Genomic DNA, 57,671 nt, shown 5'->3' with positions numbered 1-57,671 from the left:
CTGAGATCCGCGAGTTGTACACGTCCGACCAAGTGCCCTGGGTGATCGGTTACTCAGGCGGGAAGGACTCTACCGCCGTCCTGCAGCTAGTGTGGCTCGCGCTCAACGGGCTGGCTCCCGAGGAGCGGACCAAGCCGGTCCACGTGATCAGTACCGACACGCTCGTCGAGAACCCCGTCGTCGCAACCTGGGTCAGCGCGTCACTGAAGGTGATGACCGACAGCGCCCAGGCGTCGGGGCTCCCCATCTTTCCGCACCGACTCACCCCGACCGTGGAGGACACGTTCTGGGTCAACCTAATCGGCAAGGGTTACCCGGCGCCGAGGCCGAAGTTCCGCTGGTGCACTGAGCGGCTCAAGATCAAGCCGAGCAACGCCTTCATCCGCAGCGTGGTTCGCGACCATGGCGAGGCCATCCTCGTGCTAGGCATCCGCAAGGCTGAATCCTCGGTCCGGGCTTCCGTCATGGCGAAGCACGCGCGCCGCCGTGTTCGCGACCGGCTATCCCCGAACGGGTCCCTACCCAACAGCCTCGTCTACAGCCCGATCGAGGATTGGACTAATGACGAGGTGTGGATGTTCCTCATGCAGGTCGCCAACCCCTGGGGCTATCGCAATAAGGATCTGCTCACGATGTACCAAGGCGCCTCGACTGATGGGGAGTGCCCACTGGTCGTCGACAGCACCACGCCCTCCTGCGGCGACTCTCGTTTTGGTTGTTGGACGTGCACCTTGGTAGACAAGGACAAGTCCATGTCCGCGATGATCCAGAATGACGACGAGAAGGAGTGGATGCTGCCACTGCTCGAACTGCGTAATGCGCTGGATATGCGCGACGATGAAGGATTTCGTGATGATCGGGTGCTGCGCGACTGGCGCCGCATGAATGGGCGGGTCCAGCTCATGGAGCGGAAGTCCACGGGCGAGCTTGAGATGATCCATGGCCCCTACACGCAACAGTCGCGTGAGGAGTGGCTCCGCAAGCTGCTCGGAGCGCAGGCTCACATACGCGAGAACGGACCGGAGGGCATGGGCGCCCTCGAACTGGTATCCCTCGACGAGCTCCACGAGATTCGCCGGATCTGGGTCTTTGAAAAGCACGAGATCGAGGATTCGCTTCCTCACATCTACGCCGAGGTGACTGGTGGGCAGTTCCCTGGCAAGCCGCTGGATGAGCACCTCGTACTGAGCGCGGACGACGTCGATACTCTTCGCCAGCTGTGCGACGGTGACGAGCTGCGGTTTGAGATGACTCGGTCGCTCCTGGCCGTGGAGCAGAAGTTCAGGACCCGGTCACGGCGCTCCGGTCTGTTCGAGGAGCTGGAGAAGGTTGTTCGCCACGGCTTCTACGACGGTCGGGACGACGCCGGACAGCGGGCCCGTGCTTACAAGGAAGTTGCCGACGTCGCCCGGGGGTACCGTCCCATGCACGAAGCGCCGGCTACGGGACACATGACGGTCGACGATCAGGCGGCAACCGGCGCCGGGTTGAGTCCGCTCTTTGAGGCAGACGAGGCCGAGCAGCAGTTGGAGGGCACCCATGCTTCTTCGTGAGCTCGTTCTACATGACGTCGGCGTGTACCGCGGTCGACAGATCTTGCCCTTGACGACCACGCCCGACCGACCTGTTGTCCTCATCGGCGGCCTGAACGGCTGTGGCAAGACCACACTGTTGGACTCGCTCCAGTTGGTGATGTATGGCAGTCGAGCGCGCTGCTCGGGCCGGGCAGGCCGGAGCTACGACGAATTTCTGCGCTCTCTCATCAACCATAAGGCGTCCGCCGCAGATGGCGCCGCCATCCGACTCAGCTTCGATGTGGAGCTCGAGGGCTTCACTCACGAGTACATCGTCCATCGCTCTTGGCGGGTTGTGGGCAAGAAGCTCCGGGAGTCACTGGAGGTTCGCCTTGACGGACGGCACAGTCGTTCACTGAGCGAAGGTTGGGCAGAGCACGTCGAGGAGCTTCTTCCGCTCGAGATTGCCAGTTTGTTCTTCTTCGATGGCGAGAAGATTGAGGCACTCGCTGACCCAGAACGGGCTGCCGCGGTCGTGCGCACCGCCGTTCACTCGCTGCTGGGCATCGGAACTCTGGACCAGCTCCGCATCGACCTCGTCGCCCTGCAGCGCCGTCAGGTGGTCCCCGGCGATGACGAAGCCGGTGAGCAGCGGGTCGCACAGCTCGGGGAGGAGCTCAAGGACGCGCAGGCCCAGCTGGATGCTGTTGCGCTATCCCGTGGACGGCTGGAGGTCCAGCACAACAAGGCTGAGCTCGACTTGTCGAAGGCGGAGGAAGCCTTCCTGCGCGACGGCGGCGCACTGTTTGAAGAGCGTCAGCGCCTCGAGCATGAGTACGCCTTGGCCACGGACCAAGTGACCTCGTTGCGCTCGGATCTCCAGCGGCTCGCTGATGGAGTGCTGCCACTTGCGCTGGTCGGGCAGTTGGTTGTAGATCTGCAGGCGCAAGCAGACGTTGAGGGGTCGACCCAGCGCGGGGAGCAACTGGTGGAGCTTCTTGCGCAGCGTGACCAATGGTTACTTGAGCAGCTGCCGTCCCATGAGCGGCTCGACTTGGCCGTTGCGCTCCAGGAGGATCGCGAGCGGCGGCTCCCAAACGGTGGCGGGCTCCGCTACCTGGAGCTTTCCGATGCGGCATGGTCGAAGCTGACACTCACCGATGCGGCTATCGCCCAGGACCGCTTGGTAGCGGCTGACCGCTTGCGGCAGCTTTCAGATGCTGCGAACCGCGCAACCGAGCTCGAGCAGCAGCTTGCCGGGGTACCCGCCGAGGACGCGATCGCTGCTCGCCTGCAAGACCGCGAGGTGAAGCGCCTGGCTCATGCCCGGCTCGGCGGAATGCTGTCGATGGCAGCTGATGAACAGGAGCGCATGGCGAGGGTCCGTGACAGCTGCCGCGAGAAGCTTGACAAGGCCCAGGCCGACCTGCTCCGTTATGCACTGCGTCGCGAGGATGCGCAGCGCGTCGTGGAGCACTCCGAGCGCGTACGCGACACGCTCGCCGCGCTCAAAGATCGCCTCATTGAGGGCCATCTGAGCCGGATCGAGGTTGCCACCCTCGACGCGTTCGGGAAGTTGATGCGTAAAAAGGACCTTGTAGTTGATCTGAGGATCGACCCGAACACCTTCGGCCTGACCCTCCGGCGCTCCGATGGCACGGAAATCGACCCGAGCCGGTTGTCTGCTGGGGAGCGTCAGCTGCTAGCCGTCGCTCTGCTCTGGGGACTCGCGCGCGTTGCTGGCGGACGCATACCCACCGTGGTCGATACCCCGCTCGGCCGGCTTGATAGCAGTCATCGGCGGCAGCTCGTCGATGCCTACTTCCCGAACGCGGGGGACCAAGTCTTGCTCCTCTCGACTGACGAGGAAATTGACCAACCGCTGCTCAGTCGGCTCGCTCCCGCAATATCACACGCTTACCTACTGGAGCACTCGGAAACGGAGCACGAGACTGTCGCCACGGCCGGCTACTGGTGGCCTTTGGAGGTGCGGAATGTCGCTTGAGATACACACCGTTCGGGTCTCGGAGTCCGGCAAGGAGCAACTCATCAAGCTCAAGCGATATACTGGCCTGAAGCAATGGAATACCCTTTGCCGGTGGGCGCTTTGTGCGTCGCTTGCGGACCCAACACCTCCGCTGGTCCGCGACATCCTCGCCGACTCCAACGTGGAGATGACCTGGCGCACCTTCGGCGGAGAGTGGGCGGATGTGTACCTAGCCCTGATCAAGCAGCGCCTTCTGGCAGACGGTTACGAGCTCACACAGGACAATCTCACCCGAGTGCTGCTTGCCCACCTGCACCGCGGCATAGGCGCTTTGGCCGGGCAGACGGCGCATCCAACGATCGACAGCCTCGTGAAGCGTGCCGTTCCCGCGTAGAGGACGGTTGCGTCTTCGGATTTAGCGTCGGCACCGCCCGGGTTCCACCTGGGGTGAGACGGTGTTGTCAGCCGCCGGATGGCCTGCCTGAGATCCAGATGGGTCTGACAGCAGATGGTCTCGGGAGCTTCGACGGAAGAGTGCTCGTTATGCTGCGTACGGGTTGCGAAGGCAAAGCGGCTCTCTTTACTTGAGGTGGGGGCTCGTAAGGCCGCCACCGATGGTGCAGCCGTAGGCGCCGATTGTTGCGGCTGCGACGCGGCGGTGGAGCTCGATCAGTCCGTTCACGGCTTCGGTGTCGCTGTTGGAAGCGCCAGCATTCTGAAGTCGACCAAGCATTCCTCTGCCGCCGCTTCAGGTTCGGCCCAGGCAGGCGATCTCGGGGATGGGGCAGGCCGCGAAGCTGGCCACAATTCGCTCGGCGAGCCGGCTCGAGAACCCGCTCCCCGCTACGTCGCGAGGAGTAGTTCCTCGGCATGATGTTGGGCGACGGACTTGTACGAGCGCCTCACTCGGGCCGAGATGCTGAAGAGCGTCCACGAGCACCCTGAATTAATTGGCAACCTTGCAACGTTGACAGGTAACGCTTGCCCTCGGGCGGTGTCCGGCCTCGGGCCCATCGCCCCGTCAGCGACTGATCCGACACGCTGCCGTCACCCCCAGGTGACACCACCGAGCAGTTCGTCGACCGACATTGGCTTGGCGCCGCTGTCGTCGGCGAAAGCCTCGGTCACCAGATCAATGACGACCAGGGCGGCAGGCTGGTGCCGGACGTTGACCTGCTCCTGAATGTACTCCAGGCCACCGTTGGCGTACTCCTCAAAGATTGTGAACCGCTCGTCCATACGGGTGTCGTCCAAGATCTCAGCGTCATCCACGACATTGGCCGCGATCATGTTGATCAAGGTGTCGCTAAAGCCCGGCGCCATCAGGACGTCGCTGCGAATCGGGTCGCCCGAAGCGGCAGCAAATGGCACACGCCGGTCCTGGCGGAAGCCAACCGCCGCCGCGAACAACAAGATGTCGCGATACGTCGGGAACTTCCCCTCGGACTGGAGCTCCAGCATCAGGGCCTCGTGCTGCTGGGGTCGACGAGCGCGGACCTCGCCCGGGGCTGTCGCGGTCACTTGATCACCTTCAGTTCGGAGTGGTCAGTCTCCGCCGACCGGATGTAGGGGTACGAGATTCCCTCGATCACGATGTCGTCGGCTACCTGTGCGACGGCGGTTGTGTGGGTCTCGATGACCCCGAGGTGACTGACGTAGGGCAGCAGTTCGGTCACGACGCGGCCGAGACCTTGGCTCTTGCTGACCAGCACCACGAGCTGCGGCGCCATTCTAGCGAGCGCGCGGGATACGGCCTCCTGGTAGTCCTGATCCAGCGAGCCGAACGCTGCGTCCATGACGATCGGGAACGTTCCGGCGTCCTCTGCGCCGGACCCTTCGGCTCGCCGCTCCTGCCGGATCTCCCGGGCCAACTTCGACACGGCAGCGACGAAGCTCAGGCTCAGGATCTGGTTCTCGCCGGTGGATTTCGGCACCGGCAACTCAACCCCGTCGACATTCTTGTGCAGAGTCAACTCGAAGCCCTCGCTGAGCGTCGGCACGTGCGCCTGGTGCGTGATGCTCTTAAACACCGCCTTGAGTTCGGCGTCCAGGCGAAGGCGCATGTCTTCCTCGCGGATCGCGAGGATCTCTTCGAGTGCACGCTTGACGGAGGTCACCAGGTCAGATCGCGAGCGCGCCTTGTTAGCGAGTTCGTCGGTGACCTGTGCCCGCGAGCGCTCCTTGGTCTTCTGCTCGATCTCCTTGGCGACGTTGAGCAGCTCAGTCTCGATGGCTCCCTTGCGCTGGTTCTTAACGGCGATTCGGCCCTCCAGCTCCAGGCGCTTGGTCTCGAGACGCTGCACACCCTCCATGCGGTTGTCGCTTAGCTTGCCGTCCAGCTCAGATTTGCGGGCCTCCAGTCGTGCCACGCGCTCGCGCTCGATGCCAATGCGATTCATCAGATTGGCAAGTGACTCACGGAGTCCTTCACGTGCGTCCGCCAAGGGAGCGATCTGACCACTGACTCGCTGCCAGGCCGTTTCGACTGCTTGCAAGCCAGCCCGCTGACGCCACTCCTTGACGTGTTCCCACGACTCGGTGTGCTCCGCGAGCGGCGTGCCGCAGATGCAGGCCCCATCGTCGAGCAGCTTGTCGACAAACTCGCGCTTCAGCGGTGCCGGCAAGGCCCCCTTCTGGTACAGCGTCTCGGCCATGATTCTCGTGGCCTCGCCGAGCGTGTCCGTGAATGCTTGAAAGCCACGCGTCGCTACTAAGAGCCTGCGCTCGTTCAAGGCGGCGTCACGCGCTGCCCGGGCCTCTTCAAGCTCCTTCGTCACGGCATCCCGCTCGGCCTGAACCGGGGCGGCCTCAGCGTGCTGTCGGAGAAGGTCCTCAGTCCGGCTCCGCTCCTCATCGAGCTCGGCCAGGTCGGCCTCGACGACCTTCAAGTCATCCTTGGCCTTGGCCTGCTTGTCAGTGAGAGAGTCGATTGCATCCTGGATGGCGCTGGCCATTGCGCCGCCGTGCTTCTTCAGATCGTCGGTCACGCGACGGTTGACCCGCGGCAGATGAGCGATCGCCCGCTCCACTTGTTCGAGGTCAAGCAGCACCTTGATGTCCCTTTGGACCTCGGCGTACGCACCCCTCTTCACCAGGTTCTCGATGCGCTCACCGTTGAAGAAGAAGAACCGGCTTACGCCGACGGGAAGGATACTTAGTATTGTTTCTTGGGGAGCGTAGCTGACCTCCGACGAGCCGTCGGTATTGGTCGTCCAGAGTTGCAGCTGGGCCGCGATGGGTCCCTGGTCGTCGGACTCCTTGCGCAGCGTGGCGCTCCGCAGTAGGCGGTAGTCCTGGCCCTCATGGTCGAAACGCACTTCGACGGCGACCTCGATCGGGTCGCCGACCGGAAGGGCACGCCAGGAGCTGTCGGTCACCATGCGGTCCTGCTGCTCAACGTCCTCCGACATGTTGCCGTATAGGCCCCACGTGAATGCGTTGAGGAGCGTCGTCTTACCTGCGCCATTGGCGCCGAAGAGCAGGGTGACCGGCTTGAGCTTGTCCGAAGCCAGGTCAAATGTTTGGGTGCCCTTGAACTGGCGAAAGTTGGTGAGCGTGATCGACTGGAGCTTCACGGGAGGATCTCCTTCACGGCCGCAACCAGGTCGTCGGTCGCGTCGTACGCCTTGATGTGCAGCTTGGCCCGCTCGATCTCAAGTACACGTTTGAGCAGCGCACGCTGTTCGTCGCTCAGCTCCTCGAGAACCTGCTTCTCGTTGCGGCCCTGGCTCATGTTGGTACCCCTCTTTCACGGCTTTTCATATCTCGACCCTTACATGTCCATGAGCTGGTAACGCTCCTTGAGCGGCCGCAGCACCTGAAGTGTTGTCTCGTAGTTCTCGGACAGCTTGCCGAACTCGTTGGCTCGCTCGAGTTCGCGAACGAGTAGTGCCCGTTCGACGTTGAAGTTGATGCTGGTTCCCGGCGGGGGAACCGCCAGGTAGTCTAGGATTACAGCGCGATCTTTGCCGGGGGCGAGCCGCAGCAGGCGACCCCGGCGTTGAATGAACTGACGTGGATTGCTGCTGCTGGCCAGCAGATATCCAGTCCGGGCATCAGGAATGTCGACACCCTCGTCCAGACAACGCATGGCAACCAACGCGCGGAGATCGTCGCCTGCCCCGAAGCGGCGAAGTAGAACCTTGCGCTCTGGCCGCGCGGTTTCCGAGACATACGAGTGTGCGGACAAGTGCAACTTGTTACCAACGAGGTCCATGACCTCAAGCACCTGCTTCGGACCAGGCTCATCTCCGGGTTCCGCCGGCCTCCTGCCCTCAGCGCAGTAAATCAATTGGAACCAGTCGTTCCGGCGGGCGTCGAGATCGGCGCGGAGGGCCTCAAGCTTGCCTTCGGCGTGTCCAAGGACCCCGGCTCGCTGGCGCAGCAGGAAGCCTAGCGGTGAGTTCGGGTCGGCGTCCTTGAGGTTGTCGCCGGATGCAATTCGCGCGGCGATCTGAGCGGACAGGTCGACGTACAGTGCGGTCTCGGCATCGTTGAGCTCGACCAGGCGGGGCAAGTACTCGTATCGGGTGAGTGCCCCCATTTCTATCGCCTTACCCAGACCCAATTCGAAGATGATCGGTCCAAAGTAGTCGATAAGCGAGTCGGTGCCTTCGTCGTCGAACCAGCGCTCGGGCGTTGCTGAGAGCGCCAAACGGTAGGTCGCGTTCTGAGGGAGCGACGACTTGTAGGCCGCCGACCCGAGGTTGTGCGCCTCGTCCCCGATGATCATGAGCGGCAGGTTGATCCGGGAAAGCGCCGACTGGAACTTCTCACCAGAGAAGGAGGCGTTGGTCGCCACCATGACTACGAAGGGTCGCTGACCCATCCGGGCCGCCGCTAGCTGCTCCTGGACGAGCGGCAACCACTTCTGGCTGCTTTCGTAGACCGCAATCGGCCGGACGCCGAACCCTTCGACTTCGGTGATCCACTGGTCCACCAGGTGAATCAGCGGTGCGACGATCAGGACTACCAGGGGCTGCTCGCGCTGACGCAGCACATTGCCGAGCTGTGTGGCAGCGATCATGGCGGTCTTGGTCTTGCCGGTCCCGGTGGCCATTTTGAGGATGCCGCGACCCTGGTGGCTGAGCCAGGAAGTTATCGCTTCCCGCTGGTAGCCGCGCACCTTGAGCCAGTCGGGCAACGCCAGTCGGGTCGGCTCGTCGGTCTCGGCCGGCGTCGGCGTCAGCGCGCTGTCCGTTCCTGGTAGGTCGCGGGGCGGTCGGTCATGGCCGAGCTTGACCAGCCGTTCGCGGGCCACGTCCGGGAACCGCTCGACCGAGAGGTGCGGGGTCTGGTTGGCCCACAGTGCCTGGAAATCTGTCTCGAGTCGCAGCGCCCGCGTGCCATCTCCGGCAACCCAGCCCCGGTACACCTCGACCGACTCGAAGTTGGCCATGAGGCCGCCGAAGGTCTCGTTGCTGCTCCCGGTGAATCCGACCAGATCGCCAAAATCGTCTCGGAAGATGCCGATTTTCTCGTGGTAAATCCCGACCCGGCCTTCCTGCTGGACAAAGGCCAATTTGATGTCGAGCCGTCCCTCGGCGATCAGACGACCAAGGAGCCCGAGCCCATCGAGCACCGTCTCAGGCTCGACCTGCTCCAGCTCACGCATCGTGGCGCGTTCCACCACAGCTCGTAGGTCGTACCCGCGTTCGATGTCGACGACGTCGTCCTCGTTGAGGTGCGGCGAGGCGATGAGCCGCATCGACCCGCCTCGAGCCGCGAAGGTCTCGATCCCGCGGGCATAGAGAGCGAGACTGGTGGAGGTGAAGTAGCCGACGGCGCGGCTGTAGCTGGAGGCGACGGTGAAGGCCGGCACGAAGAAGGTCTTGACGACGTCTTCCTGGTCACTGCGGTATCGGTCACCAAGGGGGAGCGACCGAAGGGTTCGAGGCGCTACATCGGTCACAGGAGATCCAAGATGTCGTCTACGTCGGCCCGGTGCTTTACTTCTGTCGGGATGTTACCGGTCTCCAGGTACTCGCGTATCGAGGTCAGCAACTCGGCGATGTCGTCGTCGCCGCGCTCGCGGTACCCCCCGATGATGCTGGTCACGGGGGAGGCGTCGGGAAGGCGGAGGGCTTGGGCAAGGGCCAGTCGGGCTTCTTCCCAGTCGGTAACCGCCGGAGCCCCAGCGAGGGACAAGGCGTCCGCGAGCGGATCGTCGATTAGGTCACGAGCAAGTTCGAAGGAGAAGGTCGCGTCGTCCTGCAGGATGAGGAACGCCTCAGCCCCGGCAGCGACGTCTTCGGCCATGAGGAATCGGCGGATTGTGCCGAATTGGGGCTGCAGTCCTGTCCAGGCAACAGACTGCGCTCCGAGCGGGTTGTGAAGCTGTCGGGTTTCACCGGCGTGGAGATCGAGGACCGCCGCGATGGCGTGCGGCGCGAGTGAGCCGCTGCCACGTAGGTGATCGTTGCTGATGCGCACGCGGTAAGCCCACCCGTCGGGGCGGCGGAAAAGGCGGCGCGTGCGCTCCGGTGCCTTACGCGCACCCTGGTCCTCCGTAGCGAGCTGCACCATCCCGTCTTTCGTGATGAACGGAGCGGCACCGGCGTAGACCACCACGCTGCTCCCGCTTACGCTGTAACGGCTGGTAATGTGCTCGACTAGATCCGTCAGCTTGACCCGACCTCCGCTTCGGGCAACCTGCTCCCGGATTACCGACCGAATGCCGGCGTACGCGTCGAGTCCCCACTCTTTGAGGGCCCATCGGTCGCGATCGACGCGCTCGAAACGGTCGTCGCCACTCAAAGCGTTCCCGAGGGAGCGCGGGCTCCGGTCGAAGACGAAGCGGTCGACGATCTCCTGGGGGCTGAGCGGTGAACCATCGATCGACAGGATGGCGGCAGCGTAGTCGTTCACCGATGAGGTCCGCGTGAGCACGAAGTTGCGGTCAACGATGTAGCCACAGTGGGTAATCCACGCCGCCGTGAGCTCGGCCTGCTTCTCCGGGTGGCTGCTCTCGATCAGGTCGAACTCGTCCATCCGTGCGACGCCGTACTTGTCGGCCCGCTCCTGAAGCAGCGTCTGGGTGATGTTCTCGGCGGCGGTCATGGTGGGGACGACGCACCACTCATCCTCGATTTGATAGGCGTCATCCAAGCGGTCGAGCACGCGCCATGCCGGTTGGCCGACCGTCTCGACGTTGCGGCCCAGCGCCGGGATGAGCTCGAGCAACTCATCGAGCGGGCGGATTGTGCCGATAAGTGAGCGGGCGGCTTCGGCGACCTCTCCGAGGGCGCCACTCTCGGAGATGAAGCCACGCATGGTGCCGGTCGCCTTGCCCTCGATCTGGCGGATGCGCTCGCGGGTCACCTCGTACTTCAGTCCGAGCTGGTCCAGGGTCACCGGCTTGTCGGCGAACATGCGAGCCGCGAGGATCTGCGCGGCGCGTGGATCGAGCATGCGAAGGGCGTCGTCGAAACGGCCAGCAATGTCGAGCTCCAGCTCGTCCTCACCCAAGACCTGATCAGCGGTGAGCGTCTCGAGCCTCTGACGAGCCTTAACGATCTCGTGTGGCGTGCCGGCGGGGAGCGGGGCACCCAGCAGGGCCTGGTCGGAGAACCCGACGGTGGCGAACCAGGTGGCGACTGTTGTCAGATCGTCGTTCAGGGCATGTAGCCAGTCCGGCGTCCGCAATTCATCGAACGGCAACGCCGCCATGGTCTCAAAGGCATTGGAGAACGAGATCACGGTCGGTGTCGCTGCCGTCGTGCTGGCGTCGGCAAGGGCTTGAAGGATGGCGTCGATAGTGCCGGCGCCCACCTGGCGCCACCTGATCATGTCGTCCACGGTCATCGCCGCCAGAGCAGCAGCTTGGGTACAGCCCCGGCGGTCCAGTGTGTTGGCGGCGCGGGCGGGCAGCTGCAGCAGCCGCAGATCAAGGTCGGGGGACAGTCCGGGGAAGATCTGACCGATCGTCCACTGCGTCAGCCGCTCCATGGCCAGCTCCGAGATCTGGGCAATGATGTGCCGTCGCACGCCGGCGGAAGCGTCGTCGATCGACTCCTGCCACCAAGGCTGACCCTCGCCGCGCCACTCGAGGGTGCCCCTCAACCACGGGAACGCGTCGAGCCAGGTGCGTGGTCGCACGTCGTCGAAGTCGAACGAGAAGTCCTCAGTCATGCGGTGGTCATACCCCCTTCGGGTGTCTGGCTTTGGATAGCGGCCGGCTCCGACAAGTCATCTTTATCTATTGCTGCGCCCGCGGTCGCTGGTTCGCGGTACCGGGCCGACCCTGATGAGTATGAGGCAGCCGCAGCGCGTCAGATGCACTGCATGGGTCGCGGAAGTAGATGGTCCGCCGTGCGCTACTTCCTTGAGCAGGGCAGTATCGCCCGCATCGGATGCGATCGACCGTCTGGCGATCGCCACCAGCAGGAGACCAAGCATGGCTGTTGAAGACATGGGGCGCTCGCGCCTCGAGCGTTGGGTGCAGGGGCTTTAGGGCACTTGCCAGGTTGTTCAACGGGGAGCTGACCCGATTCATCGGACATGGACGGCGTGGTGATCATGCCACGAAGTTGGCGGCGCTGTGCAGGGCTTCGAACTCAACGGCAGCCGAGACCCAACTTTTGGAGCCCGTTGTCCCGCCCGAACTAGGCGCTGGCCAGCCTGAGGGTCTCGACCTCGAGCTGGAGGACCGGTTCTTGCAGAGCAACTCGACCGGCTCCTTCTTCTCCGCAGCGGTCAGGCCGCCCTCGGCTTCGCGGCGTCGATCCTGGTCTGGCTCGTCCAGCGGCGCAACACGACTCGCGCATCCGGGGATCTTCGCGACCTGAACGACCGGCTCACCCCCGGCGACCAAACCCAGGGCTCGACGCCGGAACTCCGGCGGGCTTCGCTGCGGCCATAGGGACTCCTCTTCAAGAGACGATCCTCGCCTCAGATTGGCTGTCCGGAACAGCGGATCAGCTCCTGGGAACGGCCGAGAACCTGGAGCGCTTCACGACGGCGAATGATGGACACGACCTCGATCACGAATTCCATCTCGAGGATCCGATAGATTGGCGAGTACTCGCCACGCTGCGCGCTGCATACAATGCTATAGCGGCTCACTGAGATGGTTCCCGACTTGATGAGGGTTGTGAGCGAAGGCGCCATGATACTTGCACGCCGCAACGCTCAGTTTCTCTGAGAGTCCGGAGTCAGGCGACCACGTTGTAGCGACGCGTCATTCAGGCAGCCGGCCGGCCTCCATCATCGCTCGGCGAGCATCATCTGCGCGGGGACTGCTCTGTCTCGAGATGAGCCAGGCCGGCCGGCCCGGATCGCCGCAACAGCCCCAGAATGGGCCAAGTTGTCGACCATTTCGACCAAGGCGTAGTCGTCAATCGGGGCTAGGAGTATGACCGGGCGGTTAACGCTACGGGTCACCTCGAAAGCGTCCAGGGGTCGCTGATGCGGACCCCGCCACTTGAGAACTGCGCACACGCGGCCGCCACTAGGAGCGCTTTGAGCGTTCGACCCAGCAATGTCGTGGTGTCGTCAGGCCGAAATCAGGGACTCCAGCAGCGCTTGCGTCTCGGCGTCGGTGGAGTAGACCGTCGCTCCGAGCATCCCGCGGGTCAACAGGACCTTGTACGTATTGCGCACGGCTTGGTCGAACTGAGCCGAGTCGCCGCGCTTCACCTGGCTGTCGTGGCTGTGCTGCGGCTGGGCCACCCAGTGGTCCGAGCGCCAGACCAGATCCGGGCCGATGATCACACCGGCGTAGTCGTACTCGAAGCCCTGCGCGGTGTAGACACAGCCGACCTGCTCGAAGCCAGCCGCGTCACTGGCCCAGTACGGCGTCCCCGGCGCGCCGGCGTGCGAGGTGTCCTTCTTGTTGTTCCAGGGCTTCTGCCAGTCGCCGATCCGAACGTCCGGCTTCAAGCCACCACCGGGGATCGGATCGCTCCAAGGCCAGCAGTAGCCAGCGGCCATCCGCGCCCCGTAGCCCTCGTCCAGCAGGGCTCGCAGCCGTAGCTCCATGGTGCTTGGTCCCGTGGTCGACGACAGACTGAAGTGCTCGTCGCCCTCCCACGGGACCGGCCCGCCCGGTTCGAGGCCGAGCAGTCGCAGCACCCACTCCTCGTACGCGCGGCTGCCGCCGCAGCGGAACTGCGCATCCAGTTCGATGACCTGGGTTCGAAGGCCAGCTGCCTCGGCCGCATCACGGATGTCGTCGATGGTTCCGATCTCGCCAGGGCGGACCACTTGGTGCTCGTCGAGCAGAAAGACGGGGACGCGCGCCGCATCGATGAGCTCGGCCACCTGGGGCCGGCCTGAGCGCAATGACGCCGGGGTGTAGCGGTTGGCCGAGGTCTCGCGGATGCGGTGGGCCTCGTCGCATATCAACACGTCCAGACTGTTGCGTTCGGCGTCGACGAACTGGTTGAAGTACTTGAACATGCTCTTCACCCGCGGTGCGCGTGCTCCAGCAACTCGGCGCAGGGTCTGGGTGAACGCGCTCGATCCGGTGGCGTGCAGCACGGTGCGGCCGCGGCGGGAGAGCTCGCCCATCAGGGAGAGCGCGATGACGCTCTTGCCGGAGCCCGGACCACCGCTGACGATGATGACTTCCTTGCTGTTGGCCCGGTAGGACTGTTCAACGGAGCGCATGACGAGGGAGTACGCGACCTGCTGCTCGTCGAGGAGGACGAACTGCTCGCGTCGTTGCACCTCCTCGGCCGCCAGGGTCAGCAGCTGTTTGCTCGGTCGGATCGCGGACCCGAGGAGGAGGTCAGCCGCCTCCGCACCGGACGTCGGCGCCAAGTGCTGCTGGAGGTAGCGGAGAAACTTGGCGCGGCGTTGCCCGGTGTACATGCGGCCTTGCTGGTCCTGGGGATAGGCCCAGAGGTCGTTGAGGTCAAGGTCGGTGGCGTTGTGCAGGTAGGCCACGCCGGCGATGCCGGCCTGCCCCTCATCGTCGAGCGCGGCCACGAAGTCTCGGAGGTGGGTGCAGTAGCGACGCACCTGCTCCACCGGGTGCAGCCGGGTCCCCATGCCGTCCAGGACGCAGAGGTCGTCGGCGTGGTCGACCAGGTGCGCGCGTGACCACTGCTTGAGCTCCACCACGACAAACTGCGCAGTTCCACTGCCGGGATGCCGGCCGCACAGGATGACGTCAGCCCTCTTGCTGGTCAGCGGCAGCTGGTACTCCACAAGAACCTCCACGCCAGGAAGTCCGGCCTCGACCAGGTCGGAAGCCAGTACAGCGAGGCTGCGCTCCCAGGACCGGATCTCGGCGGGTGGCGCGGATCGGCCCATTCGGTGACGGTACTGCTCAGACAGGGTCGGCACGAGGGAGCCATTCTCGATCTGCGAGCGCAGGTGAGCGACTGACCCACGAAACAACGGCACGACTCAACCCCAGGAAGCATCAAGAAACTTCCCGCGCGGGTGGAGGCTTGTCGATCGACGCGCCTGTCGGGCCGAAGCGGAACTACCTGCCTGAGGCTAGCCGACGGCTTGTCGCGCCACCTCTAAGGTGGTCGAAGGCTCGGGCTCGAGCGATAAGGGGTGCGATGCAGGTCCAGTTCACCAGCTACGGTCCTGCCGCGCTCATCCTGCTTCGCCAGGCCGTCGCTGCGGCCAAGGCCCACGACCCGATGGCGCCGGTCACGCTCATCGTGCCCACCAACCTCGCCGGCATCGTCGCCCGCCGGTACCTCGCCGCGGGGGTAGGCGACGGTCGCATCGGCATCGCCGCCCTGGACATCACCACGCTGGATCGGCTCGCGGAACGCCTCGCTGCGCCGAATCTCGCGCCCCGTCGGCCAGTGACTGCGCCGGTCCTTGCGGCAGCCTGGCGGACCGCCTTGGCAACCGAGCCGGGCGTGTTTGCCGAGGTGGCCGATCATCCCGCCACCGTGCAGGCGCTCGCCGCGGCGCACCGCACCCTGCGCGACGCTGACAACTCGGCGCTGACTGGCGTCGAGAAACTCGGCGGTCTCCCGGCGGAGGTGGTGCGGCTGCACCGCACGGTTCGCCACTCCCTGCACTCTGACTGGTACGACGGGGTCGACCTGCTTGACGATGCTGCCACACGCTGCCACGGTGCGGACCTCGGCGCCGTCGTGCTGTATCTGCCGCAGGAACTGAGCCGAGCCCAGGCCGCTCTCGCGGACGGACTCCTGAGGGACCGTCCCGCCTCCACCGTCATCTGCGGGCTTACCGGGGTGCGGCGCGCTGATGCTGCGCTCACCCCTTGGCTGGAGCAACTGGAGGTGCAACTGCCGGACCCTCCCGCGCCGAGTACAGCCACCCGCTTGCTCAACGCCTCCGACTCCGACGACGAGGTGCGGTGCGTGGTGCGCGAGGTCGTCGAAGCGCTCAAGCACACCCCCGCCCATCGGGTCGCCGTGCTCTACTCCGCGACCAGGCCGTACGCCCGGCTGCTGCACGAGCAGCTTGCTGCGGCGGGTGTCACGGTGAACGGGACCGGTCCGCGGCCGGTGGGGGAGCGCGCGATCGCCCAGTGTCTGCTGGGGTTGCTCGCGCTGCCCGAGGGTGACCTCGCTCGCGCCGACCTGTTCCGCACTCTGGCCAGCGCTCCGGTTCGCGACTTCGATGGCCAACGCGTCCCGCTGTCCCGGTGGGAGCGCACGTCTCGGAGCGCCGGCGTGGTCCGCGGAGAGGACTGGTCTGCCCGGCTTTGCCGGCTGGTCGATGTCGAGCAGGCCGAGATCGCCTCGGAAATGGCATCGGAAGATCCGCAGGACTGGCGGCTGGAGCGCAGCCGTCAAGCCATCGAGTCCGCCGAGGGTCTGAACGCCTTCGTCGCCCGACTGCGGAGCGAGTTGGACAGCGCCGAGCGGATGAGTACCTGGCGTGACCTGACCGGCTGGGCGGGACGACTCTACGAGACGCTGCTGGGAAGTCCGGGCACGCTGAACCGTCTTCCCGCCGAGGAGCAGTACGCGGCCGCGGCGGTTGCGTCCACCCTGCAAGCGCTGGGCAACCTCGACGCCGTCGAGGGCGCAGCCTCGCTCACGCGACTCCGCGAGGCGCTTGAGCTGGCGTTGGCGTCGTCCCTGCCGCGGGTCGGGCGCTTCGGGGACGGGATCTATGTTGGGCCGCTGAGTTCGGCGGTCGGCCTCGACCTCGAGGTGTCCTTCGTGCTGGGGCTGAGCGAGGACCTCTACCCTGGCCGCGTGCATGAGGATGCGCTGCTCCCAGAGAAGGTGCGGGCGGCCACAAACGGGCAGGTGCCTTCCGCCCGCGCCGCGCTCGACCGGCAGCACCGGAACCTGCTCGCCGCGTTCGCGTCGGCTCCAACTGTGGTCGCGTCCTTCCCCCGTGGGGACCTCCGGCGGTCCACCGTGCGCATACCGAGCCGCTTCCTGCTGCCGACCCTGCGTCATCTCAGCGGGGACCACCGCCTGCCGGCTACCGCGTGGCAGCCAGCGGACTATGCCGGGGCGATGGCCACGTCCGGCTCTTTCGCCGGCGAGCTCTTGCAGACGCGCGCGCTGAGCCAGGAGCAGGAGTGGCGCACCCGGCAGGCTGCCGCCGTGCACACCTTGGACGACGCGACCGTGCGCGCGGGCACCGTTATGGTCCGGGCCAGGGCGCAGCACGCCTTGAGCCGTTTCGACGGCAACCTGTCCGGCCTCGAGGGCATCCCCGACTACGCCATGAGCACTCAGGCCATCTCGCCTACCGCACTCGAGTTCTATGCGGCCTGCCCGTACGCCTTCTTCGTCCGGCGGCTCCTGGGTGTTCAGCCGTTGGAGCAGCCAGAGGACATCGTCGTCGTCTCGCCCACTCAGATCGGCACCTTCGTGCACGCGGTGGTGGACCGGCTCATCCGCGAATGCCAGGACGAGCTCCCGGGCTTCGGCGAACCCTGGACCGGTGCTCAACGCGAGCGTCTCCGCGCGATCGCCGAGTCGGAGGCCGAGGCGTTGGCCCAGCAAGGACTCACCGGACACCCGCGGCTCTGGCAGCGGGAGCGTCAACGGATCCTCGGCGACCTCGAGTGGATGCTTGACGACGACGACGCCTGGCACGCTCGTGAGCAGTCGAGGGTCATGGCGAGTGAGATGGCTTTCGGTATGCGCGGCGGGGAGGCTGTGGCCGTCACCGTCTCGCGCGGTTCGGTCAGCATGCGGGGAAGCGCGGACCGTGTCGACCAGCGAGCTGACGGCACGCTTGTCGTCACCGACATCAAGACCGGAAGCCGTACCGCCTTTGACAAGATCAGCGAGTCTGACCCTTATGTCGAGGGGACCAAGCTCCAGCTTCCCGTTTACGCGCTCGCTGCTCGGTCCCGCTTCGGGAACGCCGGCACGCCCGTGCGTGCCGCGTACTGGTTCGTGCGTAAGGGCCGCGGCCGGAAGGAGCTGCCATTGACGCAAGAAGTTGAACAGAGCTATGCCGTGACCGTGGGAGTCCTCGTCGACTCGATCGCGGCAGGGCTTTTCCCCCCCAAGGCGCCGGAGACACCAGACTTCTTGTGGGTGCAGTGCTCCTACTGCAACCCGGACGGGACCGGCTACGGCGACCTTCGGGAGGTTTGGGAGCGGAAGCAGTTCGACCCGCTGCTGCAGCGGCTCGTCCGGCTGATCGACGTGGACGCACCCGCCTCCCTCGGCGACGCTGGGGCAGCTCAGTGACGGCCCGGTGGCTGGACCAGAACGCACGCGACCGCATCACCTCGGATACGGGCAGCACGCTCTTCGTGAACGCCGGAGCCGGGTCCGGCAAGACCCACGCACTGGTCAATCGGGTGCTCCACCTCGTTCTGACTGACAACGTACCGCTTCGTCATATCGCCGCCGTGACCTTCACCGAGAAGGCGGGGGCGGAGCTGCGGGACCGCTTGCGTGTCCGGTTCGAAGCCCAGCGGGCGGAGGGCAGTGAGTGCCATCGGGAACGAGCCGACGAGGCACTGAATGACCTCGACAGCGCAGCCATCGGGACGCTGCACGCCTTCGCGCAGCGGCTCCTGATGGAACATCCGATCGAGGCGCGACTCGCACCGCAACTTGAGGTACTGGACGAGATCGGGTCTTCCGTGGCGTTCGAGGACCGGTGGTCTGAGTTGAGGACGGAGCTGCTGGACGACGACAGCATGGAGGAACCTCTGCTCCTCGGGATGGCGGTCGGTATCACTCTCGACCACCTTCGTTCGCTGGCCGTGCTCCTAGGCAACGACTGGGACCTGATTCACGACCAAGTTCTGTTTCGCCACGCCGAGCAGATCACCCCACCTCCGACGGCCGACCTGCTCGCCCGAGGGCGTCGGCTCGCCGACCTCGGAGCAGAGTGCACTGAGCCTGAGGACAGGCTTCTCGAGCACTTCCGCCAGCTGAGGGTGCGACTCGGCCGGTTGGCTTGCGCACCGGACGTCGAGGCCGAGCTTTCGGTACTCGAGGAGATCGGGAAGATCGCCTTCAGTAACGGGCAGAAGGGAAACTGGAGCCGACCGATCGACGAGGTGCGAGCGGCCGGCCGGAGTTTCGCCGCCGACGCCACCAAGGCAGTTGACGCCGTCCGCCACCAGTGCCTCCGACGGCTGACTCACTGGCTTGCGGCCCAAGTGGTAGTCGCCGCCGAGGGTCGACGCGCGCAGAGTCGCCTGGAGTTCCACGATCTCTTGGTGCTGGCCCGCGAGCTGCTGCGGACCAGCGCGAGCACGCGGCGGGACCTGCACGACCGGTACCAACGGCTGCTGCTGGACGAGTTCCAGGACACCGACCCGATCCAGATCGAGCTCGCTGTGCGCATCGCGGGCGGCGAGGAGGCCGCCGCCAACGACTGGCGTGACGTCGTGGTGCCGGCGGGTCGGCTATTCGTGGTCGGCGATCCCAAGCAGTCGATCTACCGTTTCCGGCGGGCGTCGATTGCGACCTATCTCGACGCGCAGAAGCACCTGGGGGAGACGGTCAGCCTGACAACGAACTTCCGGACCGTCGCACCCATCCTCGACTGGGTCAACGCGGTCTTCGCTCAGCTCATCCAAGCCGAGCCCGACGGTCAGCCCTCGTACGAACCGTTGAACCTCGCCCGGGAAGACGTGGGGCGCGGACCGGGCGTGATGTTGCTGGGGGCGGAGCCGCACAGGGACCTGCCGCGGGCGTCCGCGGCCATCCTGCGCACCCGCGAAGCGGCGGATGTCGCGGGCGCCGTCACGCAGGCCATGACCGAGAGCTGGCAGGTGTTCGACCGCGTGACACAGTCCTGGCGCCGATGCCGGCTTGACGATATTGCCGTCCTGGTCCCGGCTCGAACGTCGCTGCCGTTCCTGGAGGAGGCTCTGGACGCGGCAGGCATCGAGCACCGCACGGAGGCCAGCTCGCTGGTCTACCAAGCCGATGAGGTGCGCAGCTTGCTCGCCTGCGTGCGCGCGGTGGCCGATCCGACTGACAGCCTGGCTCTGGTGCAGGCGCTCCGGTCGCCCCTCTTCGGCTGCGGTGATGACGACCTCTGGCGCTGGAAGTACGCCGGTGGTGCCTTCAACATTTATGCGCGGCTGGAGAATGCAGCCCTCAACGTTGGGCCGGTCGGGTCGGCCTTGACCTATCTCCGCCAGCTGGCTTTCGACTCCCGGTGGAGAACCCCAAGTGAAGTGCTCGGAGCGGTCGTCGCCGACCGCCGGATGCTCGAGCTGGCTGCCACCGGTCCACGAGCCCGAGACGCCTGGCGTCGCCTGCGGTTCGTCGTCGACCAGGCCCGAGCGTGGGCGGAGTCGTCCGATGGAGGGCTGCGCAACTACCTCGCCTGGGCGGCGCACCAGGGCCAGGAGACCAGCCGCGTCGCTGAGTCAGTGCTGCCGGAGACCGACGCCGACGCGGTCCGAGTTATGACTATCCACGCGGCCAAAGGGCTCGAGTTCCCGATCGTGATCCTGTCGGGCTTGACGGCCCAGAGCAACCGCCGCCGCGGCGTCCAAGTTCTGTGGCCTGCGTCCGGCGGATATGCCGTCAAGCTGAGCAGCAGCGTCCAAACCGAGGACTTCGACGCTGCACAACCCATCGACGAGCAGATGGACGACCTGGAAAAGCGACGACTCCTCTACGTGGCAGCAACCCGGGCGCGGGACCACCTGGTGGTGTCCCTGCACCGTCCCGACAAGGCCGTCGCAACGGCGGCACGCCTGCTCGCCGGAGCTGGTGGCCTCAGCGCTGCTGGTGCCGTGTCGTACCAGACGCCGACATCCGGCGCGGCCAACGCTCGGGTTGCGCCGCCGCCGGTTCTGCCGCCGCCCGACTACGCCCCATGGCTGGCCGAGCTGACGCAAGCGCGCGAGCGGTCGCGGAGAACGTCGGCGATCAGCGCATCTGGGCTGGAGGGCACCGAGCCTGAGGTGGTGCTTAATCGCGAGGCCAAGCCGCCTGGGTTGGCCAAGGGCGCCCGTGATCTCGGGCTACCGCCCTGGTCGAAGGGTCGATATGGATCCGCCGTCGGACGAGCGGTGCATGCCGTGCTGCAGGTGGTGCCGCTTCCAGCGGCGGACACGAGTCAAGCTGCGGCCGTCGCAGACGCTGTTGCCGCTCAGTGCGTCGCCGAGGGCGTGGTCGGTTACGAGGGGATGGTGAGCGCGCTGGTGGAATCGGCGCTGCGGTCCGACCTTGTGCAGCGCGCGGCTGGCCATCAGCACTGGCGGGAGCAGTACGTCGGCACCGTCACCACTGACGGCACGGTCCTGGAGGGCTACGTCGACCTCATCTTCCGCGACGACGACGGGTCGTTCGTCATCGTCGACTACAAGACCGACGCCGTCCCGGCCGGCGGTCTCGCTTCCCGTGTCACCTACTACCGACCGCAAATGGAGGCCTACGCGGAATGTCTGCGTGCTGCCACAGGGGGCGAAGTCCGCGCCGAACTGCTGTTCCTGCACCCGGGCGGAGGGGCCGTCCCGGTCCCCGCGGTTCTGCCCTAAGAGCCTGGAATTGAGAATCGCCGAACCGCGATAGGGCTTGCCGTTGGTCCTCCTTAACTGGCATTGGGATACTGGATGAGGTCCTGAAGGTTCTCGAACTAAGACGCTCCCAGATCAGCCCAGCGTCTTCAGCGAACAATTCACCAACGAAGGGGGCTGCGACTTCGAAGCGAGTCGCCTTGACCGAGCAAGGAGGGTTCTCACGGCACCGGTCCTGGTCGCCTTGTCCTGGTCGCCTGTGTCCTCCGTCGGTTGATGTGCGACGGTCGTCGCCAGTTGATGTGCGACACCGGGCCGGTCCGGTCACCCTGAACTGGGGGCGTTCCCCTGGGGCATCCTGAGCTTGGGGGTCGGGATGGTTCCGTTGTCTCCTGGCTGGATAGCAGCGGCCGGACGCGGTCCGGCTGGCTCGGCGCGCGCCGGAGTCAGGAAGTCAGCCTTATATACCGCTTCACCTTTCGGGAGACCACGGCGGCCGGGAGACGGTGAGCCGGTGTTGGGGGGAGGCGGCCCTGGCCGCGGGACGGGCTGCTACTCGGCGCGACGTCCGTGGCGGCGAGGTGAGTTCTTGTGGCTGGCTCGCTGATCCTGGTAGCTGGTCGACGACTCGCCACCAGAGGGCTGAGGCCGGATGGTCGTCGGGCAGCGGCCCTCCTCCTGTCGCTTGCTTCAGCAACTGCCGACCGTCGAGTCCGGCCGCCACCAGGCTCGCGACTCGCGCAGCCACCAGAGGCGCTTGGCGGTCGTGGGCGGTGCTGGGGGCAAGGTCGGTGATGAGCTGAAGCAGCGCCGCGCGTCCTTCTGTGGTGTCGGCGGCGAGACGCCGTTCGAGCTGCGCCTGCCAAGTGTGGCCCGGGCCGTTCGTTACGGGGGCTCCGGTAGCGCGACCGTCGCTGCCGTCGACCCGGTTTGCCGCCCGCCACACCTCCACGTCGGCGACCAACGCGTTTGCGGTCAAGTTGGGGTGGTCGGCTGCCCACGCTGGTCGGCGGTGTGCCGTGTCAAGGCGAATGCGGTCGGCGAGGTCGGTGACTAGCTGTGATCGTGCCTTCAGGTATGGACCCCACTCAGCGTCATCACTGAGTCCCTTGGGGACGGCGGGCAGCCACGGCAGCGGTCCGCCTGGTGCATAGCTGTCGCTCTCGCACCGGAAGTCGAGGACAGCGGCTCGGTCGTTGGCGGTGTCGAGTTCGCGCGTTGCTGCTGCGGCTCTCAGTGCTTCACTCGGATTTACCCCTTCTGCCGAGTTGAATATGAGGTTGGCGCGGAGGGTTGGCCAGGCCGGCTCGTGAGTAAGTCCTGCGGCGACTTGTTCGGCGGTGTGGTCAAGGGCGGTGAGGGTGTCGGCTCCGGCGACTTGTTCGGCGGCGACGTGAAGAGCATCGAGGTAGCGGTCGGCTGCGTCGCCGAGCCGGAGAGCGGCATCCTGCTGATGGCGTTGCAAGGTGCTGGCGGAGGTGGGGGTGTCGTCGCGGGCCAGGATCTGCTCGAGCAGGTCGGTCGCTGTTCTGGGATAGATGGTGTCCGGATGGATAGCGGTGTGAGGGTCGCCGTCGCCGACGACGGGCAGGTAGACGTGGTTGGCGGTCCGCCCGCGGGTCAGCATTGTGTACAGCTGCTGGCGGGACGCGTCGCCGGTGATGACGCCGTGCATCGTGTCGGCGGTGACACCTTGGGCGCCGTGGATGGTGGTGGCGTAGCCCAGCTCGACCGAGTTGTGGACGTAGCCGGCGGGCAGGGCGGTGGTGCGGCCGGTGCGGAGGTGCTTCACCTGCAGCCCACCGGCGGCGCTGACGTGTTGGACGGTCCAGCGGTCGCCGTTCTTCACCCAGTCGTCGGCGGTGGTGCGCAGTTGTCGTTGGTTGGAGCGGGTGATCACGGTGTCGCCGACGCTGGCCAGGTTCCCGTCGGCCAGCCGGACCTCCCAGCCAGGGATGGTGCCGCGCAGGCGGTGGGTGCGCGCGCGGAAGTTGAGATCGGCGACCTGGTCCCGGGTCGGCGCAAGCATCAGCGCATCCAGACTTTGGCCGCGGTCGACCTGCCAGGCGGTGAACACCTGCTCGGTGATGGTGGTCGGGTCGCCGACGTGGATCCGGTGCCGGTCGAGATAGAAGCCCAACGCTGCTGGCTGTCCGTCTCGGAGGGCGAGGGTGACGGCAGCCTCGATGGGGTCGGCGAACCGGTGCAGCTCAGTCAGCCGCACCACGCCGTGGACGGCTTGGACGTCGTGGAGTACGCCGCCGGCGCCGATGGCACTGAGCTGGGCGTCGTCGCCGACCAGCCGCACACTCCCACCTCGTTCGACGATGAACGCGACGGCGGTATCGAGGGTGAGGGTGTCGGCCATCCCGGCCTCGTCGACCAGCACCAGCGTCCGAGGGCCGACACCCGCAGCCCAGTCGGGAAGCGGCTGCTGGTGGTCGAGAGTCCAGGTGAGCTTGGCGAGGGTGTCGGCAGGGGCGCCGGTCTGCTCGCCCAACTGGGCGGCCGCCACTGCGGAGGGGGCGAGGCCGATCACCTCACCGCCGGCTTCGGTCCAAGCCCGGGTCAGGGTATGGAGGGCGGTCGTCTTCCCCGCCCCAGCGGGGGCGATGGCCAGCTGCAGCCGCGACCCGGACGTGACCATCGACCGCACCAGACTCACCTGCCCGGCGTCGAGCTGCACGCCGTTGGCGGCCGTCTCGAGCAGCGCGAGCTCGACCGAGGCAGGGTCGACCGTCCAGCCGTCGTTGTGACCGGCGGTCGAGATAAGCCGTTGCTCAGCGGTGAGGATGCGGGTGGAGGTGTAGAGGTCGGCGCCGGCCACGGTGTAAACCGACGAGCCGTCCGCCCGCCGCAGCGCCGCGGGTTCGGTGAGGCCGTCGTCCGGTGGTGTCAGGGGGACGCAGCGCTGCACAGCCTGGTCCACCAGGAGCTCGACGACCCGCTCGACCTGACCCAGGGGCAGGTCGGTGCCGCGGACCTGTCGAAGGGCTTCGGCGCGCAGATGCCAGGTCTGCCACGTCGGTCGGTGCTCCTCCACCGTCGCCACGATCTGTCGTGAGGTCGCCGCGACCCAGGCCGCGGTTACCGTCGGGCCAGCGACCCTCGGAGGCTGCAGGGCGGCGTGGAGCATGTCGCGCAGCTGCGTCCCGCCGCCGAGCACGTCGACGGCTTCGGCGTGCCACGTCGCGCGCTGCTCGGCTAGGCTGCGCGGTTCGTGCTTCGCGTCCCGGGTTTCCAAGGTGGCCTGCTGCGCCAGCTGCAGCGCCTCCACCGGCGTGGGGGGTCGGCCGTGGTCCTGCTGGAATCGGCCGGCGAGCTCCCCCTGCCGGACCACGATCACCTTCCGGCGGGCCGACCACCGCTCGTTGAGCGCGGGGTCGACGCCGACGATCTCCCGGACCCGCCGCTTCCGCGGGTCCTGGCCACGTCGTTCGCCGAACTGGACGCCGAGCCGGTCGGTGAGGTGGTGTTCGAGGGCGGTGTTGTAGGTCTCCGACGCCGTCACCTTGGCCTTGAACAGCACCCGGCCGTCGATTGACAGCCACTTCCCGCTGTGGGTCTGCACCTTGTTCGCGACCGCCACATGGGTGTGCAGGTCCGGGTCGCCGGCCCGGCTGTCCCGGTGAGTGAACGCCGCCGCCACCAGACCCCGGACGTCGACCTGCCTCACCCCACCCTTGCCCTCGCGGCTGAACAGGGCGCGCTGCTCGAGGAACCGCAACGCGTCCGCCACTGCCGCGTGGTGGGCCTCCTCGATCTGGGCGGCGGTCTTCGGCTCGGCGACCGCCCACAGAGTCGACACTGACTTGACGGGGGAGAAGGTGAGGTCGTAGCCGGCGACCGTGGTGGAACGCGGCCGCGACAGCTTCGCGAGCATCCCGGACAGCTCGCGCGCATCGGCCGATCCCGTCCATGCTCGACACGGAAGAACTCCCGGGCCACCTCGGACCGGATCCGCGCCCGCTCATCCGCTCTGATCTAGTATTCGGCCAGTCCCCCGGCCGCCAGCTTGGCCGCCGCGAACCGGGCGGCGACCTCACGCTGGAACGGCGTTATCTCGACCACGCCGGTGCTGAATGTCAGACCCATCGCCGGCACGAGCGGGAGTGCCGGCGACCCGGCGAGCTCGGCGAGTCGACCGGCCAGTGGGTGTCGGCCCTTACCGAAGAGGGACCGCATCTGCTCCGCCGTCACGACGTCCCCGGCGTCCAGGCCGTCGATCCCGACCATGCCGGAGCCTGCCCCACACCCCGGGTGTCTCGCCCCGCTCGGTGTAGTACGACGCGAGGCCGACGTGGCCCTTGTGGGTGGCGTCCAGCCCGGCCACGTGTCGGGTCAGGTAGTCATACCCCGAACCGGCCGTCAGCTTGTGGATGCTCATCGTCACAACCTCCTGAAGGCGGGGGAACGTAGCGGGTGGTCACGAGACGCCGGTGGTACGACCGGCGGTGCACTAGGTGTTTGGCAGATCGGTCTTGATGGTGAGAGGGCTGGAACGCTGGGCGAGCGAGAGGCAGCGCCATCGCGGGTGCGGGCTCCTGGGTGCGTTCCGGAGGGCCAGCCGGCCTTCCTGGTGGTGACTATCGGGCGGCACCATTCACCGGCAGGTGGAGACCTGCTCAAGCGCCGCCGCCATCGGTCGTCGAGTCCTTCACCCATGCTGCGAGCAGCAAGAAGAATCCGCCGCCACCGCCGACGACCTCGCAGACATGATCGCTCCGGCGGAGGTGCCAAAGCTCGCCGCGCGGCTGCGGTCCGCCTCGGATCACACTCGGCACGCCTCGATGTCCCTGCCGCCGGTTACAGTTTGAGCAAGAGACGCCCCACGGGGTGAAGAGCAACCGCGGGCAAGAGGAGAACTTAATGGGTAGCGAGATCGAGATGGTCAGCGACGGCGACGGTGTCGCGATCATTGGCAATACCAGCGATGTCGAACGGTTCTTTCTCCACTCCGGGCTCGACAAGGTGCCATCAAAGGATCTCGACCTCCACAAACTATGGTCGGCCTCCGGTACTGCAGGTGCCGCTGTCCAGATCGGGGCCGACCTCGCAGCGAACTCCGGACGATGGGTCAAACTCACCGCTGAGTCCGCCGAAGCAGTTCGCAGGTATGGGCTCATGGCGACGAAGACGCCTGGCGTGAGCCACGCGATGATTGGGCAGCCGGGCGACGTCAAACAATGGCTTCAGATCGCGCAGGCCCCGTCGATGCTGTTGAGCGGTCCTTTCGCGCTCACCGCGCTGTCCACGATGATGCAGCAGCGCGCGATGCAGCAGCAGATGGACGAGATCGTCGAGTACCTGGAGCTCATCAACGAGAAGGTCGACGACATTCTCCGCGGCCAGAAGGACGCGGTGCTCGCCGACATGATCGGCGTGGACTTGACCATCGAGGACGCGCTCATCGTGCGGGACGAGGTCGGGCGCGTCTCCGAGGTGACGTGGTCGAAGGTGCAGGCCACCTCCCAGACCATCGCCCGAACCCAGGCGTATGTGCTTCGCGAGCTGGACGCGATCGCCGAGAAGCTCCATAAGAAGGCGGACCTCGGAGACATCGCACGCGCGACGAGGGAAGCGGAACCGAAGGTCCGTGAGTGGCTGGCGGTGCTCGCCCGCACCTTTCAGCTCCAGGATGGTGTGTCCGTTCTCGAACTTGACCGGGTGTTGGACTCTTCGCCAGAGGAACTTGAAAGCCACCGGCTCGGACTGGCGAAAGCAAGGCAGAAGCGCCTCGAACGGATTGGACGCAGCACCGCCGCGCTGCTCACGCAGATGGATGAGACGGTGCAGAGAGCGAACGCAAGAGTGCTGCTCAATCCATTCGACTCTCCAGCAGCCGTCAAGTCGAGCAACCAGGTCGCGGCGGAAGTGCACAGCCTTCGTGGTCGACTCGGTATCGAGGACGACAACAATGCTGCTGATGCGAAGGGCTGGGGCCAAGCCGCCGGCGAGATCCTCGACAAGCTCCGCGTAGGCACCGCGGAGGGCGCTGGTGCCGCCAAGCGGCTCGGTGCACAAACGTTCGATCGTGCTAATGGGGTTCTACGTGCGGTTGACGTCGATGGTGACGGCCTCCCAGACCAGCCCCGGGCTGCGGCCGCCGCCGAGCAAGCTGGTGTGGCGATCAAGGGCGCAGCGGCTGGCGTCGCAGGTGCGGTTGGAGGCCTGTTCCAGCGCAATCGCGATACCGCAGCGCCGGGCGCTGATTCTGAGTCGAACTCCCCGGATCACGCTGACTCTTGAACGACTCTTCCGCGGCTCCGAGCGGCCGGTAGCCTCGCTCATCAGTCACGCACCCGAAGGATCGCCTGCGCGCGTCCCGGGAACGGTCTGGTCCCGTGCGACGGTCGGCCTACTGGGCGCGTCCGCATGACGATGGTTCACCGGCGGAGAACACCTCGGCGACCGAGACAGTCTCGAAGCCGCGGCGGACTCCCCGGTGCTCGCAGGCGTTCCCTTCACGTAATCCTCCAGTAGATGGGTTAGCGGACTGCCGTTGGTGATTGCAGCCATTGGCCCCCTGGTTCCCGGGTGCGGGCTGCGGGCTAGCAGCAGGCGACTGGCCGCCGCTTGAGGGAATTACTCAGCAAACAGGTAGGCGTTGAGCGACAAGCCCACTGGTCCTGCTGTCCGAAAGCTTGAATCAATGCGCAATGTCTGCCTCGAAGAGCTTCTCTAGAACCGCAGCCGCCCGGTTGCCCGTTTCTTTCGTCCCATGTAGACGTCGGCCGTCAGCGATGTCTTAGAGTGCCCGAGCTGGTCGGCGGCCACTCGTGCTGATAGTCCGGCGCCGTCCATCAGCCCCGTGAATCCGAAAGGACTCGAGGTGCTCGGGTGGTCACCACCGGATCGCTGGTTGAGTTGGTTCTGGCCTTTGGGACCTGCTCGCCATTGAGAGGATCGAGCATGGTGCCGAGCCTTATCAGGGCAAGCGCACCTACAAGCGCGGCGACGTTGACAGACGGCACGACGACTCGATTCCTGCTGGCGCGGTAGGACGCTGGCCCAGGAACGGTACGCGGGTCTGTCCCGGCTTTGGCTGACTCCTTCGGATAGGCGTCAGGTGGTGGTTAGCGGCTCGTTGTGGCTCACTGCCACCAGAAAATCGGACGCCATCAGGGCCGTCCGCTAAGTCGCCCGCTTCAATTCCCTTCCCGAAGTCTCCTGTCCATATCCTGTTGGCGCACGCGTTCCTCAGGACGACTGTAGGCCAGTCTGATCGTTGAGCTCGGATCGCAGGCCACTCCGGGCGATGGCCATTGCCCTCGCACATTCCATCGCGATTCCGACCAGGCCGAGCGCGGGCCCTCTGCCGGTGGCGCAGCGTCAAACTGCACTATTGTGACAAATCCTGCTGTCCGCAACATCGCTTTCGCGTCACCCAGTCGAAGCCCAACTACGTCGGGGATGGTCTGCGTGGTGTCCGCAGTATCGGGTGCCATGCCCTCCAACATCTTGGCATATGCTCCCATCAGCATTCGGAACTGCTTACTGCCACGGGGGTTCGGATCGGAGCGCCCGATAGCCTGCGCTTCCTCATGGATCGTCTTCGCGACGCCTAGGTGGCGCTTCCGGTCATGTTCCTCGATGATCGACGCTAGGAGATATCGAAGAGCGAGTTCTGAGACCCAATCGTCGACGTTTTCCAACGACCCTTCGACCCAGCCGCCCGCCCGCCCGACGAGCGACGCGCCTGCGCCTGCGGTGAAGAAGCCCACTACACCACCTGCTACCAGCATGGACCCGAATATGGCGCCGTGCTGGAAAGCTGATAACTTCCCGGCTGCAATGCTCTCGGCGAGCTCAGTGAACAAGACTTGGTGATCGCTTACGGTGGCGCCGGCGTCCGTGATCTCCAACAAGGTGTTGGCCCGGGTTCCAACCTTGCCCGTATCCAAATACTGTTCGTTGAAGTAGGCGTTGTAAAGTGCCCAGTGGGCACCAACAATTGATCGCCAGTATGGGTCATGCGGCAACAGTGGTTGCATCAGTGATATCCAGGCGGTATCGCCGGATCTGCTAGTGGTCCAGATCTCTGCTAAGGCGGCGCGACTTCGGGGCCTGCAGAACGGTGCCCCATTGATAGCAGACCGAACGATTTCTGCCGACAATCCGGCGTCGCCCAGCTCCTCGTCGTTGAGCGCGCTTATGATGACCAGGTCACCAGCGTGAAGGCATGTGACTACATCTTGTGGAGGGCGCAGGTCCTTCATCGCTCGGGAAAGCTCCCACATGTCGTACCTCCGAAGCATCAACCTGGAGCGCTGCGATGATCCCCATGGCGGGTCGCAGTTCAACCGGAACGAGCCAGGAAGACACTACGGCAAGTCGCGAAGTGAAGGGGCAGACTTGTCGCAACCCATGGCCCATTCGTAGGCAGGCTTCTGCAGGTCTATGGACAGCCGGACCGTGGCTGGAACCCCAGGCTCCTCCGCCAGAGGCACGCCCGCTCGACTTCGTAGGACCGGACCTGGTCGAGCGCGCCTTCGACACCGCGCCGAACCGGCTGTGGATCGTCAACTTCCGCCAAGTGCCGACCTGGTCGGGGTTGGCGGCACCGCGTTCGTCGCGCGATTAGCGCTGGTCTGGAGCCGCGCCGGGATCGGGACCAGGCCTGGCTATCCGTGTGCCGCCAAGAGCTAGCAGGGTTTCCTCGACCCGCGGCCATCCAGCACTCTGCCGTGCGGAGGCGGGGACCCCGTCTTCGAAGGCGTGCAGCGCGTCACGCAGTGCGCGGTCGTCCGCGTTCAGCCCAGTGGCGTATCTCTCGTCAAGGAGGTACTCCGCGGATAGGTTGCGGTTCCTCGCGGCTGTCCAGGCGAGCCGGTCTAAGAAGATCTCCAGGATGCGTGCGGCCGCCCCGGGGTCAGCGGCGTCGGTCATGCTGAGGAGCTCCAGTTGGGAGTCCAGGTCGTTGTCCTGCCTGTCGTGTTGAGTGAGGGCGAGCGCGGTCCCGGCCGGTGGAAGGGGTGACCCCTCCTCGACCACGGCGTCGCGGCGTACCCGGGCGACTGCAGCGGCCATCTTCAGGAAGTTTCGGTCCGTCAGGCTGAAGCCGACGAAGAGGAGGTGGCTAGTCAGCAGGAGGCTCTGCACGACGCCGTGCAGTGCTGCGTACTCCTCGGCATGTGTCTGGTACTGCGCGCCGTCGAGGACGAGGGACCCAGGGAGGTTGATATCGCCGTGGAGCTTGAGCAGCCACGGCATGCTGGCGTCTGAGATGCGGCGGGTGAGGACTCGATACTCTCCGGTGGACTCGGCATCGAGAGCCAGTTCCATGCACGGGTCGAAGTTGGTGGTCACCATTTGCCGGACCGCGAGTCCGGCCAGCAGGCCGTGACCGATCCCATGCTTGGAACTTCCGAGCCGTTCGCGAACCGCGTCGTGGAAGCGGTCACCGAGCTCGGCGACGATCGGAGTGGCGACCTCCACCGGGTCAGCCGACGCTGTCCAGTCCACCGCCAGGTTGGCTTCACGGGCCAGGTCCTTGAGCAGACTCCACCAGTCCGGCAAGCCAACCGGCCTGGATACCCCGGCCCCGATGAACAGCGACAGCTGGCCATTCGCCGCGCGTTCACCTAGGCGATCGGCGGCTAGCCGCAGTGATGGGGGGAGTTCGGTCCAGTCGGCGCCGTCGGTGCGGCGGTGCTGAACTGCTGCGAGATCAGGTCGATTCCAGAGTAAGAGTGCAATGTCGGAGCCCTGGGCGGCGCTCCGGAGCGCGGGGAGTAGCGCCTCGATCACCTCGCCACGCCTATCCCGCAGGCCGCCGGTGCCGGTGCCAACGAGCGGTACGGCGATGAGCGGCAGGTGCCGGCCGTCTTGAGCTTGGAGGCCGCTCGCTGCAGCTCGGATGCCGTCAACGATCCGCTGGGCAACCGCCCCTGGGGTGACGTCTGAGTTGGTGGGCGTCGTGATGGCGGCGTAGACGCGGCGCTTGTCGACCTGGGGAAGTCGGATGACGTTGTCGCCGACCCGGTCGTCGTCGAGGCGCAGCCAATCCATATCGCCGGGCGCGAGGCCCGGCGGCAACAGGGGCTTCCAGACCGGGTTGATGTTGAGGCGGTCATCGCAGGAGAGGACCACCGCGTCGCAGGCGAGGCGGGTGAGGTCGCCGCGGAGGACGAAAAGGTGGCCAGGCATGCGCTACATCCTCGCCTAGAGCGTCCGCCGACTCGGTCGGCTCGCCCGATCGCGGCGGTCCGCACCGGCTGATAGTGGGTGACATCTCACCGTCGTACGGGCGCCATCCCGCCACAGTCATCACGGCCAGTGATCGGCCGCCCCAGCTGCTCATCCGGCTGTACCGTCCTTGACGATTCCTACTGGTAGTCCGGATGCGTGATCCGCTGCGCTTCGTGTTGAACGAGGTCTGACAGCAGCCGAGCTTGGACCTTCCCGAGTGCTTCGAGCCGTCGCCCGGCAGGTAGCTGTGACAGCAGTTCGACCGCGCGGCTGACGATGTCAGGTTCTGGCAGCACCGTGACTGCAGGTGGGCCGGACGGGGCTGCAGCTTCACGTGCTCTGGTGGCTGCCAGGTACGCCGGGTTGGTGTGCCAGGAGTCGTCGTCTCTGCCGGCTGCTTGCCTCGGCCGGGTTCCCTCGGCTCTGGTAGAGGTCGGTGTGGGTTCGCTGGCGAGGACGTCGTACAGATCTGCGGGGTCGAGCTGAAGAGCGCGGGCGATGACGCCGAGCCGGCTGGGGGAGACGCCGCGGTAGGCGGTCTCGATCTGCGCGATGGTCGAGTATGGGACGCCGGTGACCTCGGCCAGGTCCTGGCGGCTCATCCCGAGCTGATGGCGACGGTCCCGGATGAGCTTCGCCAGCACCGGACTGCCGGTCTTGCCGCTGCCAGTCGGCGACGAGGACATCTCTGCTCCTTTTGCTTGCAGCATTATGCTCGTGGTGTTATGCTCGTAGCGTAGCACGGAGTGGCAGAGGGCTCTCCGACTGCGCAAGGGAGGACCTGATGCACCTCAACACCCACCTCGATCTGGACGTTGTCGCCCATGAGACCGAAGATCACGTCTCGGTGCTGGTGGAGCTCACCGCACCCCAGCTGCCCACAAACATCACCCGGTCCCCGGCCACATTGGTGGTGGTCCTGGACCGCAGCGGTTCTATGGCCGGCGATCGAATCGAGGCTGCGAAGACGGCGCTGCTGGCGCTGGTCGACCGGCTCGACCCGCGGGACCGGTTCGGCCTGGTGGCCTTCGACGACCACGTCCAGGTGGTGGTGCCGGCCGGTCCGCTCGTCGACAAGCTGGCGGTGAGGCAGGCAATCGCCGCCATCGACGACGGCGGGTCCACCGACCTGTCCGCCGGGTACTTCCGCGGTCTGCAGGAGGCGCGCCGGGTCGCCGGCCGGGACGGCGCGACGCTGCTGCTGGTCAGTGACGGGCACGCCAACGCGGGGGTGTGCGACCCGACCCAGCTCGGCGACGTCGCTCGGAAGGCCCACGCCGACGGCATCACCACGACCACGCTCGGGATGGGGCTGGGGTTCGACGAGCGGCTGCTGTCGGCGATCGCGGCCGGGGGAGCGGGCAACGAGCACTTCGCCGAGAACGCCGACGACGCGGTCACGCTGGTCGCCGGTGAGGTGGACGGCTTGCTGTCGCTGGCCGCGCAGGCCGGGTCGCTGCTGGTGCGGATGTCGCCGCACGTCCGGGGGGTGCGCGTGGTGAACGAGCTTCCGTCGGTGGTGGTGCCGGAAGGGGTGCTGGTCGAGCTCGGCTCCTTCTGCTCCGGAGAGTCCCGCAAGCTGGTTCTCACCTTCGACGTCCCGGGAATCCCCGCGCTGGGGCTGGCCGAGATCGCCACCCTGGAGTTCACCTTTGTGGCGCTGCCCGCGCTGGAGCAGCACACGGTGACCGTGCCGTTGCACGTGAACGTCGTACCCGGTGACCAGGCCGCCGGCCGCATCCCGGACCCGGTCGTGCGGACGGAGCTGGCGTTCCAGCAGGCGCAGCGGGCGAAGCGGGAGGCGTCCACCGCCCTGTCCGCCGGGGACTCCAAGTCCGCGCGCCGGTCGCTGCGCGCCGCCCGGTCGGCGCTGCAGGACGCCTGCGCCGCCGCACCGGCGGCGATGGCCGCGGAGCTGCAGGACGAGCTCGCGGTGCTGACGGAGCTGCAGCAGCAGGCCGCTTCCGGTGACCTGGCCCACGCCGCCAAGCTGAGCTCGGCCGACGCCTCCTACAAGTCCCGCACCCGCGGCCGCACCCGGCCCTGGGCATGAACGGCTCGTCGATGCCAGCCGGGCTGGCGGCCCCCCGCTGGGTGAAGGCCGACGAGCTGCCGGCCTGCAGGGTCGGAGATTCTGCCCGGGCTGTTCGCGGGCGGCACCGCCGACGACGCCGTCATCTCCGTTCCCGCGCTGCACCGCTGCGCGACCGGCGAACCGTCCCCGTACGACGCTGTGGTCACCCTCTACGCATGGGCGCAGCCGGTAGACGGGGAGGTGAAGGAGCTGCGCTACGGCTTCGGGGACGGCAGCCTCGTCGGCGTCGATCTGGACCGGGTCGTCCGCGCCGCCGAGTGGGCCTGGCAACGCTGGTCCGCGGGTAACCGGGTCGTGTTCCGCTGCCAGGCCGGGCTCAACCGCTCCGGCCTGTGACCGCCCTCGTCCTCATGCTCGACGGACACGACCCGCAGGACGCGGTCGCGCTGATCCGCGAACGGCGGTCGCCCTGGGCGCTGTGTAACGACGACTTCCTCGACTGGCTCCTGCACGAAGCAGGCGTCGTGCTGAAACACCGTCTCCACGTCCTTGCGTCCTGAGCAAGCCGCTCTCTAACCTGCGACCTCAGCCGCACCCGATCACCCCCCTACTCCATCGGAGGCACACATGACTGACCTGATTGACCGTCCAGCCGTCGTTCTGCGGATCGGCAAGAAGTGGCACCCGGAGATGGACCTGGACGAGGTCTACGACACCGTCCGCGGGTGGTGGCTGATCGGACCGAAACGCGAGCAGTGCGAGTATGCCATCGCCGTCGCCCGCGGCACCGTCCGAGGCGTCTACCAAATCCACAGTTGGCGGCCACGACAAGAGGGCGACCGTGACTGGCAGGACGACCTCCCGGGCAAGCCCAGGTGGGGATTCGACGGCGCACCCGCCCCAGACCTGCTGCACCTCGTCGGGAGCGACGTCTCCCACCTGTTCACCAAGGGCGCAGCCAACCCCGTCACTTACCTCAACTGCTGAGGCACGCAGCCCTGAAGAGGGCGGCCCCGGCCGCCAGGCTGGGCGAACGCCACATCAGCTGGCGAGTTCTCTTCTGCGACCAGGCCTTTGTCCCGACAGACACTTACTCGAAGAACGAGGTAGAGATGCTTCACATGATGGGCATTGGAGCGCGGGTGGGGCGACGCGCCGGCGCGAGCATCGGGCGGGCCGCCTGATGCGCATCGAGCAGTGGCAGATCGACATGGCAAAGCGCACACCGCCTCCGGTCGACGCGTTCGTACAGGGCTCCACGCCGGTCATCTCCTTCGGTGACCCGCTGACCGCGGAGGTCGCGACCATCGGGATCAACCCCAGCCGGCGCGAGTTCGACGACGGCGGTTGGCTCCGAGGGCCGAAGCGACGGCTCGCCACGCTCGAGTCTCTCGGAGCGGCTCCCGGGCAGACTCTGACCCATGAGCAGGCGCGCCAGGTCGTCGAGGACTGCAACCGCTACTTCGACGAAGACCGGAATCACTACTGCAAGTGGTTCAAGCCCCTTGACAAGCTCCTGACCGCTGCGGTCGGTGGCGGCTACGGGGACGGGACCGCTTGCCACCTGGACCTCGTCCAATGGGCGACCGACCCCGTCTGGGGCAAGCTGGCGGACAGGGCAGACAAGGAAGCTCTGCTCCAGGAGGGCCGCCCGCACCTGGAACTGCTCCTTGCCAGGTCGAACGTCCGCCTCGTCCTGGCTAACGGCAGGACCGTGATCGACCAGTTGCAGCGGATAGGGATCGTGCGCTGGCAAGAGATTGGCACACTCCCACTCGGCCTCAGGACCTGCACCCTCCTGCAGGGTCAAGGTGATGACGGCGTCAGATTTGTCGGCTGGTCGACCAACCTCCAGGCGGGGCGGGGAGTGTCGAACGAGTTCAAGGAGCGTTTGGCCGCAGCTATTGCGCCCCTCGCCGCGCCCGTCGTGGTGCGCGACCTTGAGCCGGGAACGAGCGACGGCCGGCTTGAAGTCGATGCTTCAGGCCACCTGCCGCGCGTCCTGAGAGTAGTGGGCAAAGAGCAGCTCACAGAAGCACTGCGCCGCTGGTACGACGAGAGTGACGCTGCGACCGTCGGAGACGTCGGCCCTTTCGGTGGCCGCCCAGCCATCGCCATCGACCTCGGCGACCAAACGGCTGTCCTCAACGTGGACACCAAGCGCAGCGCTGTAGCCGCCTACCTCGAGCACGCGAGAACCAACGGCGTGGACGCGCCCTGGCGGGTAGTGGCCAACACACGCGGCAACGTCAACAAGGTGATCTTCAGCGACGAACCCGCCGCAGCTGCCGGCTGGTATGTCTACCTACGGAAGCCTCTGGTGGAACCCGCGACGCTGTGAGTGGCTAGCTGACTAACCCTCCCGCGGAGACGTCGAGTCGTTCGACCCCGCAATTGCTCCTCAGGGTCATCCTCGGCCACGCCGCTACCTCGCGCGCGGTTCCCGGAACGCCCTATTCCTGTCGATGTGGCGACGTCCGGCTCTGGAGATCGGTGCAGTGAGAAGCCGTACCGGGGGCGCTCGACGGAATCGGGCGTGCGCCAAGGGGTGGCGGAGCCGACCGAGTCATCAAAGGGCCACTAGGGACTCCTCGGCATGATCACGCCGTGGGGGTCCTGGCGTCAAGACTGCCGGTGTGCCGCAGGTCTCGTGCCGACCCTTCTACTACTGGGGAGTTTCGCTAACTCGGCGCGTGGGCCTCGAAGAGCTTCTCCAGGACTGCAGCCGCCCCGGTGGCCCGCTTCTTGCGCCCCATGTAGACGTCGGCCGGCAGTGACGTCTTCGGGTGCCCGAGCTGGTCGGCGGCGGCTCGAGCCGACAGTCCGGCACCATCTATCAGGGTGGCCACAGTCTTGCGGAACTGTGGCTGGTGAGCCGTCGAACCCGGCGGTCCTGAAGGATTCCCGCATCATCTGCAGCGTGTTGTTCGGATCCCGGAGACCGCCGGCGACGGGGGCGGGGAACGCGACGAAGGTGTCAGCGTCGGTCGACGGGTTGGCTGCTAGTTGCCGTTGGCGGAGCATCGCGATCGCCCAGGACGGCAGCTCCAAAATCCGCTGGCCGGCCGCGGACTTCGTTGACGGCTTGATGATGAGCCCGCCCTGCCGGAGCCGAAGGACGGTTCCGTGGATGTCGACGGTGCCGGCCTCGAGATCGATGTCGGACCAGCGCACGGCCAGGGCTTCGCCGATCCGCAGTCCGGTGGCGAGGAGGAAGGACACCAGGTCCGGCAGGTCCCGTGCCACCGAGCGTGGGTCTTGGGACAGCCAGAGGGTCAGCCGTCTGACCTCCTCGACGGTGAGGGCGGTGGGCCGCTTGCGGGGCTTGGCGGAGATGCGGGCGACATCACGGCAGGGGTTGTGGGCGAGGGCGTCGTGACGGCACGCCAGACGGCACATGTTGGACAGCACGCTCTTGGTGGTCTTGGCCATTGCTGACCCGTGCTTTCTCCGGACCACGGCGAGGTGGCGGTCGACGAGGCCGGTGGTGAGCTCGCGTATGCGGAGGTCGGCCATCGCGGGAAGGATCTGGCGGTCGAGGCAGTCGCGGTAGAGGTGGAGTGTGCCCGGGCTGAAGTCGCTCTCGCGGGCCTGGTCGAACCACATCTGGGCCAACCCGGAGATCTTGGTCTCCGCCGTGAGGCGGGTCCCCTCGAACCGGTGGCGCGGTTGCGGATCGCGAGCGTGAGGATCCGGGTGGCCGCACCCTTGGTGGCTGCGTGGCGCTCGATCTGTCGAACCTTGCCGTCCCAGTCTCGGTACCGCGTCATCGCCCGGTAGCCACTCGAGGTCTTGTAGACCCGGACAGCACCCGCGGTGCCAAGGTCCAAACTCGGTCGTCCCAATTCCCTAGAATAGCCCAAGAACCACGGGTTACCCACAAGAAAAAATGCATAATTTTAGTTATAGTCCACAGGTCCGAAGGCGGTTTGAGGGCCAGTTTTGCCCCTGTGACTAGGGGTGATGCCGCGCAGCGCGAGCTATCGACAAGTAGTGCCAGATGACCCCGACCAATTCCGCGGGTTGTGGGTTCGAGTCCCACGGGGCCTACGCAGAAACCTCCCCAAGAGCGACGCGTCCGTCGGGGGCTGGGTGGCGGGCCCGCACTCGACCTCGACGTCCTGCCTCTCAGCGATTGACGGCTGACGCCATCGGCCCGCGTGGGCGGCGCCCTCGTGCTAGCGACCGAGCGACCCGTCACTGGAGGGACCCGACGGGTTCCACAGCGCTTGCTGCCGCTCAGCCTGGTCCTGGTTGCGCCGGCCCAGGGATCGCTGGGGGCGGCGCGGGGGACGGACGCGCATCGCGAGCACCATGCGGAGCATCTGCAGGCCGAGGCGGATGGCGGTCCGGGTGTCTCCCGTGACGGCCGACGTGCCGACCCGCGGGTGGTAGTTCACCGGGACCTGGACGACGGTGTCCCGCGCCATGAGCGCGAGCATCAACATCTCGAGCCCGAAGGCCGAACCGTGGACGCGCGAATCGCGCAGCAGGCCGGGGACCAGGTCGCGGGAGACGACCCGGAAGGTGCAGCCGACGTCGCTGAGGTAGGACGTGTTGAAGAGCACCTCGATGGTCTTGGCGACGGCCCAGTTGCCCCACTGGAGGAACCGGCCCATGTTGGCGCCGTCCCAGATGAAGTTGGACACCGTGCGCGACCCGACGACGAAGTCGCAGTCCTCGGTGAAGGGCAGCAGCTTCGTCAGATCCCTCGGGTCGAAGGTGCCGTCGGGCTCGCAGATGCAGATCAGGTCCGTGTCGACCTCAGCGAGACCGCGACGGATCGCTGCGCCGTAGCCCTGCCGGGGCTCCAGCACCTCGCGGGCCGTGGTCATGGCGACCTCGTCGGAGGTCCCCTCCGCCGCGTTGTTGTTGACCACCAGGATGTCGTCGACGATGCCGAGCTTGTCGAAAGCCCGGATGGTCTCCGCGATGCTGTCCTTCTCGTTGTAGGTCGGCAGCACCACCGACACGGTCCTACCGTTCCACATGGCCGGACTCGGGAGTGGCGACCAGGAGCATCTGACCGGCCAGGGGCTTGAGGGGCGAGCGCAGGTACCAGGGCACGAGGAAGGTCAGCGCCGATCCTCTGCTGTTCAGCGTCAGCGGCAGGAAGCGTGGGAACACCCGGGCGATGCGCCAGCCCTCGGAGCGCAGGTAGTCCGCCAGTGATCGGTCGGTGTAGATGGCGACATGGGTGTAGTCGTCGAAATAGCCACCGGGGTTCAGCCGGAAGTTCGGCTGCAGCAGCATGAGGATCCCGTCCGGCCGCAGCACCCGGGCCGACTCGGCGAGCAGGAGGGCGGTCGCCGGCCGCTCCAGGTGCTCGAGCAGGTTGGAGGCGAACACCACGTCGAACGAGCCGGAGTCGAACCGCGACAGATCGGTGCAGTCACCCACCTCGGCCTGGACGTGCTCGGCCGCGGCGCTCCGCACGGTGGGGTCCAGGTCCATGGCCACCACCCGGCGGGCCGTGACGGTGTTCGCGAAGTCGCACCACCCGGCGCCCAGCTCCAAGACGTCGGCGTCGCCGGGGATCCAGCGCTGCAGGTAGGCGCAGAGGTGGTGCCAGACCGCAGCGCGATGGGGGTTCGGCGCGAGCCGCGTGCGGAAGTAGGCGGAGACCTCGTCGTCGGCGGGCGGCGGTGAACCTGCGGCTGGTGCACGGTCTGCCACCTGGCTACTCCTCAACCAATTTGTCGGGTCGTGGTCGACTGTCGGGACTCCGGCAGGCGTCGGGGCGGTTAGCCTGATGCGGTCGCACACTACCGAAGGACCAGTGGATGTCGGTGATCCCCGACCCCGAGTCGGATCGCCGAGCCGGGGTGTCGAGCCGTGCACTCCTGCTCGCGTGCCTCCCGGCGGTGGCGATCGGGGTGCTGATCAGGCTGTGGCTGGTGCACACGTCGCTGGTCACGGCGAACGCTGACGAGGGCGTCACCGGCCTGCAGGCCTACGAGGTCCTGCACGGGAGGTTCCGCCTCATCGTGGCCGGGAACGACTACGGCTCGACCACCGAGACCTACCTCATCGCACCGTTCCTGGCCTTCTGGGGCGGGGTGTGGCCGCTGCGGATCGTGCCGACCGCGCTGTCCGCGGTGGCCGGGTACGCGCTGTTCCGGCTGGCGCGGCCGATGCTCGGTCGGGTGCCCGCCGCGGCCCTGGCGCTGGTCGGGTGGACCACCTCCGGCGCGGTGACGATCTTGTTCCTGCGGCCCTACATGGGCTACACGAGCGGGTACGTCGCGCTGATCGCCGCGCTGGCGCTGGCGTGCCACGCTATGCGCACGGATCGACGCCTGGCCCGGACGGCGGGCTTCGCCGGGTTCGCCGCGGGGTTCGCGCTGTGGAGTCACCCGATCTTCGGCACGGTCGCGCTGCTGGCGCTGATCGCGCCGACCCTGTACCGACGGGGGGCGCTGCGCCGGTGGTGGCTCCCGCTCGCCGCCGGCGGCGTGCTCGGAGTCAGCCCCTGGTTGGTGTACATGGCGCAGCACGGCTGGCCGGAATCGGCCACGCCGGTGGTCGAGGCCAGCTACAGCGAGCGCGTGGCCAGGTTCGTCGTCGAGCTGCTCCCGCGGGCCTTCGGCCTGCGCAACGAGCTGGGTGGGGCCTGGGTCGGCCCCGACGCGGTGGCGGTCGGCGTCGCGGCCCTGCTGATCGTCGGCTCGATGGTGGGGATGGTGCTGCTGGTGGTCCGCCAGGGCCGGCAGGCCCTGCCGATCCTGGTCGCCGGGTTCCTGGCGTTCCCGGTCCTCGCGCTCTTCCCCCCGCTCAGCAACATCGCGGACGGGCGGTACGCCCTGCCGTTCCTGCCGGAGCTCCTGATGGGCTTGGGGGCGTGGCTGCTGCTGGTCCCCGAGCGCATCCGTGACTCGCCGTGGCTGGTGGTCACCGTGCCGACGGCCTGGGCGCTCCTGCTCTGCGTTCCCGTCGTCCACCAGCAGGCCGGCTGGGAGTGGACCGATCCCGACACCGACGCCAAGCAGATCGTCAGCGAGCTGGAGTCCCGGGACATCCGCTACATCGCCGGCGACTACTGGGGCGCGTACCTGGTCGACTACCTCGCCGCGGGTCGCCTCCAGGCCGCGGTCCACCTACCCGTCCGCTTCGACGAGGAGAACGCGACCGTCAACGCGGCCGACCCCTCGGAGATCGCCTTCGTGTACCAGGACGGTCAGGTCCCGTACATGCGGATGCCGCGGGACCACTACCAGATGACGGACGTCGGACTCTTCGACCTCTATGTGCCGACCGGGGCGTGAGACCGTCGAGGCCGGGCCGGTGGGCCCGCGGCGCGGGTGTCGGTGGGCACGTCCGGCCGCGGGGCCGGGACCTGGTCGCGCACGCCAGAGCCGGGACCACCGCCACGGGGAGGGACATGTCTGAGTCGGAGACGCGCTCCCGACCCGCGGCCAGCCGGTCGCCGTCGGCCCCCAGGCCGCGGCTGCACCGTCAGCTGTTCTCCTACCTGGTCGTCGGCGGTCTCACCGTCGTCGTCGACATCGGACTGCTCGCCCTGCTCCACGAGTCCCTGGGTGTTCCGCTCGGCGTCGCCACCACGGTGGCCTTCTGCACCGCCGTGGTGGTGAACTTCGTGCTCAACCGGACCGTGATGTCCTCCGGGGGCTCGCGGGGGTGGACGCAGCACGCCGTGCGCTACGGCTCGCTGGTCCTGGCCAACTACGTGATCACCCTCGCGGTGGTGACCTCCGCCGGCCACGTGGGCGACCGGTACCTGGTGGCCAAGGCGGCGGTCGTCGCCGTGTCGACCCTGTGGAACTTCCTCCTCTACCGCCACTGGGTGTTCCTCCCGCCTCGTCCCGACGTCGTCGAAGCGCGACCGGGTGCGGTGGACCGGGAGGGATCCACGTCGTCGTGATGGCCGACCGGCTGGTCGAGGTTCGTCGCCATGGACGTCGCTGCGGCGACGGTCGACGGCCACCCGGTCCGGCCCCTGGTCGCCGGGACGTGGCCGGCTCCCGCCGACCTGGCCGAGCGGCAGTGGAGCTCGACTGGCTCCCTCGCCTGGCCGACCTCCCCGCCGCCGTACCGGAGGTCCTGCACGCCGGCACACCGACCAAGCGCTACCCGTTCAGCTGGGCGGTCCTCGGGTGGCTCGACGGCCTCGACGCGTGGGAGACGCGCCACCAGCAGGGCTGGTTCGGCGCGGAGCTCGGCCACGACCTCGCCGCGGTCGTCCGGCATCTCCGCCGCACCGCCGTCGGGGAGGCGCCGCTCCGGCCACCGGGGGAGCGGGGTGGGCCGCTGCGCCCGCTCGACGACCGGGTGCGCTGGTGGCTCGACCAGTCCGACGGGCTGGTCGACGCCCCGGGCGGTGCTGCGGCTGTGGGACCAGTGCCGGGAGGGCGCCGCCGACGTCGACCCCGTGCTGCTCCACGGGGACCTGATCCCGGGCAACGTCCTCGTGGCCGGCGGGCGGCTGAGGGCTGTCCTGGACTGGGGCGGCCTGGGAGCCGGGGATCCCGCCCAGGACCTCGACCCGGCGTGGGCCGTGCTCGACGAGGACGGAGCCGCGGCGTTCCGCGACGGCCTCGACGTCGACGACGCGAGCTGGCTCCGCGCCCGTGGCTTCGCCCTGGAACAGGCCGTCGGTGGCGTCATCTCCTACGTCCCGCGCCGGCACCCCCTCGGTGCGGTGATGCAGCGGACGTTGGGGCGGCTGCTGTCGGGACGCTGATGGTCGAGCCCGCGAGGCCTGACGCCGACGCGCCCGGCCAGGAGACGAGCAGCGCTCAACGGGCGGCGACGGCCCGCAGTCCCTGGTCGACGAAGGCGACGAGCCAGGTGAAGCTGTCGTCGACGTCGGTGTCCAGCTGGAAACCGCCCGCCACCTCCAGCGTCGCGAAGCCGTGCAGCACGCTGCGCACCATCCGCAGCGCGTGGATCTTCTGCCCGGGGTCGAGCTGGTAGCCCCGGACGACGGCCGCGAGGGAGTCGAGCAGCCGGTCGGCAGCCGGGCCGAGGGGGTCGTCGGCCCCACCGGCCCGGGCGCTGTTGCCCGCCGCGTAGCGCCCCGGGTGCTCCTTGACGAAGGTCCGCATCGCCTGGGCCGCCGCCGCCAGGGCGTCGCTGCCGGACCGGCCCTGCGTCGCGTCGCGGACAGCGTCGGCCAGCTCGGTGGCGGCCAGGACGGCGATCCGGTGGGAGAGGTCGGCGAGACCGTCGACGTGCTTGTACAGCGAGGGGGTCTTCACCCCGAGCCGCTCGGCGAGGAGTCCCATGCTGAGGTGGTCGAAGCCGACCTCGTCGGCCAGCTCCGCGCCGGCCAGGGTGACCGACGCCGGGAGGAGGCCGGCTCTAGGCACGGGTCAGCGTCCGGGCCAGGAAGGGCAGCGCGAGGGCGAGGACCTCGTCGGGGTTCTGGACGTGAGGGTAGTGACCGGCGCCCTCGATGACGGCCAGCTCGCCGAGACCCGCGGGCACGTCGGCGAGGATCCGCTCGCCCTCGGCGCGGGGGTCGGCCCAGTCGGGGTCGGCGCTGCCCTCGATCACGAGGACCGGGCGGGTGAGGTGCGGCAGCTGCGCGTCCGCGTCAGCCGGGTTCGACGTCCCCATCGCCCGGAAGACCTTCATCCGGCCGGGCTCCTTCATCGTGGCCTCGATGCGCGCCAGCTCGAGGCCCCAGTCGGCGGGCTTCACCGGGATGGCCAGGTCCAGGTACCGGGTCCAGGCCGGCACGCTGCCGCCGATCGCCGCCCGCGCCAGCCGGAGGTAGCCGGTCCGGTAGCGCTTGTTGCGCGCCAGCCCGGCCAGGTCCACGGACTGCTGGCGGGTGAACGGGGCCAGCTCGACCACACCGGCGACCAGCTCGGGCGCGGTGGCAGCCGCGATGGTCGCCGCGCCGCCGCTGATCGACTGCCCGACGATGACGGCCGGGCCGCCGAGGTGACGCACGACGGCGACCAGGTCCCCGGCGATGTCGGTCCGGCTGTAGCCGTCCCAGCCGAGGCTCGACTCACCGCACCCGCGCAGGTCGACGTTGGCGACCCGGTACCCGGCGGCGACCAGGGCCGGCGCCAGGAAGCGGTAGGAGTGCCGGCTGTCGCCGAGGCCGTGGGCCAGGACGACGAGGGGTCCCTCGCCGGAGAGGTCGTAGGCGAGGGTGCCGCCGGCGATGGTCAGGTGCTCCGTCATGGTGTCCTCCGAGGTGGCTAACAGGCTTAGGTTAAAGCTAAAGCCATTAGCCAACGGTGTCAACCGCTGTCCCGACCGGATCGCGGTCCCGTGGCGCCGGGGGCAGGCCGTGACGGGTACAGCCCTGGAACAGAAGAACGCCGACCGCGGCCAGCGCCTCCCGTGCACCACTGCACGGGGGGCGCCGACGACGATCGGCGTCCTGCTAGCTCAGATCAGAGCGGGCGAACGTTGTCCGCCTGCGGGCCCTTCGGGCCCTGCGTGGTGTCGAACTCGACCTTCTGGCCCTCGTCGAGGGAGCGGAAGCCGGACGATGCGATCGCGCTGTAGTGGACGAACACGTCCGCGCCTCCACCGTCGACCTCGATGAAGCCGAAGCCCTTCTCAGCGTTGAACCACTTCACAGTGCCTTGTGCCATGACTATCTCCTCGTATTTCGATGTCGCACCTCACGACTATCGACAGCTGCGCACGCCCCGCAGGGCCTGACAGATCCTGTAGCCGCAGAAACTGCCACGACGTGAGACCTACAACAGCGGGATGAGTCTTGCACATCTTGAGCACGATGCGTGATCTGGTGGGTGGATCGGGAACTTCTGGTGTCCGTCGCCGACGGCCACGGGGGACGCGGAGTCGTCCGCTCCGGCTGCGCGGTGCGGGCTGACGGGCGCCCGACGACGCGCTAGCGTCCGTGCGTGGACCTGCTGGAGTGGCTCCTGGACGCCGACCCGGCGCTGCGGTGGCAGGTGCTCCGAGACCTCACCGACACCCCGGCGGCGACGGCGGCCGCGGAACGGGCCCGGGTCGCGTCCGAGGGCTGGGGGGCGCACCTGCTCGCCCTGCGTGACCCGGACGGGCAGTGGGCGGGCGGCGCCTGCTTCCCGGCCGGCTTCACAGGGGATCTCGCGGACGGCCAGCCCTGGACGTCGACGCTGCCCAGCCTGGAGCTGCTCTGCGAGCTCGGCGTGGACCCCGACGCGGCGGCCGTCCGCGAGAGCGTGTCCCTGGTCGCGCAGCACTGCCGGTGGGAGCACGCCGGACAACCCTTCTTTGCGGGGGAGGTCGAGGCCTGCATCAACGGGCGGACGGTCCGCATCGGAGCCCAGCTCGGCGCGCCCGTCCGCGGCGTCGTCGACCGTCTCCTCGGCGAGCAGCTGGCCGACGGCGGGTGGAACTGCGAGGCGGAGAACGGCTCGGTGCGCTCGTCGTTCGACTCGACGCTGTGCGTGCTCGAGGGGCTGAGGGCCTTCGAGGTCGCCGCCGGTGGTGCCACCGAGGTCGCGGTGGCCCGCCGCCGTGGTGAGGAGTACCTGCTGGAGCGGGGGCTGTTCCGCCGGCTGAGCACCGGTGCCGTCGTCGACGAGGGCTACCTGACCCCCAGCTTCCCGACCTGGTGGCACTACGACGTGCTGCGCGCGCTCGACCACTTCCGCGCGGTGGGCGAGCGGCCGGACCGGCGTGCGGCGGAGGCGGTGGAGCTGGTGCGCTCGGCGCGCCGCGCGGACGGCACGTGGCCCGCGGGCCCTGTCCACCGCGGGGCCGTGCACCTCGCCCTGGAGGCCGGGCCGGGGTCGTCCAGCCGTTGGATCACGCTGCGGGCGCTGCGGGTCCTCGGCTGGTACGACGGCGGCCGATGAGGCGGCCGGCTGCTACGGCCGTCGCGCCCGCGCCCGCGCCCGCCGCCGCCGGAGCCGCGCGGCCCGGGCGACGCCCGCGACCGCGGCGATGACGAGCAGTCCGCCCAGCAGCTGGAGGCCGGGGGAGTCGTCGGCCTCCCCGGCCACCACCCCGGCCACGCCGACGGCGACCACCAGCAGCGCGAGGACCAGGCCGAAGACGGCGGCACGGCGGTCGTCGGCGCTCACTCCGCCACCCACTCGAGCAGGTCCCCGGGCTGGCACTCGAGCACCCGGCACATGGCCTCCAGCGTCGAGAAGCGGACCGCCTTCGCCCGGCCGTTCTTGAGCACCGCGACGTTGGCCGGGGTGATCCCGACGCGTTCGGCGAACTCGCCGACGCTCATCTTCCGCCGGGCCAGCTCGACGTCGATCCGCACCACGATGGGCATCAGATGACCGCTTCCATGTCGGTCCGCAGCGTGGTGGCCCGGCGCAGCAGCGCGCGCATCACCACCATCAGGAGCCCCAGCACGGTGACCCCGACCGTGAGCAGGAACAGCAGCAGCGGCAGGCCCGGGTCGGAGGCGTTGAACCCCACGAAGAGCAGCACGCCCAGCAGCACCACCCAGGCGGCGCCGACGGCCCAGACGATCCCGTCCACCCAGCGCAGGGCCGCGTCGGTGAAGATCTGGTCGGCCAGCACGAGGGCGAGCAGCTTCCAGGTGCAGACCACCACCACCTGCACGCAGAGGACCCAGAAGACCGTGACGGCGGTCGCCGGCCAGCGCAGGTAGGCCATCTCCGGGTCCTGCTGGGCCATGGACCGGAACTGCCCGGGCAACGACATGACCTGGAACAGCACCAGCACCGCGAACAGCACCACGAGGCAGACCCGCAGGGCGGCGACCGCTCGACTCTCCGTCAACATTCACCGATCATTAACGCCAAACCATCGAAAGTCAATCGATCAGGAACCGGCTCCGCGACCCTGGTGCCGGGCCGGGGGCGCGGTCGAGGCGCGCTCGACGAGCTGGGTGGCCAGCTCGACGTGGTGGCTCTCCGGGGTGTCGCCGTCGGCCAGCCGCAGCAGGGTCCGCAGCGCCACCCGGCCCATCTCCTCGAGCGGCTGGGCGATGGTGGTCAGCTTCGGGAAGCAGTGCTCGGCCACGTAGGTGTCGTCGAACCCGACGACGCTGAGGTCCTCGGGGACGCGCAGACCCAGCGTGCGGGCGGCCTCGACGACGCCGACGGCGCTGGCGTCGCAGCCGGCGAACACCGCGGTGGGGGGCTCGTCGAGGGCCGCCAGCTCGAGCGTCGCGGCGTACCCGGTCTCGGCGTCGAAGTGGCCGGACCGGACCAGCTGGGGGTCCTGGGCGATCCCCGCCTGCGCGAGCGCCGCGTGGTAGCCGTAGAGCCGGGCCTGGCTGCAGGTGGCGCCGGGCTCACCCCCGATGTAGGCGATCCGCCGGTGCCCGAGCGCGGTCAGGTGCTGCGTGGCCGTCATCCCCCCGGCCCAGTTCGTCGCGCCGACGCTCACGGTGTCCTGGCGCGGCGGCGGGTTGACCGGGTCGATGAGCACGAGCGGCAGCCGTGCGCGCTCGAAGGCGTCGAGGTGGTCGCTGGTCATCTCGGTCGTGACCGAGATGATGCCGGCGCGGCCGGCCAGCCGGGACCGGCGGGCCCAGAGCTCGGCGTCGGGGCGGCGGTCGCCGAAGCGGCCGAACTTGGCGACGACGACGTCGACGTCGTGCGCGCTGGCGGCGTCCGTCACCCCGCGCAGGATCTCGATCGAGTAGGCGCTCACGACGTCGTCGAAGACCAGCTCGACGACGGGGATGGTGGGCTTGCCCGCACGCCGGGTCACCCGCTGGTAGCCCGTGTCGCGGATCACCTGCTCCACCCGCTCCCGGGTCTGCTCCGCGACGTCGTGGTGCCCGTTCAGCACCTTGGAGACGGTGGGCAGGGAGACACCCGCCTCCCGGGCGACGCTGGCCAGCGTGATCCGGGTGCTCGCTCGCGTGTCGGACGTCATGGGCACCCCTCCCGTGCTGGCTTGATCATCTCACCGCAGCCTTCTCGGACCAGCCGGCGCCCACCCGGCGGCGCGGACAGGGTCCGGTGGAACCCCGCCCGACCGCAGCCCGGGTGCACGGCGCGGCCTAGACCGCGGCGTCGGCGAGGCCGCGGGCGACCTCGACCGGGGTGTCCAGGCGGCGGTCGATGCCGACGGCCCGGACCGGGCCGGTCAGCCGCACCCGTGCCCGGCAGGGCAGGTCGCGCGCCGAGGTGCCGACCAGCACGTCCACGTCGCCCGGCTCGACGACCCGCTGCAGGTCGCGGCCGGCGAACGCCGTCCGGTCGGCGTGCACCCGGAACGCCACCTCGGCCGCCTCGCCGGGCTCCAGCGGGACCCGGGTGAACCCGGTCAGCTGGACGACCGGCCGCGTCACGCTGGCGACGACGTCGTGCAGGTAGAGCTGCACCACCTCGGCGCCCGCCCGCGCGCCGGTGTTGCGGACGCGCACGGTGGCGGTGACCTCGCCGTCGGTGGGGATCTCGGTGCTGCTCAGCCGCAGGTCCTCCACCGCGAAGGTGGTGTAGGCGCGGCCGAAGCCGAAGGGGAAGAGCGGAGTCGCGTCGAGGTTGGTGGGACCGTCGTTCCCGACCCCGAGCGGCGGCTGCAGGTAGGTGCCGGGCTGGGCGCCCGGCGTCCGCGGGATCTGCACCGGCAGCCGGCCCGAGGGCTGGACGCGGCCGGAGAGGACGCCGGCCAGCGCCGCCCCGCCCTCCTCGCCGGGCATGAACGCCTGCACGAGGCCGGCCGCCCGACCGTGCACGGCGCCGAGGGCGTAGGGGCGCCCGGACACGACGACCACGACGACCGGGGTCCCGGTCGCCAGCAGCTCCTCCAGCAGGTCGGCTTGCACCCCGGGCAGCCGGAGGTCCTCGGCGTCGCAGCCCTCCCCGGAGGTGCCGCGGCCGAACAGGCCGGCCAGGTCGCCGACGACGGCGACGCAGAGGTCGGCCCCGCGGGCGGCGTCCACGGCGGCCGCGAAGCCGGAGCGGTCCTCGTCGCGGACGTCGCAGCCCGGCGCGTGCACCAGGTCGACGCCGGGCAGCTCGGCCCGCAGGGCGTCGAGCGCGCTGGGCACCTCGACCCCCAGGCCGAGGTCGGGGTAGCGGGGCAGCACGTGGTTGGGGAAGGCGTAGCAGCCCATGAAGGTGGCCGGGTCGTCGGCGCACGGGCCGACCACCGCGACGCGGCCGAGCCCCGGGCGTCCTTCCCCGAGGAGGGGCAGCGCGCTGCCGGCGTCCAGCAGCACGACCGAGCGCTCGGCGAGCTCGCGCGCCAGGGCCCGGTTGCCGGGGGAGTCGAGGTCGCGTCCGGCCGCACCGGCCACCGAGCCCTCGGGCGTCCAGCCCGGGTCGAGCAGGCCCAGCTGGATCTTCTGCCGCAGCAGGCGGCGGGCGGCCCGGTCGACCAGCGCCTCGGGCAGCTGGCCGCGCCGGACCCGCTCGACCAGGCCAGGGCCGAAGCCGACCGTGTCGGGCAGCTCGACGTCGATGCCGGCCTCCAGGGCCAGGGCGCCCGCCTCGTCGGCGTCGGCGGCGACCCGGTGCGTGGAGGCGAGGAACGGGACCGCCCAGTAGTCGGACACGACGGTGCCGTCGAAGCCCCAAACGCCGCGCAGCAGGTCGGTGAGCAGCCAGGCGTCGGCGCCGGCGGGGACGCCGTCCACGTCGGAGTAGGAGTTCATCACCGAGGCGGCGCCGGCCAGGGTCACCGCCATCTCGAACGGCGGCAGGATCACGTCGACGAGCTCGCGGCGCCCCATCGGGACCGGGCCGTGGTTGCGGGCGCCGCGGGAGGCGGAGTAGCCGGCGAAGTGCTTGAGGGTGGCCACGACGCCGGCACCCTGCAGGCCGCGCACGTAGGCCGAGGCCAGCTCGGCGACCAGGTAGGGGTCCTCCCCGAGGGTCTCCTCGACGCGGCCCCAGCGGTAGTCGCGGACGACGTCGAGCACGGGGGACAGGCCCTGGTGGACGCCGAGGGCGGCCATGTCGCGGCCGATCGCCGCGGCCATCTGCTCGACGAGCCGCGGGTCGAAGGTCGCCGCCCAGGCCAGGGCGGTCGGGTAGACGGTGGCTCCGTAGGTGGTGAAACCGGTGAGGCACTCCTCGTGCACGAGGGCGGGGACCCCGAGCCGGGACCCCGCCAGGACGACGCGGTGCTGCCGGACGACCTCCGCGGCACCCTGCTCGACCGTGAGCGGCACGCTGCCGTAGACGCGGGTCAGGTGGCCGAGGCCGTGCCGGCTGGCCTCCTCGAGGGGGAGGGCGGCGTCGGTGGCGAACTCGTCCTGCATCGGCGCGACGTTGAACGTCTCGCCGGGCGGGGCCTCGGGCGCGGCCGTCGTCGGCTCGGCGGCCGGGCTGTCGTTGCCCGTCCAACGGCTGCCGAGCTGGGCGACCTTCTCCTCCAGCGTCATGGCGGCCAGCAGGGCGTCGACGCGCACGTCGAGGGGCCGCGCGGTGTCCTGCCACGGGGGCACGGACTGCTGGACGTCGACCGTCGACGGTTGGGTCGTCACGGCTGGTTCCTCTCCACGAGTGCGACTCGCTGTGTCGAAACTTTCGGCAGCGCTTCGAGGCTACGAGATGACAGGCCGCGCTCTGACCACGAAGGCAAGCGGCTCGTGGGGCGCCTGTCAAGTATCTGGCGGAGGTCGTTGACGTGCCGCGGGCTGGGACCTACGCTGCTCGCGAGACACAATTTCGTTCTTCAAGGCGAAACTATCGAGAGTTGTCTCGGCGGGCCTTCGGCTCGCCTAGCCAGGATCCGTGACGATCGCCAGGCAGTCCGCAGGGGCTGGCCCGCGGAGGTCGGCAGGACCCGGTCAGGGCGGCCGCACGCCACCCACTCCCCATCAGGTCAACGACGACCCCCGCTCGCCGGGGCTCAAGGAGGTTCGGATGTCCATCTTCGACAACGGGAGGACTGCGGGCGCAGCAGCAGCGGGGCTCCTCGCGGCCTCGCTCCTGCTCAGCGCGTGCAGCGGCGGCGGGTCAGCACCCGAGGCCGGGTCGCCGGCCAGCACCCTCGCCGCCCCCGACGAGAGCAAGCCCGTCACCATCAACGTCGACTCGTTCGGCGGCATCTTCGCCAACTTCGAGAAGGCCGGGCTGCTGGACGACTACAAGAAGCTGCACCCCAACGTCACCGTCAAGTACTCCGAGGTCCAGCAGGAGAGCGACTACTGGACCGCGCTCACCACCAAGCTGAACTCCGGCTCGGGCCTGGCGGACATCCAGGCCCTCGAGATCAGCCGGGCGGCCCTGGTCACCCAGCAGCAGCAGGACAAGTGGCTGGACATCCGCACCACCGCCGTGGGCGACGCCAACAAGTACCCGCCGGCGAAGCAGGGCGCCATCACCACCGAGGACGGGGCGGTGCTCGGCTGGGGTACCGACGCCGGCCCGATGGCCATCTGCTACCGCAGCGACAAGCTCGAGAAGGCCGGCCTGCCGTCCACCAGCGCGGAGCTGTCCAAGGTGATCACCGACTGGGACTCCTACGAGGAGACGGGCCGGAAGTACGTCAGCGCCACCAAGGAGCCGTGGATGGACTCGGCCGGTGGCTACTACCGGCTGCTGACCTCGGTCCTGCCCGAGCGCAACTACAACGCCGAGGGCGAGCCCACCTACACGACCAACGCCACCGCGCGGCCGTCGTTCGACCGTGCGGCCAAGGTCGGCGCGGAGGGTCTGACCGCGAAGCTGGAGCAGTTCTCCCAGCCGTGGAACACCGCGATGAACACCGGCGACTTCGCCACCATCGCCTGCCCCGCCTGGATGCTCGGCTACATCAAGCAGCAGGCCGGTGAGCAGAACGCCGGCAACTGGGGGGTCCTGCCGCTGCCGCAGGGCCTCGGCGGGAACTGGGGCGGGTCCTACCTGTCCATCCCGAAGGACAGCCCCAACGCCGCGGCCGCCGCCCAGCTCGCCGCCTTCCTGACCAGCGCCGAGTCCGAGACCAAGGAGTTCAAGGCCGGTCTGGCGTTCCCCTCCAACAGCGGGTCGCTGGACCAGATCGCCGACGTCAAGGACCCGTACTTCAACGGCGCCCCGATCGGGCAGATCTTCAGCGACGGCTTCCGCGCGGCGCCCGACCAGCCGCTCGGGGTCGACGACGGCACGATCGACAACACCATCGGCAAGGCGCTGACCTCGGTGGAGAGCAACAACGTCCCGCCGGCCGAGGCCTGGGACAGCGCCATGAAGACCCTCGAGGACCAGATCGGCTGATGACCAGCCGCTGACCGGTGCCCCCGACCCCGCGTGGGTCGGGGGCACCGGTCAGGTCACCCACCCGACACACAGGAACCGGAGTCACGACATGGCCGTCGACACCCCGACCCACGCCCTCACCGGGCCCGCGGCACGGCGGTCCCGTCCAGCCCGCCCCAGACCGGCCGGGGAGCGGTCCGCCCCCTACGCCTTCATCGCACCCTTCTTCATCCTGTTCGGCGCGTTCGGGCTGTTCCCGCTGATCTACACGGTGTGGCTCAGCTTCTACGAGTTCCGCCTCGCCGGCGGGGAGCCGAAGTTCATCGGGCTGGAGAACTACGTCTGGCTGTTCGGGAGCGAGTCGTTCTACAACTCGTTGTGGAAGACGTTCACCATCGGCCTGCTCTCCACCGTCCCGCAGCTGATCATGGCCCTCGGGCTGGCGCACCTGCTGAACTACAACATGCGGGTCCGCAACTTCTTCCGGATCTCGATGATCATGCCGTACGCGACCTCCCTGGTGGCGGCGACGCTGGTCTTCGCCTCCATCTTCTCCAACACCTCCGGGGGGCTGGCCAACGTCGTGCTGAACCGGCTCGGGATGGAGCCGATCGCCTGGACCGCCGGCAACTGGACGGCCCAGATCGCCATCGCGGTCATCGTCACCTGGCACTGGACGGGCTACAACGCGCTGATCTATCTCGCCGGCATGCAGTCGATCGGCAAGGAGCTGTACGAGTCGGCCGCCATCGACGGTGCCAGCCGCTTCTCGCAGTTCCTGCACGTCACGTTGCCGGGGCTGCGTCCGACCATCCTGTTCACCATCGTGCTGTCGACCATCGGTGCCACCCAGCTGTTCACGGAGCCCTTCCTGTTCGGCAACGGAGCCGGTGGCGGCGCGCTGGGCCAGTACCAGGTGGTGGCCATGTACATGTACGAGATGGCCTTCGACATCGGTCGCCTCGGCCGGGCGTCGGCGATCGCCGTGGTGGTGCTGGCGCTGGTCATCCTGCTGGTGCTCATCAACACGGGACTGGCTCAGCTGCGCACCCGCGAGCGCCCGCAGCGCGGGACCACGACCACGACCACGACCGGAGGCACCCGATGACCACGATCGACGCCCCTCGCGAGGCGGCCGTCAGCGCCGCACCGGTCCCCGCGAAGCGCGGCCGGGGACACGCCGGCGAGCGGGCCGGGGTCGGCACCTACATCGTGCTGACGCTGACCGCGGCGCTGTTCCTGTTCCCCTTCTACTTCTCCCTGGTGGCCGGCTCCCACCCGCCCGCGGACCTCTACGACGGGTCGCCGCCGCTGCTCCCCGGACCGGGGCTGTTCAAGAACATGGGGCTGGCGCTGGCCCAGGCCGACCTCTTCCAGGCGCTGGGACGCTCGCTCGTCGTCGCGGTGGTGGTCACCGTGGCCACCGTGTTCTTCTGCACCATGGCCGGCTTCGCCTTCGCCAAGCTGAAGTTCCGGGGACGGAATGCGCTGTTCGGCATCACCCTGGCGACCCTGACCATCCCCCCGACCCTGGGGATCGTCCCGTTGTACGTCGTGATGAGCAAGCTCGGGCTGGTCAACAACCTGGCCTCGGTGATCCTGCCGGCGGCGGTGACCGCGTTCGGGGTGTTCTTCATGCGTCAGTTCCTCACCCAGGCGCTGCCCGACGAGCTCGTCGAGGCGGCCAAGGTGGACGGGGCCAGCCTGACCCGGACGCTGTTCGAGATCGTCTTCCCGATCGCGCGCCCGGGCATGGCGGTGCTGGGGATCCTGTCGTTCATGGCGTCCTGGAACGACTTCCTCTGGCCGTTCATCGTCGTCCGCAACACCCCGACCATCCAGGTGGCGGTGGCCAGCATCCAGGCCGGCTACACCCCCGACATCTCGGTCATCCTCGCGGGCACCGTCATCGCGACGGTGCCGCTGGTCATCGTGACCGCGATCTTCGGCAAGCAGATCGTGAACGGGATCACGGCCGGGGCCGTCAAGGGCTGACCCCCCCGCACCACCTGCTCCCCGGGCCTGTCGACAGGCCTCCACAAGTCCGGGGAGCAGGTCCACCACCACGCGACGGCGGGCGAGCCGTGGGTGAGGTCGACCTAGACGGCGACCTCGTCCACGGCTCGTCGCGTCGTGGCTCCCGGCCAGCTCAGCCGACCTGTGCGCACGGCCCACCACTCGAACAGCAGGGTGGCGAAGGGCGGGACCGAGCAGGCCAGGGCCAGCAGCGTCGTCCACACCGACCAGCGGAGCGTGCGGGCGAGCAGCAGCGTGAGCACGACGTAGGCCACGAACACGCCGCCGTGGACGGGGCCGAAGATCCTGACGCCCAGGTCGCCGGCCGCCGTGAGGTACTTCACGTACATGCCGGTCAGCAGCCCCAGCCAGGACAGCGCCTCGAGGGTCGCGACGACGACGAACAGGCGGGCAAGGGTGCGAGACACGGGCCGATGGTAGGTGCCCGGCACCAGCCCACCCGTCGCCCGGCCGGCCCGGCCGGCGGCCCGCCCGCCGGCTGCCGGGGGTCCCGGTGTGCACGTGCCGACGGATGGGTACCCGGTCGCGGGGCGGCAGCCGTCGCCCGGCGCGATCCCACGAAGGAGGACCCATGGGTCTGGACGAGCTCAAGGACAAGGTCAGCGGCGGGGCCACGGAGAAGGCCAGCGACGCGGGCATCGAGAAGGCCGGCGACGCCGCGGACACGAAGCTCGGCGGCAAGGGTGGCGAGCAGGTCGACAAGGCCCAGCAGGCCGCCGACGACAAGATCGGCCAGTAGGTCGCTGCGGCCGGCCCTGCCCTGGGATCCGGGGGCGGGCCGGCCGGCCCAGGCTCGCGGCGGCGGCTGAACCGGAGACGCCAGGTGGGTGTTCTGGTACCTGGCGGGGCTCCGGCGTGCGCGGATAGCGTCAGGCGTCCAGCAGCATCGGTGACCGGGGGAGTCCTGCATGTCGTGGTCATCGCCTGCGCGCGAGCACCAGAGCTATCGGCACGAGGCGTTCCTCTGGGGTGGCGCGGAGGACTTCACGGCTGGGCTGGTCCCCTTCCTCGAGGAGGGCCTGGAGGCCGGCGAGCCGATGATGGTCGCGGTGGGGCCGGAGCACACCAGCTGGCTGCGGGAGGCGCTCGGCGCCGCCGCCGACACGATCCGCTTCGTCGACATGCACCAGCTGGGCCGCAACCCCGCCCGGATCATCCCGGCCTGGCAGCGGTTCCTGGACGAGGAGGCGGCCGGCGGCCGGCCCGTCCGCGGGGTGGGTGAGCCGATCTGGCCGGGGCGGCGCGCCGAGGAGCTGCTGGAGTGCCAGCTGCACGAGGCCCTGCTCAACGTGGCCGTCGACCCCGAGCTCCCTTTCTGGTTGATCTGCCCGTACGACACCGCGCAGCTGAGCGAGGCGGTCATCGAGGAGGCCTTCCGCAGCCATCCCGTGCTGGTCGAGGCCGGCGGCTACTCCGGCAGCGCCGGCTACGGGGGTCGGGCCCACGTCGACTCGCTCTTCTCGAGTGACCTCAGCGCTCCGGCCGGGCAGGTGCGCCAGGCCCACTTCACGGCCGCCGACGTCGGCCGGCTGCTCAGCTACACCCGGCTGGAGTTCTACGTGGCCGGGCTCAGCCTCGGCCGGGCCGCCGACCTGGCGCACGTCGTCGAGCGGCTGGCCGCGAGCAGCCTGCACCGGGGCTCGGGCGGCGGGACGGTGACGATCTGGTCCCAGCCGGGCGGGGTGGTCTGCGAGGTCGCCGACGACGTCCCGGTCGAGGACCCGCTGGCCGGTCGCCGGCCGCCGGCCGCCGACGACCACGACGCCCTGTGGGTGGCCAACCAGCTGTGCGACCTCGTGCAGCTCCGCTCCACCGTCCGTGGGACCGCCGTCCGGGTGCACGCCTGGACCAGCTGAGAGCCGGCCCTGCGGACCCGTCCGACGTGCGGCCGGCCCGGACCGGAGCTCGTGCTGACCGCTCGGCCCCGTTCGGGTCAGCGAGCAGCAGGCCCCTGCAGGCGCGGCGCTTCCGCCGTCGCCGTGCCGGAGGCGGCCAGGGCGGCCAGCACCGCGTCGCACCACCGCAGGAGCCCCGCCACGTCGACCCGGTGGGGCGGGGCTTCGGCGTAGAGCCCGATCCGCCGTCGGGCCCGCTCCAGCAGCGTCGTCGCGCCGACCGGGTTGCCGCGCAGCAGGTGGGTCCACCCGACGGCCAGCTGGGCGAGCCCCTGCCAGAGCTCGCGCTCCTCGGCCGGTGCGGCCTTCCAGGTGGCCTCCAGCACCTCGTGGGCGTGGAAGGGCATCCCCGCGTCCAGCAGCCGTTGGGCCTCGACCAGCGAGGGCAGCGGCGGCAGCACCAGGTCGTCCGGCACCCGTGGCACGCCCTCGGCGTCCCGGGGGAGCGGCCGGCCGAGCCCGTCCCGCGGCCGCGCGTTGCGGGCCCGGCCCTGGTCGTCCCGCTCCCGCTGCACTGCCATGTCCCCCATCCTCCTCCGGTGCCTGCGCGGCGTCGTGGGCACGTCGGCGGCGGCGGCCCGCCCTCCGGCAGGATGGCCGCCATGAGCGACTGGGAGTGGTTCTTCACGAGCGAGGCCGGACGGACCAACCTGCTGCGCTCGCAGGTGGACGAGCTGGCGGCCTCCTCGGCCTCGGCCAACGCCCGGAGCTCCCGGCTGAGCAGCCAGCTGACCCGGCTGCAGGGCTCGCTGGAGTCCCGCCTGAACGCCCTCGCAGCGGCCTTCGACGCCTACGTCGAGCTGGGGGACGTGCGCGAGCAGCTGGCCGCGCACGCCGACACGGCGGCCGTCCGCCGCGACGTGCTGGCGGCCGTCGACGCGCTGGTCGGCGGCCGCCGCGCCGAGCGGGTCGACCCGTCCGACGCCGACGACTACTGGCTGCCGCACGCCATGAACGCGGTGACCGCCCTGGTCGCCGGGGGACGCGACCGGGCCGCGGAGGGCCGGGCCCGGACGCTGGGTCGGCAGGCCGACCTCTTCGTCGTCGTGCTGCTCGGTGCGCTCGGCCACGGCGCGCTCGTCGCCGACCGGGTTCCCGACCTGCTGGTCACCGACGGCACCCTCGGCGACGCCCAGGTGGTGCTCTGGCGCGCCCTGCTGGCGGGCGTCTACGGCGGGCCCGGCGACCGGGAGGCCGTCCTCGCCGCCGTCGGCGAGCGCTGGCGCTCGACGCTGGCCGGCGGCGACGCCGACGAGTGGCGGGGCTGGGTGGCGGAGCAGAGCGGCGCCGACGACGCCGAGGCCGAGCTGACGTGGGTCCGGGCCCTGCTGGACGGTGAGGTCCTGCTCCCGCTGGCGAGCCCGCGCGAGCCCGCCCGCCGGGTGGCGGTCCCGGGTCAGGAGCGCGCGGCGCGCGCCGAGCCGGCCGCGGAGGGGGACCCGCGGGCCGCGCTGCGCTCCGTCGCCGGCACCCTGATCGCCGAGGGCTCGGAGGCCGAGCGCGACCTGCTGACGCGCGCCCGGCTGCTGCGGCTGCGCGTGGAGGACCCGAGCGGCCTGGGTCCGGCCGGGCCGGTCGAGCCACCCCCGACCGAGGTCCGCGCCCTGGTCCGGCAGGAGTTCGCGAGCACCCGCGACCCCGCCGTCCGGGCCTGCCTGCTCGGCTGGCTGCGGCCCGGCCTGCACCAGGCGGTCGAGGCGGCGGTCGCGGCGCCCCCACGCCCCGTCGAGCCGGTGCAGCAGCGGACGCCGGGCGGGCCGCTGGTCGTGGGGCCCGACGGCCCCGACGCCGACCGGCTCGCCCAGGTGCGGCACACCATCACCGCCCGGGTGCCCGTGGGCACCCTCAGCCCGCTGGTCCCCACCGTGCTGGCCGGGGTCTTCGCCGTACTGGCCCTGGTGGGCGCGCTGCTCGGCTGGTCGGCCGCCGTGGTCGGCCTGGTCGGGGTCGTGGCGGTGGTGCTCGCGGTGGTGGCCGTGCTGGGCCGCCGCAGCCGACGCCAGGCGGCGCGCGAGCAGGCGGCCGACCTGGCCGTGGTCGACCAGGCCGTCGCGGACGCCCACCGCCAGCTCAGCGACGCCCGGGCCGAGCAG

Annotated in this window: 45 protein-coding genes (2 of these 45 running past the window's edge); 21 read left to right on the top strand and 24 right to left on the bottom strand. The window is 68.6% G+C overall.

Annotation, left to right across the window (positions count from 1 at the left end):
• The 3 genes in view from dndC to dndE are tightly spaced (each overlapping or abutting the next) and all read left to right on the top strand, a layout consistent with a single transcriptional unit that may run on beyond the window.
• On the top strand, positions 1–1,553 hold the 3' portion of the coding sequence (gene dndC / locus BLT72_RS19315; protein WP_091414970.1) for a DNA phosphorothioation system sulfurtransferase DndC. 73 nt of this gene lie to the left of the window's left edge; 1,553 of the gene's 1,626 nt are visible here — the last part of the coding sequence; its start codon lies beyond the left edge, outside the window; it ends in the stop codon at positions 1,551–1,553.
• Positions 1,540–3,519, top strand: a complete 1,980-nt coding sequence (gene dndD / locus BLT72_RS19310) for a DNA sulfur modification protein DndD (RefSeq protein WP_091414966.1) — start codon at positions 1,540–1,542, stop codon at positions 3,517–3,519. The genes dndC and dndD overlap by 14 nt, the downstream gene beginning before the upstream one ends.
• Positions 3,509–3,895, top strand: a complete 387-nt coding sequence (gene dndE, locus BLT72_RS19305) for a DNA sulfur modification protein DndE (protein WP_091414963.1) — start codon at positions 3,509–3,511, stop codon at positions 3,893–3,895. Before dndD ends, dndE begins: the two co-directional genes overlap by 11 nt.
• 653 nt (positions 3,896–4,548) lie before the next feature.
• Here dndE and BLT72_RS19300 read toward each other — a convergent pair.
• The 6 genes from BLT72_RS19300 to BLT72_RS19275 all read right to left on the bottom strand — a co-directional run bounded on the left by BLT72_RS19300 (position 4,549) and on the right by BLT72_RS19275 (position 14,790).
• Positions 4,549–5,022 (bottom strand): DNA phosphorothioation-associated protein 4, encoded by a 474-nt coding sequence (locus BLT72_RS19300; protein ID WP_280949231.1) that lies wholly within the window; start codon positions 5,020–5,022, stop codon positions 4,549–4,551.
• Entirely contained in the window at positions 5,019–7,076 is a 2,058-nt protein-coding gene (locus tag BLT72_RS19295) for an AAA family ATPase (protein ID WP_091414956.1), read from the bottom strand. The genes BLT72_RS19300 and BLT72_RS19295 overlap by 4 nt, the downstream gene beginning before the upstream one ends.
• On the bottom strand, positions 7,073–7,234 hold the full coding sequence (locus BLT72_RS22395) for a hypothetical protein (RefSeq protein WP_157720574.1): 162 nt from the start codon (positions 7,232–7,234) through the stop codon (positions 7,073–7,075). Before BLT72_RS22395 ends, BLT72_RS19295 begins: the two co-directional genes overlap by 4 nt.
• A gap of 39 nt (positions 7,235–7,273) precedes the next feature.
• Complete coding sequence (locus BLT72_RS19290) at positions 7,274–9,322, bottom strand: DEAD/DEAH box helicase family protein (protein ID WP_197677101.1); 2,049 nt, start codon at positions 9,320–9,322, stop codon at positions 7,274–7,276.
• Between the two features lie 86 nt (positions 9,323–9,408).
• Complete coding sequence (locus BLT72_RS19285) at positions 9,409–11,631, bottom strand: sigma factor-like helix-turn-helix DNA-binding protein (RefSeq protein WP_091414948.1); 2,223 nt, start codon at positions 11,629–11,631, stop codon at positions 9,409–9,411.
• A 1,362-nt stretch (positions 11,632–12,993) separates the two neighbouring features.
• Positions 12,994–14,790: a DUF2075 domain-containing protein gene (locus BLT72_RS19275; RefSeq protein ID WP_231930167.1), complete on the bottom strand. Its 1,797-nt coding sequence runs from the start codon at positions 14,788–14,790 to the stop codon at positions 12,994–12,996.
• A gap of 224 nt (positions 14,791–15,014) precedes the next feature.
• Between BLT72_RS19275 and BLT72_RS19270 the strand changes: the two genes are divergently transcribed.
• Entirely contained in the window at positions 15,015–18,107 is a 3,093-nt protein-coding gene (locus BLT72_RS19270; protein WP_091414942.1) for a PD-(D/E)XK nuclease family protein, read from the top strand.
• Positions 18,104–21,376 carry a UvrD-helicase domain-containing protein gene (locus BLT72_RS19265; RefSeq protein ID WP_091414940.1) on the top strand — a complete coding sequence of 1,091 codons (3,273 nt, stop codon included), beginning with the start codon at positions 18,104–18,106 and terminating at the stop codon, positions 21,374–21,376. Before BLT72_RS19270 ends, BLT72_RS19265 begins: the two co-directional genes overlap by 4 nt.
• A 451-nt stretch (positions 21,377–21,827) precedes the next feature.
• On the opposite strand, the gene mobF is transcribed toward BLT72_RS19265, so the two are convergent.
• The gene (gene mobF / locus BLT72_RS19260) at positions 21,828–25,238 is read right to left on the bottom strand and encodes a MobF family relaxase (RefSeq protein WP_091414938.1); all 3,411 of its coding nucleotides are present in this window, start codon (positions 25,236–25,238) and stop codon (positions 21,828–21,830) included.
• Positions 25,239–25,339: 101 nt separating this feature from the next.
• Entirely contained in the window at positions 25,340–25,591 is a 252-nt protein-coding gene (locus BLT72_RS19255; RefSeq protein ID WP_091414936.1) for a hypothetical protein, read from the bottom strand.
• 633 nt (positions 25,592–26,224) lie between these two features.
• On the opposite strand from BLT72_RS19255, the gene BLT72_RS19250 reads away from it, so the two are divergent.
• The gene (locus BLT72_RS19250) at positions 26,225–27,604 is read left to right on the top strand and encodes a hypothetical protein (protein WP_197677100.1); all 1,380 of its coding nucleotides are present in this window, start codon (positions 26,225–26,227) and stop codon (positions 27,602–27,604) included.
• Positions 27,605–28,503: 899 nt separating this feature from the next.
• On the opposite strand, the gene BLT72_RS22390 is transcribed toward BLT72_RS19250, so the two are convergent.
• The 3 genes from BLT72_RS22390 to BLT72_RS19240 all read right to left on the bottom strand — a co-directional run bounded on the left by BLT72_RS22390 (position 28,504) and on the right by BLT72_RS19240 (position 32,232).
• On the bottom strand, positions 28,504–29,574 hold the full coding sequence (locus BLT72_RS22390; RefSeq protein ID WP_157720573.1) for a PASTA domain-containing protein: 1,071 nt from the start codon (positions 29,572–29,574) through the stop codon (positions 28,504–28,506).
• Between the two features lie 361 nt (positions 29,575–29,935).
• Positions 29,936–31,504: an SIR2 family protein gene (locus BLT72_RS19245; RefSeq protein WP_091414935.1), complete on the bottom strand. Its 1,569-nt coding sequence runs from the start codon at positions 31,502–31,504 to the stop codon at positions 29,936–29,938.
• A 179-nt stretch (positions 31,505–31,683) separates the two neighbouring features.
• On the bottom strand, positions 31,684–32,232 hold the full coding sequence (locus BLT72_RS19240; protein WP_157720572.1) for a helix-turn-helix domain-containing protein: 549 nt from the start codon (positions 32,230–32,232) through the stop codon (positions 31,684–31,686).
• A 98-nt stretch (positions 32,233–32,330) separates the two neighbouring features.
• On the opposite strand from BLT72_RS19240, the gene BLT72_RS19235 reads away from it, so the two are divergent.
• From BLT72_RS19235 to BLT72_RS19220, 5 genes are all read left to right on the top strand, one after another.
• Positions 32,331–33,599 carry a vWA domain-containing protein gene (locus BLT72_RS19235; RefSeq protein ID WP_091414931.1) on the top strand — a complete coding sequence of 423 codons (1,269 nt, stop codon included), beginning with the start codon at positions 32,331–32,333 and terminating at the stop codon, positions 33,597–33,599.
• A 222-nt stretch (positions 33,600–33,821) separates the two neighbouring features.
• On the top strand, positions 33,822–33,977 hold the full coding sequence (locus BLT72_RS19230) for a hypothetical protein (protein WP_157720571.1): 156 nt from the start codon (positions 33,822–33,824) through the stop codon (positions 33,975–33,977).
• Positions 33,974–34,141 (top strand): protein-tyrosine phosphatase family protein, encoded by a 168-nt coding sequence (locus tag BLT72_RS22385; protein ID WP_157720570.1) that lies wholly within the window; start codon positions 33,974–33,976, stop codon positions 34,139–34,141. Before BLT72_RS19230 ends, BLT72_RS22385 begins: the two co-directional genes overlap by 4 nt.
• Before the next feature lie 67 nt (positions 34,142–34,208).
• Positions 34,209–34,568, top strand: a complete 360-nt coding sequence (locus tag BLT72_RS19225) for a hypothetical protein (RefSeq protein ID WP_091414928.1) — start codon at positions 34,209–34,211, stop codon at positions 34,566–34,568.
• Positions 34,569–34,764: 196 nt separating this feature from the next.
• The gene (locus BLT72_RS19220; RefSeq protein WP_091414926.1) at positions 34,765–35,922 is read left to right on the top strand and encodes a hypothetical protein; all 1,158 of its coding nucleotides are present in this window, start codon (positions 34,765–34,767) and stop codon (positions 35,920–35,922) included.
• A gap of 281 nt (positions 35,923–36,203) precedes the next feature.
• Here BLT72_RS19220 and BLT72_RS19215 read toward each other — a convergent pair whose 3' ends face one another.
• The 3 genes from BLT72_RS19215 to BLT72_RS19205 form a co-directional block, all read right to left on the bottom strand.
• Complete coding sequence (locus BLT72_RS19215; RefSeq protein WP_197677099.1) at positions 36,204–37,187, bottom strand: site-specific integrase; 984 nt, start codon at positions 37,185–37,187, stop codon at positions 36,204–36,206.
• A gap of 572 nt (positions 37,188–37,759) precedes the next feature.
• A complete protein-coding gene (locus BLT72_RS19210; RefSeq protein WP_231930165.1) occupies positions 37,760–38,548 on the bottom strand; it encodes a glycosyltransferase family 2 protein in 789 nt (262 codons plus the stop codon).
• 10 nt (positions 38,549–38,558) lie between these two features.
• Positions 38,559–39,257: a class I SAM-dependent methyltransferase gene (locus BLT72_RS19205; protein WP_091414921.1), complete on the bottom strand. Its 699-nt coding sequence runs from the start codon at positions 39,255–39,257 to the stop codon at positions 38,559–38,561.
• A gap of 107 nt (positions 39,258–39,364) precedes the next feature.
• Here BLT72_RS19205 and BLT72_RS19200 point away from each other — a divergent pair, with 107 nt between their 5' ends.
• The 3 genes from BLT72_RS19200 (at position 39,365) to BLT72_RS22380 (ending at position 42,282) form a co-directional block, all read left to right on the top strand.
• Positions 39,365–40,846: a hypothetical protein gene (locus tag BLT72_RS19200; protein WP_091414919.1), complete on the top strand. Its 1,482-nt coding sequence runs from the start codon at positions 39,365–39,367 to the stop codon at positions 40,844–40,846.
• 116 nt (positions 40,847–40,962) lie between these two features.
• Positions 40,963–41,463, top strand: a complete 501-nt coding sequence (locus tag BLT72_RS19195; RefSeq protein ID WP_091414917.1) for a GtrA family protein — start codon at positions 40,963–40,965, stop codon at positions 41,461–41,463.
• A 456-nt stretch (positions 41,464–41,919) separates the two neighbouring features.
• Positions 41,920–42,282: a phosphotransferase gene (locus BLT72_RS22380; RefSeq protein ID WP_157720569.1), complete on the top strand. Its 363-nt coding sequence runs from the start codon at positions 41,920–41,922 to the stop codon at positions 42,280–42,282.
• A gap of 55 nt (positions 42,283–42,337) precedes the next feature.
• Here the strand turns inward: BLT72_RS22380 and BLT72_RS19185 are convergent, their stop codons facing one another.
• From BLT72_RS19185 to BLT72_RS19175, 3 genes are all read right to left on the bottom strand, one after another.
• Complete coding sequence (locus BLT72_RS19185; RefSeq protein WP_091414913.1) at positions 42,338–42,910, bottom strand: TetR/AcrR family transcriptional regulator; 573 nt, start codon at positions 42,908–42,910, stop codon at positions 42,338–42,340.
• The gene (locus tag BLT72_RS19180; protein WP_091414911.1) at positions 42,903–43,739 is read right to left on the bottom strand and encodes an alpha/beta fold hydrolase; all 837 of its coding nucleotides are present in this window, start codon (positions 43,737–43,739) and stop codon (positions 42,903–42,905) included. The genes BLT72_RS19185 and BLT72_RS19180 overlap by 8 nt, the downstream gene beginning before the upstream one ends.
• 215 nt (positions 43,740–43,954) lie before the next feature.
• Entirely contained in the window at positions 43,955–44,158 is a 204-nt protein-coding gene (locus BLT72_RS19175; protein ID WP_091414909.1) for a cold-shock protein, read from the bottom strand.
• A gap of 276 nt (positions 44,159–44,434) precedes the next feature.
• On the opposite strand from BLT72_RS19175, the gene BLT72_RS19170 reads away from it, so the two are divergent.
• Positions 44,435–45,376: a hypothetical protein gene (locus BLT72_RS19170; RefSeq protein WP_091414908.1), complete on the top strand. Its 942-nt coding sequence runs from the start codon at positions 44,435–44,437 to the stop codon at positions 45,374–45,376.
• Between the two features lie 12 nt (positions 45,377–45,388).
• Here the strand turns inward: BLT72_RS19170 and BLT72_RS19165 are convergent, their stop codons facing one another.
• The 5 genes from BLT72_RS19165 to BLT72_RS19145 form a co-directional block, all read right to left on the bottom strand.
• Positions 45,389–45,604 carry a hypothetical protein gene (locus BLT72_RS19165; RefSeq protein ID WP_091414906.1) on the bottom strand — a complete coding sequence of 72 codons (216 nt, stop codon included), beginning with the start codon at positions 45,602–45,604 and terminating at the stop codon, positions 45,389–45,391.
• Positions 45,601–45,807, bottom strand: coding sequence for a helix-turn-helix domain-containing protein (locus BLT72_RS19160; RefSeq protein WP_091414904.1), 207 nt, complete (start codon positions 45,805–45,807; stop codon positions 45,601–45,603). Before BLT72_RS19160 ends, BLT72_RS19165 begins: the two co-directional genes overlap by 4 nt.
• On the bottom strand, positions 45,807–46,286 hold the full coding sequence (locus tag BLT72_RS19155; RefSeq protein ID WP_091414903.1) for a DUF2975 domain-containing protein: 480 nt from the start codon (positions 46,284–46,286) through the stop codon (positions 45,807–45,809). The genes BLT72_RS19160 and BLT72_RS19155 overlap by 1 nt, the downstream gene beginning before the upstream one ends.
• 39 nt (positions 46,287–46,325) lie before the next feature.
• Positions 46,326–47,390, bottom strand: coding sequence for a LacI family DNA-binding transcriptional regulator (locus BLT72_RS19150; RefSeq protein ID WP_091414901.1), 1,065 nt, complete (start codon positions 47,388–47,390; stop codon positions 46,326–46,328).
• A 127-nt stretch (positions 47,391–47,517) separates the two neighbouring features.
• On the bottom strand, positions 47,518–49,950 hold the full coding sequence (locus BLT72_RS19145; protein ID WP_231930163.1) for a glycoside hydrolase family 3 N-terminal domain-containing protein: 2,433 nt from the start codon (positions 49,948–49,950) through the stop codon (positions 47,518–47,520).
• A gap of 382 nt (positions 49,951–50,332) precedes the next feature.
• Here BLT72_RS19145 and BLT72_RS19140 point away from each other — a divergent pair, with 382 nt between their 5' ends.
• The 3 genes from BLT72_RS19140 to BLT72_RS19130 all read left to right on the top strand — a co-directional run bounded on the left by BLT72_RS19140 (position 50,333) and on the right by BLT72_RS19130 (position 53,641).
• A complete protein-coding gene (locus BLT72_RS19140; protein ID WP_091414899.1) occupies positions 50,333–51,664 on the top strand; it encodes an ABC transporter substrate-binding protein in 1,332 nt (443 codons plus the stop codon).
• Positions 51,665–51,755: 91 nt separating this feature from the next.
• Entirely contained in the window at positions 51,756–52,754 is a 999-nt protein-coding gene (locus BLT72_RS19135) for a carbohydrate ABC transporter permease (protein WP_157720568.1), read from the top strand.
• Positions 52,751–53,641 (top strand): carbohydrate ABC transporter permease, encoded by an 891-nt coding sequence (locus tag BLT72_RS19130; RefSeq protein ID WP_091414898.1) that lies wholly within the window; start codon positions 52,751–52,753, stop codon positions 53,639–53,641. Before BLT72_RS19135 ends, BLT72_RS19130 begins: the two co-directional genes overlap by 4 nt.
• A gap of 104 nt (positions 53,642–53,745) precedes the next feature.
• On the opposite strand, the gene BLT72_RS19125 is transcribed toward BLT72_RS19130, so the two are convergent.
• Entirely contained in the window at positions 53,746–54,090 is a 345-nt protein-coding gene (locus tag BLT72_RS19125) for a DUF3817 domain-containing protein (RefSeq protein WP_091414896.1), read from the bottom strand.
• A 164-nt stretch (positions 54,091–54,254) separates the two neighbouring features.
• On the opposite strand from BLT72_RS19125, the gene BLT72_RS19120 reads away from it, so the two are divergent.
• On the top strand, positions 54,255–54,422 hold the full coding sequence (locus tag BLT72_RS19120; RefSeq protein WP_091414894.1) for an Rv0909 family putative TA system antitoxin: 168 nt from the start codon (positions 54,255–54,257) through the stop codon (positions 54,420–54,422).
• A gap of 169 nt (positions 54,423–54,591) precedes the next feature.
• Entirely contained in the window at positions 54,592–55,539 is a 948-nt protein-coding gene (locus tag BLT72_RS19115; protein ID WP_091414892.1) for a sensor histidine kinase, read from the top strand.
• 77 nt (positions 55,540–55,616) lie between these two features.
• Here BLT72_RS19115 and BLT72_RS19110 read toward each other — a convergent pair whose 3' ends face one another.
• Positions 55,617–56,099: a DUF309 domain-containing protein gene (locus tag BLT72_RS19110; protein ID WP_231930161.1), complete on the bottom strand. Its 483-nt coding sequence runs from the start codon at positions 56,097–56,099 to the stop codon at positions 55,617–55,619.
• A gap of 81 nt (positions 56,100–56,180) precedes the next feature.
• Here BLT72_RS19110 and BLT72_RS19105 point away from each other — a divergent pair, with 81 nt between their 5' ends.
• A protein-coding gene (locus BLT72_RS19105; RefSeq protein ID WP_091414888.1) for a hypothetical protein crosses the window boundary here: on the top strand, positions 56,181–57,671 show its 5' portion. Its footprint extends 69 nt past the window's final position; 1,491 of the gene's 1,560 nt are visible here — the first part of the coding sequence; its start codon is at positions 56,181–56,183; its stop codon lies off the right edge, out of view.

The sequence above is a fragment of the Friedmanniella luteola genome, assembly GCF_900105065.1.
Taxonomy (GTDB): domain Bacteria; phylum Actinomycetota; class Actinomycetes; order Propionibacteriales; family Propionibacteriaceae; genus Microlunatus; species Microlunatus luteolus.
The sequence above is the reverse complement of the archived record's forward strand: the minus strand, read 5'-3'. Positions and strand labels throughout refer to the sequence as shown.

Excerpts from the sequence above, each read along its gene's own strand:
- dndD (WP_091414966.1), top strand. The coding sequence starts at position 1,540 with ATGCTTCTTCGTGAGCTCGTTCTACATGACGTCGGCGTGTACCGCGGT.
- dndE (WP_091414963.1), top strand. The coding sequence starts at position 3,509 with ATGTCGCTTGAGATACACACCGTTCGGGTCTCGGAGTCCGGCAAGGAG.
- BLT72_RS22395 (WP_157720574.1), bottom strand. The coding sequence starts at position 7,234 with ATGAGCCAGGGCCGCAACGAGAAGCAGGTTCTCGAGGAGCTGAGCGAC.
- BLT72_RS19285 (WP_091414948.1), bottom strand. The coding sequence starts at position 11,631 with ATGACTGAGGACTTCTCGTTCGACTTCGACGACGTGCGACCACGCACC.
- BLT72_RS19270 (WP_091414942.1), top strand. The coding sequence starts at position 15,015 with ATGCAGGTCCAGTTCACCAGCTACGGTCCTGCCGCGCTCATCCTGCTT.
- mobF (WP_091414938.1), bottom strand. The coding sequence starts at position 25,238 with ATGCTCGCGAAGCTGTCGCGGCCGCGTTCCACCACGGTCGCCGGCTAC.
- BLT72_RS19255 (WP_091414936.1), bottom strand. The coding sequence starts at position 25,591 with ATGGTCGGGATCGACGGCCTGGACGCCGGGGACGTCGTGACGGCGGAG.
- BLT72_RS19250 (WP_197677100.1), top strand. The coding sequence starts at position 26,225 with ATGGGTAGCGAGATCGAGATGGTCAGCGACGGCGACGGTGTCGCGATC.
- BLT72_RS22390 (WP_157720573.1), bottom strand. The coding sequence starts at position 29,574 with ATGAAGGACCTGCGCCCTCCACAAGATGTAGTCACATGCCTTCACGCT.
- BLT72_RS19245 (WP_091414935.1), bottom strand. The coding sequence starts at position 31,504 with ATGCCTGGCCACCTTTTCGTCCTCCGCGGCGACCTCACCCGCCTCGCC.
- BLT72_RS19240 (WP_157720572.1), bottom strand. The coding sequence starts at position 32,232 with ATGTCCTCGTCGCCGACTGGCAGCGGCAAGACCGGCAGTCCGGTGCTG.
- BLT72_RS19235 (WP_091414931.1), top strand. The coding sequence starts at position 32,331 with ATGCACCTCAACACCCACCTCGATCTGGACGTTGTCGCCCATGAGACC.
- BLT72_RS19225 (WP_091414928.1), top strand. The coding sequence starts at position 34,209 with ATGACTGACCTGATTGACCGTCCAGCCGTCGTTCTGCGGATCGGCAAG.
- BLT72_RS19220 (WP_091414926.1), top strand. The coding sequence starts at position 34,765 with ATGCGCATCGAGCAGTGGCAGATCGACATGGCAAAGCGCACACCGCCT.
- BLT72_RS19215 (WP_197677099.1), bottom strand. The coding sequence starts at position 37,187 with ATGTGGTTCGACCAGGCCCGCGAGAGCGACTTCAGCCCGGGCACACTC.
- BLT72_RS19200 (WP_091414919.1), top strand. The coding sequence starts at position 39,365 with ATGTCGGTGATCCCCGACCCCGAGTCGGATCGCCGAGCCGGGGTGTCG.
- BLT72_RS19195 (WP_091414917.1), top strand. The coding sequence starts at position 40,963 with ATGTCTGAGTCGGAGACGCGCTCCCGACCCGCGGCCAGCCGGTCGCCG.
- BLT72_RS19180 (WP_091414911.1), bottom strand. The coding sequence starts at position 43,739 with ATGACGGAGCACCTGACCATCGCCGGCGGCACCCTCGCCTACGACCTC.
- BLT72_RS19175 (WP_091414909.1), bottom strand. The coding sequence starts at position 44,158 with ATGGCACAAGGCACTGTGAAGTGGTTCAACGCTGAGAAGGGCTTCGGC.
- BLT72_RS19160 (WP_091414904.1), bottom strand. The coding sequence starts at position 45,807 with ATGCCCATCGTGGTGCGGATCGACGTCGAGCTGGCCCGGCGGAAGATG.
- BLT72_RS19155 (WP_091414903.1), bottom strand. The coding sequence starts at position 46,286 with ATGTTGACGGAGAGTCGAGCGGTCGCCGCCCTGCGGGTCTGCCTCGTG.
- BLT72_RS19150 (WP_091414901.1), bottom strand. The coding sequence starts at position 47,390 with ATGACGTCCGACACGCGAGCGAGCACCCGGATCACGCTGGCCAGCGTC.
- BLT72_RS19140 (WP_091414899.1), top strand. The coding sequence starts at position 50,333 with ATGTCCATCTTCGACAACGGGAGGACTGCGGGCGCAGCAGCAGCGGGG.
- BLT72_RS19135 (WP_157720568.1), top strand. The coding sequence starts at position 51,756 with ATGGCCGTCGACACCCCGACCCACGCCCTCACCGGGCCCGCGGCACGG.
- BLT72_RS19130 (WP_091414898.1), top strand. The coding sequence starts at position 52,751 with ATGACCACGATCGACGCCCCTCGCGAGGCGGCCGTCAGCGCCGCACCG.
- BLT72_RS19120 (WP_091414894.1), top strand. The coding sequence starts at position 54,255 with ATGGGTCTGGACGAGCTCAAGGACAAGGTCAGCGGCGGGGCCACGGAG.
- BLT72_RS19115 (WP_091414892.1), top strand. The coding sequence starts at position 54,592 with ATGTCGTGGTCATCGCCTGCGCGCGAGCACCAGAGCTATCGGCACGAG.
- BLT72_RS19110 (WP_231930161.1), bottom strand. The coding sequence starts at position 56,099 with ATGGCAGTGCAGCGGGAGCGGGACGACCAGGGCCGGGCCCGCAACGCG.